This window comes from Myxococcus sp. AM011 (genome assembly GCF_013372595.1).
In the GTDB taxonomy this organism is placed as follows: Bacteria; Myxococcota; Myxococcia; order Myxococcales; family Myxococcaceae; genus Myxococcus; species Myxococcus eversor.
Genome location: NZ_JABXEM010000055.1, coordinates 1 through 46,864, shown reverse-complemented (window position 1 = coordinate 46,864; position 46,864 = coordinate 1). Strand labels below are relative to the sequence as shown.

Below are 46,864 nucleotides of genomic sequence, written 5' to 3'. Positions count from 1 at the left end.
GGGAGCAGCGGCTCGACACGGGGGCAGGTGGGGCCACCGGGGTGGCGGTGCATGGCAACCGCGTGCTCGTGACGGGTGCGTTCTTCGCGCCGCTCACCTTCGAGGCGCGGACGCACGCGGCGGAGCCGGGTGGCAGCGAGGCCTTCGTGGCAGCGTTCGACCGCGAGGGCACCCCGCGCTGGCTGCGGACCTTCGGCTTCGAGGGACTGGACCTCGCGACGGACGAGGACGACGGCGTCACCGTCGTGGGCCGCTACGCGCACGGTGACGATTTGGGCGCGGGCCCCGTGGTCGGTGCACCGGGCGGCACCCTCAACCTCTTCCTGGTGAAGCTGGACCGCGTGGACGGCGCGTTGCGCTGGGCGAGGGGCTTCCCGATGGCGCCGTCGGGGGATGGGGACTCCTTCGCGGAGCGCTGCTTCGTCTCGTCGTCGAGGAAGGGCGCGAGTGCGCTGCTGGGCGCGCGGCGCTCCTCGATGGACTTCGGGACGGGAGTGCTGAGCGAGCCCGAGGGCGGGGGGCAGGAGCTGTTCCTCGGGGGCTTCGAGCCTTGAGGAAAATCGGCGAACGGGGCGGCTCGCGGGTAACGTGGAGCGCGTGCCTCCAACTTCGCTGAGGGCGCGGCCCGGACGCGCGCGTCGACTCCTCGTGGTGTCCGTGGGCGTGGTGACGTGCGGCGTGTTCGGCCTCGCGTGGGCGGTGGACCGCTTCGGGCAGCGCGAGCGCGTGGAGTCCTCCGACGCCGTGGTGGTGCTGGGCGCGCGTGTGCTGGCGGGAGGTGTCCCGTCCGGAGCGTTGCGGGCACGCACGGAGAAGGCGGTGGAGCTGTACCGACGTGGCGTGGCGCCCAGGCTCGTCTTCTCCGGAGGCGTGGGCGTGCATCCACCCTCGGAGGCGCGGGCGATGCTCGCGCTCGCGATGAGGTTGGGCGTCCCCGAGGAGGCGTGCGTGCTGGAGGAGGAGAGCCACTCGACGGACGACAACGCGCGGCTGACGGCGAAGCTGCTGCGTGAGTTGGGCGCGCGGCGCGTGGTGGTGGTCTCGGACCCGTATCACCTGCTGCGCGCGCGACAGTATTTCCGACTCAATGGCTTCGAGGTGAGCACCAGCCCCGCGCTGGAGACCGAGCGCAACCTGCACTGGGTAGACCGTTTCTACTGGACGGTGCGCGAGGCCATCGCGCTGTTGCTGCATCCGCGTGTGCTATGGGCTCGCGCCCCTGGGGACGGAGCGGCTCCGGCCCCCTGAGCGTGGGACACGTCCGTCCGCCACGCCACGTGGACGTCGTCATGATTCTGGTGCTGTGAGTGCTCGCGGCTCGCGCCGACCTCCGGGCACGGTCCACCACGCCACGTGGACGTCGTCACGACTCTGGCGCCGTGAGTGCTCGCAGCTCGCGCCGACCTCCGGGCACTGCCACGCGCAGCAGCACGGGCTCCCCCGGGGTGGACTCCTTCAGCACGCGCGCCAGGTCCGTCGCGCGGCGCACCGGCTGACCGCCCGCCTCCACCACCACCATGCCCGGCATCAGCCCGGAGCGCTCGGCGCTGGATCCCGGCACCACGTCCGTCACCAGCGCGCCCGCGCGAGGCAGCTCCTGCGCTCGCGAGAGCCTCGGGTCCATGTCCGACAGGCTCAAGCCCACGCGCTGATGCGGCGGCTCCGCGTGCTCCTCCGGCGGCTTGCGCGAGGCCACGCCCTCCAGGTCCGGCCGCGTGCCCAGCTTCGCCTTCAGCTCCGTCTTCTTCCCCTCGCGATAGACGGTGAGCGGCAGCTCCGAGCCCGGCGCCTTGAGCGCCACCGTGCGCGTGAGCGCGCGACCCGAGGTGATGGGGCGTCCTCCCGCCGCGACGATGATGTCATCCGGCTTCAGGCCCGCGTCGGCGGCAGGCGTGCCCTCGTTCACCTCGGTGACGATGGCGCCCTCGCCCTTGGCCACGCCCAGCGCGCCGCCCAGGTCCGGCGTCAAATCCTGCACGGCGACGCCCAGCCAGCCCCGCGTGACGGCGCCCTTCTTCTCCAACTGCGGCAGCAGCTCCTTCACGAGCGAGCTGGGCACGGCGAATCCGATGCCGGAACCCTGGCCAATGATGGCGGTGTTGATGCCGACCACCTCACCATGGAGGTTGAACAGCGGCCCGCCGGAGTTGCCCGGGTTGATGGCGGCGTCCGTCTGGAGGAAGTCGTCGAACGGCCCCACCTGGATGTCACGGGCCTTGGCGGAGAGGATGCCCACGCTGACGCTGGAGGCGAGCCCGAAGGGGTTGCCGATGGCCACCACCCAGTCGCCCACGCGCAGCGCATCCGAGTCTCCCAGCTTCACCACCGGAAGCCCCTTCACGTCGCCCTGGAGCTGGAGCACCGCCACGTCCGTGAGCGGGTCCGTCCCCAGCACCTTCGCGTCCATCTCGCGCCCGTCGGGAAACTGGACGCGTATCTCCGTGGCATCCGCCACCACGTGGTTGTTGGTGAGCACCAACCCCCGCGCGTCGATGACGAAGCCGGAGCCCAGGCCCTGGCGCGGGCCTTCGTCACGCGGGTCCTCGAAGGGAGAGCCAAAGGGCATGCCGGGCATGCCTCCGCCGAACGGAGAGCTCCGCCCATCTCCATTCCACGGAGAGCCGGAGCGCGAGCGACGCGCGGGGGCGGCCTCGCGCACCTCCACGTTGACGACGGCCGACTTCACCGACTCCACCAGCGGCGCGATGGACGCGAGCGCCCCACGCATGTCCGGCGGCATCTGCTGCTTCGCGGGAGCGGCGCTGTCCGGGGCCACCTCGGGCGAGGGCGTGGCGGCGGACTCCTGCTCAGCGGTTGGCGGAGGAGCGGGCTGGGCTTCGTCCTGCCCGCGGCGGCAGCCCGCGAGTGTCAGGACCAGGCCCACGGCCACCGCGCGTCTGCTTGCTTTCATCGCGTGCCTCCCCTCGCATCAACGCCGCGCTGCCATGGTGCGGAAAGTCGTCCATCGGATGCGCCGGGCCTCGCCGGGCACGGAAGGACGCCGCGTGTCACTTGAGGTGGGGCGCCTCGGGAGAGAAGGCACGAGGAAGCGGGCCTTGCTCGCCCGCTCCACGGGCTTCAGGCCGAGCGCTCGCGGGCCGTCGTCGCGGCGCTCGGAGGCCCCAGCGTGTCGATGCGGCGCAGTAGCTTCTCCAGGATGCGGAAGAGCGCCTTGCGGTCCACGCCGTCGAGGATGGAGAGCAACTGGCCCATGCCCTGGGTCATGAAGCGCTCGAGCCGCTGGTAGGTCTGCATGCCCTCGGGCGTGAGGCGACAGCGGACCACGCGACGGTCGGCCGCGCTGCGCTCGCGCTGCAGGTGGCCCTCGCGCTCCAGCCGGTCGACGAGCCCGGTGACGGTCTTCTCGGTGACGCCCAGTCGGCGAGCAAGCTCGCCCATCGTGAGCGAGCCATCCTGGCCAAGCCAGAGCAGCGCATGCACCTGCGGGGCCGTGAACTGGAGCTGCTCGCAGGTGCTGGCGATGGGGTCACGGAGCGAACGGCGCCGGCCCAGCGCGAGCAGAAGCTGCTGGAGCTTCAGCACGTCCGCCGAGATGTCCTCATCCTCTTTAGGGTGGATATTCCGTGACACGGAGTATGGCTTAGCGGGCAGGGCCCCACGGGTCAACCCGTTGTCACGGCGTGGGCAGCCGTGCGGACAATGCGCTCCCCCTCGGGGGGAGCTAAAGGAGCGTCCAGGAGTGCGTACCATGTCCAGGCTGTGCGTGCTGTCCCTGATGCTCGTGGCGGGGCTCGCGAGCGCGGAAGAAGGCCTCGTCTTCGCCGCCGCGAGCACCACGGATGTGCTCCAGGAGTTGAAGCCCGCCTTCACCGCGGCCACCGGCCATTCGGTGGTGTTGGCGCCAGGCTCGTCCGGAGACCTGGCGCGTCAAGCGATTGCGGGGGCTCCCGCGGATGCCTTCCTCTCGGCGGACGTGGCGAGGATGGAGGCCGTCCAGCAAGCGGGTCTGGTGCAACCCGGGACGCGAGCCGACCTGTTGTCCAACCGGTTGGTGGTGGTGGTGCCGGTGGACTCGAAGCGGAAGCTCGCCGGGCCCGAGTCGCTGAAGGGACTGAAGCGGTTGGTGTTGGCGGACCCGGCCATCGTCCCCGCTGGGGTGTACGCGAAGGCGTGGCTGGAGAAGGTGGGGCTGTGGAAGGACCTGGAGTCCAAGGTCATCCCAGCACTGGATGTGCGGGCCGCGCTGTCGGCGGTGGAGGCGGGCCGCGTGGACGCGGGTGTGGTGTATGCGACAGACGCGGCGCAGTCGAAGAAGGTGCGAGTGGCGTTCGAGGTGCCCCAGGCGGACGCGCCCCACATCGTCTACCCGGTGGCGGCGCTGACGAAGGGCAAGGCACCCGAGGTGGGGAAGGCCTTCGTGCGCTTCCTGCAGACGGAGCCCGCGCGCGCGGCCTTCCGGCGACATGGCTTCATCGTGCTCGCGCCGGATGCGGGGAAGCCCGCGAAGTGACCGACGACACGACGGGGCTGGTGCTGTTCACGGTGAAGGTGGCGGTGGTGGCCACGCTCATCATCCTCCCGCCTGGAGTGGCCGCGGCGTACGCGCTGGCGCGCTGGCGAGGACCAGGGCGGGGCTTCGTGGACACGGTGCTCGCGCTGCCGTTGGTGCTGCCGCCGACGGCGGTGGGCCTGGTGCTGCTGGAGTTGTTGGGCCGCAATGGTCCGCTGGGGCGGATGCTGGATGCGGTGGGCGTGGAGGTGGTCTTCACGCCCGGGGCGGTGGTGCTGGCCAGCGCGGTGATGGCATTTCCCTTGTTGGTGCGCTCGGCGCGTTCGGGCTTCGAGGAGGTGGACCCAAGGCTGGTGGCGGTGGCGCGTACGCTGGGGGACACGCCGGCGCGAGCGTTCTTCCGGGTGACGCTGCCCCTGGCGTGGCGCGGCGTGGCGGTGGGCGCGCTCCTGGCGTTCTCCCGCGCGCTGGGCGAGTTCGGCGCGACGGTGCTGGTGGCGGGGAACATTCCCGGACGCACGCAGACGCTGTCGCTCGCCATCTTCCAGCACACGCAGTTGGGGCAGGACGCGCGAGCGCTCCAGTTGGCGGGCATCGCGGCGTTGCTGGCCTTCGTGGCGGTGTACGCCACGGAAGGGCTGACGCGCTGGCGGGGACGGCGGGTGCGCGCTTGAGCCTGGAGGTGTCCGTGAGCTTGGGGCTGACGCGTTGGCGGGGACGGCGGGTGCGCGCTTGAGCCTGGAGGTGTCCGTGAGCTTGCCGCTGGCGCGCTTCGCGCTGGAGGTGGACGTGCGGCTGGAGGGCGCGTCGGTGGCGGTGATGGGCCGCTCGGGCTCGGGGAAGACGTCGCTGCTGGAGGTGCTCGCGGGGCTTCGACGCGGCGCGCGCGGGCGAGTCGTGGTGGGAGGGCGCGTGCTGTTGGACAGCGCGGCACGCGTGGACCTGGCGCCGGAGGCTCGGCGCATGGGGTACGTGCCGCAGGACGCGCTGCTCTTTCCCCACCTCACAGCGGAACAGAACGTGCGCTATGGCGCGCGCGCGGGCCGGCCGTCGCGCGTCGACGAAGCCGTGGCGCTGCTGGAACTGGGGCCCATGTTGCACCGCTATCCGGCCACGCTGTCGGGCGGCGAGAAGCAGCGCGTGGCGTTGGCGCGAGCGCTGGCCACGGACCCGGCACTGCTGTTGCTCGACGAGCCGCTGGCCGCGCTGGACGTGACGCTGAAGGAGCGCGTGCTGCCGTACCTCTTGCGCGTGCGGGACGAAGCACGCGTGCCGATGCTCTACGTGACGCACCAGCTTGGCGAGGCGCGGGTGCTGGCGAAGGAAGCCCTGCTGTTGGAAGACGGGCGCGTGCGCGCGGCGGGGCCCGCGTCCGAGGTGCTGGGTGCCTCCGCACGCGGACTGCTGGCCTCTGAAGCCGAGGGCGAGGAGAACATCCTCGAAGGCGCGCTGGAACGAGTGCCCGAGGGTGGCACCCGGTTGCGAGTGACAGAGGGTCTGTCGCTCTGGGTCCCCGACGCGCCGGAACTCCCGCCAGGCACGCGCGCGGCCTACGCGGTGCCGGCCGAGGACATCCTCCTGTCCATGGGACCGCTGTCGGGAGTGTCAGCGCGCAACGTGCTCGCGGGCAACGTGGTGGGTGTGGAGCGCGTGGGGGCAGGGGAGGCCGCGGCCACGGTGGACATCGCGGGAACGCGGTGGGTGGTGCGACTCACGGAGGCCTCGGTGCGTGAGCTGGGCGTGGCTCCGGGAGTCCGCGTGCACCTGGCGGTGAAGACCTCCGCGTGTCGCAGGCTGCGATGAGCCGCGAAGACAGTGCCGCTGCCCACCCCCAGGGTGACGAGACACCGGACAAGGTGTCCCATCCCCTGGAAGCGGGCAATCACATCACGTGCTCAGTGCAGGCGCTGGTAGAGGACGTCGAGGAGTGAGCCGTCGTCGCCGCTCAGCTCCCAGAACATCGCGCCGCCCAGGTTCTTGCTCAGGATGTAGTCCGACTTCGAGTGGAGCGTCTGCGGGTCGTCATACGCAATCCACACCTGGGTGGACGGGCTGTAGACGTAGGCCTGCTTTGCCTCGGGGTGGATGAACTTGGAGTACCCGGAGCCGGCGCGCTCGTAGTTGGCCTTCACGTCCTTGTAGTCGAACACGCCCGTCAGCCCGGACTGGCCATCATCCCAGGTGCCGCGCGTGGGCACGCCATTCTGGAACAGGCCGTTGTTCACGTTCGGCACGCCGCCCCAGCCACGGCCGTAGAACGGAACGCCGACGACAATCTTGTTCGGCGCGACGCCCAGCTCGAGCATCTTCGCCACCGAGCCATCCGTGTAGAAGCCCGTGCTCGCGCCCGGGTCATTCGTCACGCGGTTGAGCGCCGAGTGGAAGTTGACCGTGCTCTCGAAGGAGCCGTGATAGTCGTAGCTCATCACGTTGATCCAATCGAGGATGTTGGACAGGTTCTTCGTCTCCTGCTGGTTGGCGAGCAGGGCCGGCGAAGCGCCCGTGGCGATGGTGAGCAGGTACGGCTTGCCCGTCTGCGCCGTCACCGCGTTGAGCTGGCTGCGGAACTCCGCCATCAGCGCCGTGTAGTTCTGCTTGTCCGCCGGGTTGTTGGTGTTGCCGGGCAGGCCGCCGCCCACCGGGTACTCCCAGTCGATGTCGATGCCGTCGAAGACGCCGGTGCCATTCACCGGGTCCACGCCGGGATACTGGCCCTTGATGAACATGTCGACGCAGGACTTCACGAACGCCGTGCGGGACGCCGCGGTGGCGGCCACCTGCGAGAAGTACTTCGACCACGTCCAGCCACCGACGGAGATGAGGACCTTGAGGTGCGTCTGCGTCCGCTTCAGCTCCTTGAAGGCGCGGAAGTTGCCGCGCAGCTGCCCCGGGTCCCACTCGCCCGACCAGCCGCCGCCCTTGTCGATGTCCGCGAACACGTCACCGAGGACGCACTTGCCATCCGCGGAGATGTTGGAGAACGCGTAGTTGATGTGCGTCAGCTTGGCCGCGGGGATGTTCGAGACCTGGTAGTTGCGGCCGTAGATGCCCCACTGGGTGAAGTACCCCACGATGCGCTTGCTCGTGTTGCCGCCGGGAATCGCGACCGTGACGGGGACCTCGCGCGTGCCCACGTTGCCGGCCGCGTCGAAGGCCCGGAAGATGTAGTTGTAGGAGCCGTTCTGCGCGGCGCTGGAGAAGCTGCGCGTGAAGCTGTTGCCAGTGGAGACGACGGTGCCGTTCTCCAGGAGTTCCACTCTCGTCACACCCACGTTGTCCGAGGCGGTGGCCGTCAGCGTGACGGAGCCCGCGGCGGTGATGTTCGTGGTGCTGGCGGTGAGCGTGACGGTGGGCGCGGTGGTGTCACCGGGGATGGTGATGGCCACCGTGACGGGGACCTCGCGCGTGCCCACGTTGCCGGCCGCGTCGAAGGCCCGGAAGATGTAGTTGTACGTGCCGTTCTGCGCGGAGCCGGAGAAGCTGCGCGTGAAGCTGTTGCCCGTGGAGACGACGACGCCGTTCTCCAAGAGCTCCACGCGGGATACGCCCACGTTGTCGGTGGCCGTGGCCGTCAGCGTGAGCGAGCCCGGCGCGGTGATACGCGTGGTGCTGGCACTGAGCGTGACGGTGGGCACGGTGGTGTCGCCGCCTCCCGCGGGCCCCAGGTCCAACCACAGGGACGCGACGGCTGGAGGCGTCCAGTCCGCTTGCGACGTGTGCGCCTGACGGCACTGGTAGAGCCGACCACCGTAGGTGACTTGCGTGCCCACCGAATAGGCGACGCCCACCGACCACTCCGTGGCGAGCGGGGCCTTCATCACGCTGCCAGGGCCCTCGCCCTGCGAGGAGGAAACGTCCTGCCCGCAACCGCCAGCGGACAGAGCTGTCACCATCAGTCCAATGAACCACTTGCTGCGACGCATGCTTGCTCTCCTCGGTGCGAGCCCAGGGCGCACCACGCGTCGTCCACGCGTGGTTGGCTCGGGAACCCGTTTCCAGGAAGGAGGCTTGGACCTATTATTCCGGGTTAATGCCTCGCGGCATTCCGAGGAGAAATCGGTGTGAGGCTTTGCGGTGGACGGTGTGGATGGAAGAACACGCGCTCACCGGAAGCAAGGCCTGTATGGCCTCAGTGCCACTGTTCGTTTCCACCCACCCACGTGGCCTGCACGGAGAGGTCCTCGCGCAGCAGGGTGAGGTCCGCGCGGTATCCGGCGGCGAGCCTGCCCAGTCGCCCCTCCAACCCGAGCGCCTGGGCGGGGTAGAGGGACGCCATGCGCAGGGCTTCCTCCAGCGGGAGGCCGAGCAGGCGGAGGCAGTTGCGCACCGCCGCTGACATATCGATGTCCGCGCCCGCCAGCGTTCCGTCCTCCGTCACGAGCCGGCCGTCCCGGCGCAGGATGGTGAGGCCGTACAGGGTGAAGGTGGACTCTTGGGTTCCCACGGGTGGCATCGCGTCCGTGACGAGAATCACCTTGCCGGGGGGCTTGGCCTTCAAGAGCTGGCGAAGGTTCGCGGGGTGGACGTGGTGGCCGTCGACGATGACGCTGCACCACGCCTCGTCCGCGCTGAAGCCCGCCTGGACGGGTCCGGGTTGGCGGCCCAGCACCGGAGGCATCGCGTTGAACAGGTGGGTGAAGCCGCGCACGCCGGCCGCGACGGACTCCATGGCGCGCTCGAAGCTCGCCGTGGTGTGGCCCGCGAAGAGGACCGCGCCGGCGTCACTGAGGCGTCGCAGGATGGCGTCCTCCACGCACTCCGGCGCCAGCGTCATCAGCAGTCGTCCGCCCGCGCAGGACAGCTGTGCCGCGAGCGCGGTGAGGGACTCGAGGTCGCTCGGCTCCGGCTGGCGGATGTAGCGCGGCGCGTGAACGCCGGGGCGCTCGGGGCTGATGAAGGGGCCTTCCAGGTGGATGCCGAGCACTCCGCCACCGGGACGGGCCATGGCCTCGGATGCGGCCGCGCAGGCGCGCGTGGTGAGGTCGGGTGTGTCGGTGATGAAGGTGGGGAGCAGGCCGGTGGTGCCCGTGCGCCGCATCGTCGCGGCGATGGCGAGCGCGGCGTCGACGGTGGGGGACTCGTTGAACAGGACGCCGCCCGCGCCGTTGACCTGGAGGTCGATGAAGCCAGGGGCGAGCAGGGTGTCCGAGGGCAGCGTGCGCGGGGTGATGCCCACGGGGGCGTCCTGACGCGGGACCACCGCGACGATGCGCTCGTCGTCCAGCACCACCGCGTGCCCGTCGAGAACGCCCTCCCCGGTGAATACGCGGGCGCCCAGCAGGACCTGCGTCATCTCGGGGTCTCCATCATCCCCGGGTCGAAGAGCTCGGCTTCGTGTGTGTCCACCGACATCACTCCTCCTCGGGTCGAATCCGCTGGATACCACCATGAGCCGCACAGTGCTGTCCGCATGATGGACAGAATGGTTGCTCGCCTGTCCGGTGTGGCGGAGGGCTTCACGGGGACCGTTCGATGGGAGCACGGTCGCGTGCCGACGCTTCGACGAACTGGAGCCAGGAGACACAGGCGGACCGAGGCCGGAGAACAGCGGCATCCGGAGGCCTCTCGATATCGAGGGACCGCTGAGGGGGCGGCGGGCCTGCGCGTGGCCCGCAGGCATCCGCATGTGCCTCCGTGGCCAGCATGTCTGGTGATGCTTCAGCGCTCGGCGACGCTTGGGATTGAACAACCCGCCGTGTGAACCCAGGCCTGGGGGTTGTTTCCTGGCGTGTGCCTCACAACTCCGTGGAGCGCTTTCGTTGAGCAAGCGCCTGGGCTGTGCCCCCGTGTACGGAAGAGGAGTCAGGTGATGCGGAGATTGCGGACGAAGACAGTCACGCTCGGTGTGGTCCTGCTGGGCTGGGTGGTGCTCTCGGGCTGCGGGCAACCCGAGGAGGGCGTGGCGCCCGAAACGCACGGAGACGACGTGGGCCGCCCCATGGCATCCCAGGAGGCCGTGGGTCCGCCGAGCGTGCGCGCGTGGCAGGTGCTGGACCCGGGCCTCATCTATCGCGGCAACACGCGCTCCTCGCGCATCGCACGGGACAGCGCGGGCAACGTGCTCACCCTGGCGAGCTACTGGCGAAACGGCTCCGAGCGCACGCTGGAGTTGCTCAAGCTGAACCCCTCCGGGCAGGAACTCTGGCGCAAGGTCTTCGCGTGGCCCGTGGCGCAGCTCCAGCCGGCCGAATCCGACTTCTATTCGTTCCCGGACCTGGTGGTGGATGCCTCCGACAACATCCTCCTGGCGGGCCACGCACCGGAGACGATGGACCTGGGCGATGGCGCGCTGGGCAAGCGCTCATTCGTGGCGAAGTTCTCTCCAGCGGGGACGCTGCTGTGGAAGAACGCCCTGTGTGACGAGCTGGGCATCCGCGCCGTCGCGGTCGACTCGCAGGGCGCGGTGTGGCTCGGAGGGCAGGTGGGCCTGAACTGCAACGTGGGTGGTGGTGTCCGGTGGCTGCTGGATGTCCCAGGGTGGCAGGGCTACATCGCGAAGTTCGACGCGAATGGCGACTACGTCTTCGACCGCGCGATAGGTGGCAAGGGCGACCGCGTGGAAGTCATGGACCTGAAGACCTCCTCGGACGATGGCATCGTCGTCGTGGGGTGGCGCTATGTCTTCAACCGCGGTCCGGACCGGGTGGCCTTCGTGTCCAAGTTCGCCCGGAACGGTCCGCACCGCTGGTTCCACGAGTACCCCGAGGCCACTGGCGGCTTCCACTCCGTCGCCGCGCTCGGGGACGACATCGTCGCGGTGGGCAGCTATTCGGGGACCGTGCGCTTCAAGGGACAGGACTACCCGGGAGGCATCTGGGGACGTGGCAACATCGCCGTGTACTCGCTCACCGGAGAGGAGCGCTGGATGACGCTGCTCGGGGGCTGGGTGAAGGACGTCTCCACGGGCCCGCTTGGCATCGCGGTGCTGGGCGCGTGCGACGCCACCTGCCCGCCGCCCGAGGTCCAGTTCGGCGGAACGGATGGAGTCCTCGGGCTCTACTCCCCGACGGGAAGTCGACTCTGGGGCGTGGGGCTCGGGCCCTTCCACGGCGTCGCATCGGAGCTGACGTACCACCCCACGGGCGAGGTCTCCCTCACGGGGAACGTGGACGTCGATACGTCGTCGACGCCGTTCAGCGCGAAGCAATCCATCCAGCGACTGCGGCCCCAGTAGCGCGCGGCGCCTCCTCGCGTCAGAAGCGACCGCCGAGTCCGAACGAGGCCCTGTCCTGGACGACGTTCAGCGTGGGCGCGAGGCCCAGGGGAAGCGTGAGGCTCCTGGGCATCCTCGCGGCTGCGCGCGGCCGCCGGGTCCACTCCGATTCGATGGCACAGTCGTCGTCCCACTCGTCGCATGTCGGCTGCGTGTCGCCAGAGCCAAACGTCGCCAGGACCACAATCCCGGCCAGGGGGGCCAGGAGCAGCATGTATCCGCACCTGTCATGGCCATTGAGGCACAGGTAGGTGGCACCGATGAGCCCACCTCCGGCGACGACCAGTGCCAGGCCCAGGGCTACCGGAGACGTGGAGGTCTCGTCCGAGGTGTCGCTGGTGCTGGTGTCGAGTCCTCGAACGCCGTGGAACCTCAGCAGGGCGTACCGCTGGGACATGCGAGTGTCCCGCAGCCGCGCGGAACGTTCTCTCACAGGGAAGTCGAAGGGACGGGGTTTCGCGCTGACGACACCCGGTGAGAGAACCAATGCAGCGAGCACCACGAAGCCACACAGATGCCTGTTCATGAAGTCCGTACCCACACGTGGCGCCGGCCAGCCACGAGGGGCACGCAGAGCAAGCCTCATGCCCCATCAAGCCACGAGGAGCGATGATGCGGCTTCATGCGCAAGGTGTGCAGCGCGCTGCACACGGACCGCGACAGCGTGGGCGCGGTCAGGGGGACGCGCCTGCTCGGCCTGGGCCTGTCGTGCCTCCAGCTCGCGGTAGTGCTCGGCGAGGACGTCGAAGGCCTGCTTGCGCTGGCCCGTCTCCGAGAGCAGCCCCTTGCGATTCCACCCCTGCTGGTAGACGGGACGTTGTCTCCGCGGCGAGCGGAAATCCTTCAGCACCCACGGCACCATGCCCCTGCGCACCGCATTCCGCGCAAGGAGTCGCATCGTCCATCGAGCGCGGCCCTCGGGCGGCGATGCACAAGCCATCGCTACCATCTCGCCAGCCTGCTTCTCCGATAGGAAATGACCAGCCGACCAGAATAGCATCCGTCGCATGCTCAAAGGACGATTGCTGCTCGCTACCCTCTTCTTGGGTCTCTCCTACCCCGCCATCGCAGAAGACGAACTCGTCGACCCCGCGTGGCAGCAAGCCGCGAACAGAGCATGTGGAAGCGGACAGACTGCCAAGCCAGACTTCAACAAGGTGGACTATGAGGTTTGCAGCAATGTTCGTTGTTCTGACGCCCAGGGAAGGATGACGAAGACGGTCACTCTCGCGGACGGCTCGCCATGTAAGTATACTTTTATCACGGCCCCTCCCTTTCCAACCTTCCCTGGCACTTGTTCTAGGGGCCAGTGTCAGGTGAAGGGAGGGCTGAATCGCTAACAATAATTGAGACTGGAGCAGTCGCCCAAGGCAGCGGGCCCATCCATCCTGATTCTTGTTCGGCTCTCATCCTATAGTCGCCGTTCGGGAGAGAGCGAAGTCGCCCTCCCCCCTGTATCAGGGAAGAAGTCGCCTCGGCTGACGACGAGGTGCGCACCTGGACTGCGCGGCACCGACACATGACGTTGTGCCTGGTGGCACACGTCTTCCTGGCTGCCGCGCGCGCCATGGCCAACCTTCCATACCAAGCCGTTGCCAGGCAGTGTCACTACCGGACCCGAGAGGCGCCGAGCGAACTACAGCTGTAGGACTGAGCTCATGGGCACTGGCCTCGGTCAAAAGCATCTCGTTTCAGCGTCAGGGCGTGGTGCGCGCCTGTTCGGCCTGGGCCTGTCGTGCCTCCAACTTGCGGTAGTGCTCGGCGAGGACGTCGAAGGCCAGCTTGCGCTGGCCCGTCTCCGAGAGCAGCCCCTTGCGATTCCACCCCTGCTGGTAGACGGGGTGTTGTCTCCGGGGTGAGCGGAAATCCTTCAGCACCCAGGGCGACAGGCCGCGCAGCGAGGGCACCTTCTCGCTCATCGCCAGCGTCTGACGGTGGTACTCGGCCTGGAACTCCTCGGAGAACTTCCGCTTCAGTCCGGGCTCGTGGAATCCCGCCTGCGCGTCGGCGCCGAACTCGGAGAAGATGAGCGGCTTGCCCGTGTCGTTGCGCCAGCCGATGCCCGGCAGGTCCGCCAGCGCGTCGTCGGAGTACCAGCCGTTGTAGGTGTTCACCGCCGCGACGTCGAGGTGGCTCACCAGCGGGTCCTTCACCACCATCACCGACTTCCCCTTCTCCTGGACGCGGTCGATGAGCAGCGCCGCCGTCACCAGCCGCGTGTCGTCGAGCGCCCGCGCATCCGCCGCCAGCCGCGCCAGGAAGGCATTGCGCGCGTCGCTCACCGGCGTCTCGTTGGCCACGCTCCAGAAGGCGATGGAGGCGCGGTTGCGGTCCCTCAGGATGTTCTCCGCGAGCATCCGCCGCGCCGTCTCCAGCGTCTCGGCCCGGGCGAAGTTGACGCGCCAGTAGACGGGAATCTCGCTCCAGACGAGCAGCCCCATTTCATCCGCCATGCGCGTCATGACTTCCGCGTGGGGATAGTGGGCCAGCCGCACGAAGTTGCCGTGGAGCCCGTGCTTCACCTCGCCGAGCAGCGCGCGCGCCGCGCCGGGAGTCATGGCCCGCGTGGGGTGCTTGCCCAGCTCTTCTTCGTGCAGGCTGATGCCGCGCAGGAACACCGGCTTGCCGTTGAGCAGGATGTCGTGGCCCTTCACCGCCAGCGTCCGGAAGCCGATGCGGTCCACCAGCCGATCCTCACCGGCCTCCACCGCCACCTCGTAGAGCGTGGGCTGCTCGGGACTCCAGCGCTTCAGCGCCGAGGGCTCCACCGCATCACCCGTCCAGCTCCCATCCGCGCCAGTGCGTCCCTTCAGCGTCAACGCGAGCGCGGGGACGTGCACCCGCACGTCGGAGCCACCGGCCTTTTCACCCTGGAGTCGCACCGTCGCGCGCAGCCGTCCGTCGTCGCCCAGCCGCACCCACGCATCATCGATGTAGGTGGCGGGTGTCAGCACCAGCCGCACGGGCCGGGTGATACCGCCATAGGTCTCCCAATCCGTGACGGTGGGCGGCACGGTGTCGTTGGAGCGGACGGAGTCGACGCCCACCGTCACCTGGTTCTCTCCCGTGCGCAAAAGCGACGTCACCTCGAACGCGAAGGGCGTGAAGCCTCCCTCGTGCGTTCCCACGGGCTTGCCATTCAAATACACGCGCGCCACGTAGTCGGCGGCGCCGAAGCGCAGGAACGCCCGCTGTCCCGGGGCCTTGGTCGCGGTGAACGTCCGCTGATACCAGACGAGGCCGTCGTAGTAGCGCATCGTCTCGTCGTGGGAGATCCACGAGCCGGGCAGGTGGACGACGGGCGAGCGCTGCATGTCGTACTCATAGAGCGCCATGGGGTTCGCGCGCGTGAGGACATCGACATCCACATCGTCATAGCGCCGGTGCCCGGGCCCGGCCTCCGCGCCATGGAAGCCCGCGAGCCCATCCCGGTACGGGTCCACGGACCAATGCCATGCACCCGACAAATCCTGTCCGGCACGGGCCTCCACGTTGACCAGCACGGGGCCGACCCGCGCGGGTGTCTGGGAAGGTGCACCCGCGAGGGCTTGCGTCGCCAGTCCGACAATCACGGTCATCCCTCCGCATCGTTGCTTGAGCCACCGTCCCAGCATTGTCATGCTCCGTGATTGCAAGCGTGTCCTCCACGCCTCGGCACGCGTCGCGAGAGGCGCAGGCTAGGCAGGGAGGGCCGCCCCTGTCGAACACAGGTGCGGGTCCGTCATCCGAGTCCCCGAGGTCGGGGCCACCCCTCATCCCGTAAGTCCTTCCCGAGGGTGGAGTCACACACGTCGGGCCCAGGCCTCAACACCTCACGGGATGAGGGTGACGTATGTCCACGCCGAACGACGAGGCAGCGCTCCGTCCCGCGCCACCGCCGGGGGCGACAGCGCGTTCAGTCCTCACCGTCCTCTTGAGCGTGCTGGTGGCGTTCTTTCCCAAGTGCGCCATGTGCTGGGCCGCCTACTTCAGCATGTTCGGGAGCGTCTGGCTGGCGCGCACGCCCTACGTGGAGTGGCTCTTCCCCGCGCTGCTGGCGCTCTCCGGGGTCCATCTGCTGCTCCTGTGGAGGAAGGCGCCGCGCAGGGGATACGGCCCCTTCGTCCTCAGTCTCCTGGGCCTCGCCGTCATCGTGGGCGCGCGGGGCCAGCTCGAACCTGTGCGCTGGCTGTTGTTCCTCGGCATGGCGCTGATGGTCCTCGGCTCGCTGCTGAATGGCTTCTCCATCCGTCCAACGAAGGTGGCTGTCCCAGGCTTCACGGGAAGGCAGGGTGAATCATGACGACGCAGACGTTGAGGATCCGCAGGTCCATCCAGGAGCTTCAAGACGCGTACACCCAAGGGAACAAGAAGCCGCTGGAGGACCTGATGCGCGCCTGGAAGGGCGTCAAGGAGCTCCCGCCCGATGACCCGCGCTCCTTCTTCAAGCTGGGAGGCTTTCATGGAGAGCCCTTCCGTGGAGCCGGCTGGGGCAATGCCTCGTACTGGGGCGGCTACTGCAACCACGGCAATGTCCTGTTCCCCACCTGGCATCGCATGTACCTGGTGAAGCTGGAGGAGGCCCTGCGCGGAGTTCCAGGCTGCGAGGACGTCACGCTGCCCTACTGGGATGAGACGAGCGAGGAGTCCATCCAGAAGGGCATCCCCTGGGCGCTGACGGTGAAGGACTTCGAGCTCGACGGGGAGTCGATTCCCAACCCCCTGCGCTCCTTCGTCTTCAACCAGGCCATCGTCGACCACATCGACCACGACAAGCCGAGCTACAGCAAGCCCAAGGGGTACGAGACGGTGCGCTATCCCTTGTCGGGCCTGGTGGGGAGCAAGGAAGACCTGGCCGCGACGCGGCTCCACAACAAGCACTACTCCGACTACGACAAGAACGTGGAGCTGCTCAATGCCAACGTCGTCAACTGGCTGAACTCCATCATCATCGTCGACGACAAGCCCGTCTCCACCCACGTGGCGGACAAGTACAAGAGCTGCCTGGAGGCTCCCAACTACACGGTGTTCTCCAACAACAGCTCCGCGGCGCAATGGAATGGCGAGCGGCCGGGCACCGAGCCCGTGGTTCCCCTGGAGGAACCGCACGACAGCATCCACCTGGCCGTGGGCGGCTTCGATTATCCCGGCGCGACGGACTACTCCCCGATTGATGGCGCCAACGGGGACATGGGCGAGAACGACACGGCGGGGCTGGACCCCATCTTCTTCTTCCACCACTGCAACGTGGACCGCGTTTTCTGGCTCTGGCAGAAGCGGCAAGGCTTCACCGACCACCTGGATATCATCGCCGGGTACCCCGGCACGAACTCCGTGGACGGCCAGGGCGCCACGCCCGGGGTGGCCCCCAATTCGTGGCTCGGCCTGGAGTCTCCGCTCGCGCCGTTCAAGCAGGTGGAGCAGGGCCGGGAGCGCGACTGCACCTCGCTGGACTGCATCAACATCGAGCGGCAGCTCGGCTTCACCTACAGCAAGGGCTCGCTGGAGGACCCGGCGGAGCTCGAACGCATGACCTTGAAAGCGGGGCGCGGCACGCAGGCGCTCCATGTCACGGGCATCAACCGCGCCCCCATCCGAGGCTCCTTCCTGGTCTCCGCCTTCGCCAACATCGGGGGAAAGCGCCACCACGTGGGCACCCGGGCCGTGCTGAGCCGCTGGAACGTGTCGGGCTGCGCCAACTGCCAGACGCACCTGGAGGTCCAGGCCTTCTTCGGGCTGCACGCGTTCCCGGAGAAGCTGCTCCAGGGCGCGACCTATGAAGTGGAGATTCGCGGTCGCGACGGCGTGCTCGCCAGCCACGCGAAGCAGACAGGGCCCACGGGCAAGCGACTGTTCCACCTCGAGGTGAAGTAGGCGCGGAGCCGGTCCATGACGCACGAGGACTTCTCGTGCGTCATCGCCGTGAAAACGGACATCCCTCCGTGGCGCCCTATACTGAGGGCCACGGAGGGGTACAACTCAGCATGGGTACGCGCATCCTCGGCATGGTGCTGGCCGGAGGCCAGGGAACTCGGTTGTCTCCGCTCACTCAGCGGCGCTCGAAGCCAGCGGTGCCCTTCGGCTCGAAGTTCCGCATCATCGACTTCGCGCTCAACAACTTCATCAACTCCGGCATCTACTCCATCTACGTCCTGACGCAGTTCAAGGCGCAGTCGCTGACGGAGCACATCCAGCGCGGCTGGCGCTTCGGCTCGGTGCTGCTGTCGGACTACTTCATCACCCTCGTGCCCGCGCAGATGTACCTGTACGAGGAGCTGGGGCCCGTCTGGTACCGGGGCACCGCGGACGCCATCTACCAGAACATGCATCTGGTGGAGAACCACCGCCCCGAGCACATGGCCATCTTCTCCGGCGACCACATCTACAAGATGAACGTGGCGCACATGCTGGAGCTGCACGAGGACCAGCGCGCGGACATCACCATCGCCGCGTACCCCACGCCCCTCGCGGATGCGCACCGCTTCGGCGTCATGCAGGTGGACGAGCGCGGCCGGGTGACGGAGTTCCAGGAGAAGCCCAAGAACCCCAAGCCCATCCCCGGCCGGCCCGACACCGTGCTGGCCAGCATGGGCAACTACATCTTCCGCAGCAAGGTGCTCGCGGAGCTGCTGGAAGTGGACGCCAAGACGGAGGGCTCCCAGCACGACTTCGGCAAGGACGTGCTGCCGCGCGCGCTGCGCGACGGCTACCACATCCAGACGTACGACTTCGCCAAGAACCCCATCCCCGGGCAGACGCGTCCCAACACCTACTGGCGCGACGTGGGGACGCTGGACGCGTACCACGAGGCGTCCATGGACCTGGTGTCCATCAACCCGGAGTTCGACATCTTCAACGCCGAGTGGCCGCTGCGCACCGCCAGCGAGTACAGCCCGCCCGCCAAGTTCGTCCACGAGTCCGGTGACAGGGTGGGGCGCGCGCTCAACTCCATGGTGGCCGGTGGCTGCATCATCTCCGGTGGCGTGGTGCGCGAGAGCATCCTCTTCCGCCGCGCGCGCGTGAACAGCTACGCCAGCGTGCAGCGCTCGGTCATCTTCGACGAGGTGGACATCGGCCGCCACGCGCAGGTGAAGAACGCCATCATCGACAAGGGCGTGCGCGTGCCGCCCAACACGAAGGTGGGCTTCGACCTGGAGGCGGACAAGGCGCGCGGCTTCACCGTCACCGAGGGCGGCATCGTCGTGGTGCCCAAGGGCTACCGCTTCGAGTGACGCCTCACAGCCCGCGCCTGCCGTCCACGGCATGGAACTCCCCAGTCTTGGGGACAAGTGTTGAATCTTTAATATTGAAAATGAGAATCGTTATCAAGTAGGGTGTCGGACCTGTCGAGTGGGCAGTGGGCCCACTGAGAGGGAGACGCGAATGATGAGCCATACCGAGGAGGCGCTGCCGAAGCGCGCCGGACAGCAGGGCCTGTGGGTGCTGGTCGCCGTGGGAATGTCGCTGGCGTTGCTGGTGAGCTGTGGCGAGGACGACCCGAAGGACCCGGAGCCCGAGCCCGAGCCGGAGGTGTGCGAGGCGAGCCAGGTGACGTGCACCGAGCAGACCATCGACCGGCTGAGCCTGCTGTCCGCGGTCTCCACGGGCGAGGTCCGCGAGGAGGGGACGACGGCGGGTGAGTTCCACACGTTCATCGACACGCGCGCCGGTGGCCTGACGCCGACGATGTCCTATACGTACCTGCGCTTCACGCCGACGGGGCTGACGCAGGTGCAGATTCACGACCAGGCGGCGCTCGCGTCGACGGACTGGGACATCGCGGTGCGTCGCTACACCATGCGCGTCAACAGCGGCACGTCCGGTCCGTCCTGCGTCGCGGTGGCGAACACGCCCGAGGGCACGGCGTTCGCCTCGGTGACGTCGAAGAGCGCGGCCACCGGTGAGTTCAAGACGGAGGCGTGGTTCGATGCGTCCTGCACGCTCATCCCCGACGACTCAGGCCTGGGTGGCCCCGCGACGCTGCTGGGCGGCTTCTGGACGTACCAGAGCTGCGTGGAGATGACGGGCCGCATCTTCATCGTCCGCCTGGCGGACGGCCGTCACGTGAAGCTGGAGGTGACGGGGTACTACGAGCCCTCCGCGCAGCAGGTCTGCAACGAGACGCACTCGGTGCCGCAGCCGAGCGGCTCGGGCTCCATCCGCATCAAGTGGGCGTTCCTGCCATGAGACTGGGGGCGTGGCTCCTGCTTCTTCCCCTGGGATGTGGCCCCGTGCAGGCGTCGCGGGAGCCGCATGAGCTTCCCGAGTCGCTCGGCGAGGCGCGAGCGGGGCAGCAGGCGGGAGCGCGCCCCACCTCACCCCAGGCGGTGCCGCCGAACTTCGGCGCGGACGAGCGGGTGGAGTCGGTGGTGTCCCCGAAGGGGCGCTTCCGGGTGCACTTCTCGCGCGTCGGGCTCAACGCGGTGTCGCCGGCGGACGCGGATGGCAATGGCGTGCCCGACGCGGCGGAGGTCGTCGGGCAGGCCTATGAGCGCGTCGCGGATTTCTACGTCGGGCTGGGGTTCCTCCTGCCGGGCAGCGACGCGGCGGTGGGCGAGGACAACGGTGGTGATGGGTTGTTCGACGTGTACCTCGTGGACTTCGCGGGCCGGGCGGATGGCGCCTTCCGGCTGGATGGCTGCGAGGAAGAGGACCGGAAGTGCGTGGGGCACATGCTCCAGGAGAACGACTTCGCGGGGTACGACTACCCTTCGTTCGAAGCCGCGGTGAGCATCCTGGCCAGCCACGAGTTCTTCCACGCGGTGCAGGCGGCCTACCGGCCGGGCCTGGGCAGCGTGGCGTCGGAGGGCTCGGCGGTGTGGGCCAGCGAGCGCTTCGATGAGACGCTCGATGACCTGGAGCAGTTCTCCTCGTCGTATCTCTCCCGGACGGACCGCGGCCTCGTGTTGGACCCGACGGGGCCGGCCGCGTCATTCAGCTATGGCGCAGGGGTGTTCTTCCAGTACCTGGGCGAGCGCTTTGGAGACCGGGTCATCCTGGCGCTGTGGCAGGAGAGCCTCGCGTCGCCGACGGCGCCCTGGTACGTCCTCTTGGACACGGTGCTGCGTCGCGAATGGGGCGCGGACTTCGACACCGCCTTCACCGAGTTCTCTCAGTGGAACCTCTCCACGGGCGCGCGGGCGCGCGTCGACCAGGGCTATGCGCGAGGGGGCGGGTATGACGGGCTGGCGCCGTCGGCCAGGACGCTGCCCACGCAGGAGGCGGATGTCCGGGTGACGACCGCGTCGACGCGCTACTTCGAGGTGCCCGGTGGTTCGGCGGAGGTGCTGGCCACGTACACGCTCAAGGCCGGCGAGGACCCCGCGATGCTGCACCTGCTGGTGGCGGCGGTGACGGACACGCAGGTGTTGCGCGTGTCGCGCGCGGAGGGCTCCGGCACGCTGTCCGCGAAGGTGGCCGCGTCGGATGCGAGCCAGGTCATCATCGCGGTGGTGGATGGCCGCCACGAGGGCGTGGGCCGCTATGGGACGCTCTGCCTCACGGCGGATGCGACGGGCGCGCCGTGTGTCGACGTGACGCCCGGCCCCAAGGACCCCGAGGACGATGACGGGGGCTGCGGCGCGGCGCCGGGCGGCCTGGGATGGGTGGCGCTGGTGCTGGCTTTGCTGGCGCTCAGTGCACGGCCGAAGCGGGCGCGGGTGCCGGCGCGGGCGCATCCGACGGGCACTGGCGCTGGTACTCCGCCAGCGCGCTCTTGAAGCGCGCCTGTTCCTCCTGGGGCCACTCGGACGGGAGCTTCGCGATGGCCTGCTGCTGGTCGAGCAGTGAGTCCGAGCAGCGGCCACGGTGGAATGCCACCCGTGCCACCGTCTCCAGCACATAGGGATTGTCGGGCGCGGACTTCTTCGCCACGCGCGTGAGCGGCTCGGCCTCGACGTAGCGGCCGGCCTGGGCATGCAGCCATGCCAGCTCTGTCGCGGACCACCAGTACTCGGGCGACAGGCGGTTCAACTGGGCCAACGCTTGGGTGTACCCGGCGTCCTCGGGCTTGTCCCGTGCGAGCACTCGGGCCAGATGCACCCAGGCCGCCGAACTGGTTGGAAACAGCTCGGTCCGGGTCCGCGCCCAGTCCAGCTCCTCTTGTGCCGTGAGCGTCACGTCGCTGAACGTCGTGTTGAATTGGAAGACGTACTCCATCTCGACGGGGTGGCCCGCCAGCTTCGCCGGCTCGAACCGCATCGTCCGCACCGAGGCGATCATGGCCTCCGTGAGCCCATACGGCGCGGACTCCAGCACCCGGATGTTCCGGACCTGGCCATCCACGCCCAGGCGGGATGTGAGGACGACGATGGCCATGGCCCTGTTGAGCATGGCTTCCGGCGGAAACAAAGGGGCCTGGCCCGCGATACGCTTGGGCCGCTGGAACCGTGTACGCATGTAGTCGCACGCTTCATTCAGGTCCGCCCTGCATGCCGCGCCGATGTCCGCGGAGGCCTGGCGGAGCTGCTCCTGGGTGGGCGTCCCAGACAGCGCCTGGACCGCTTCCGCGAAGACGCTGGGGGCCTGCTCGGGCTCCACCTCGATGGTCGGCGAGGAGTCTCCGGGCGGGCTTCCGGTGGGGCCGGAGAGCTTGGGGCCCTCAACGGTCGGGTCCAGGTAGTGCGCCATGGCGCGGGACAGGTGCCCATGGCTCGCGGGCAGCGAGGGAACCCGGGCAGAGTGGCCACAGGCGGTGGCCCCGAGCAGCAGGGCGCAGAGAACGACATGCAGAGGACGCATCGCCGCGCACGCTAGCGGACCTCCAGGCGCCTGGAGAAGCCTTGCCCAAGGCGTGTCCAAGGTTGCGGGCCGGACGGCGCTGTCAGACGTGTGACAGGGCGTCCAGCCCCTCCTTCCCAGGGAGGAGTTCGCCGTCGACCGCGCGACAGTGCGAGGGGCGCCCGGCGTCAGGACTCGTTCAAGTCCCCGCGAGCCATATCGCGTCTGTCCCGAGTTCCAGCTAAGCGTGGGGTCCTGACCGCCGCACGGACCCCCGAGACCTTCATGCACAGCGCATCCGGCCAGGACAGCAGCGCGCCCTTCATTCGTTCGGTGGGCCGGGCGCTCCCGCCCCACTATGCCTCGCAGGAGCAGCTCATCGCGGCCTTCCGGGAGCTGTGGGCCAGGCGCCACTTCAACCTGGAGCGGCTCGAGGACCTTCATCGCAACGTCCAGGTGGGGGGCCGCTACCTGGCGATGCCCATTGAAGCGTACCCGGCGCTCGTGACGTTCCAGCAGCGCAACGACGCCTGGATTCGCGAGGCCACGGCGCTCAGTGAAGTCGTGGTGCGTCAGGCGCTGGAGCAGGCGGGGCTGGTGCCAGCGGACGTGGACCACGTCTTCTTCGTCACGGTGACGGGCATCGCCACGCCGAGCATCGAGGCGCGGCTGGCCAACCGGCTGCGCTTCCGCGAGGACCTCAAGCGCACGCCCATCTTCGGGCTCGGCTGCGTCGCGGGCGCGGCGGGCCTGGCGCGGGCGGCGGACTACCTGCGCGCCTTCCCCTCGCACACCGCGCTCGTCGTCTCCGCGGAGCTGTGCTCGCTGACGCTGCAGCGCGAGGACCTGTCCATCCCCAACATCATCGCCTCCGGCCTCTTCGGTGACGGCGCGGCCTGCGCGGTGCTCAGGGGCGCCAGCGCTCCCGGCGCGAAGGGGCCCCGGGTGGTGGCGTCTCGCTCGGTGTTCTATCCGGACTCCGAGCGCATCATGGGTTGGGACGTCGTGGACTCGGGCTTCAAGGTCGTGCTGTCCGCGAAGGTGCCCCAACTGGTGAAGGACCACATCCAAGGCAACGTGGATGGATTCCTCGCGACGCATGGGTTGAAGCGCGGTGACATCCGTTACTGGGTGGCGCACACCGGCGGGCCCAAGGTGCTGGAGTCCTTCGAGGAGGCGCTGGAGCTGGACAAGGACGCGCTGGCGCGCTCCTGGGCGTCCTTGCGCGAAGTGGGGAATCTGTCCTCGGCCTCGGTGTTGTTCGTGTTGGGGGAGACTCTGGAGCAGGTGGCGGCGAAGCCCGGGGACTACGGATTGATGATGGCCATGGGGCCTGGGTTCTGCGCGGAGATGGTGCTCTTGCGATGGTGACCGGCACACAGGCCGTCTTCCTGGGCTACATGGGCCTGCTCGGGGTGGAGCGACTGGTGGAGCTGGTGCTCTCCAAGCGCAACGCCGCGTGGGCCTTCGCGCGGGGCGGGGTGGAGACGGGGCAGCCGCACTACCGCTTCATGGTGGTGTTCCACTCGCTGTTCCTCGTGGCGTGCCTGGCGGAGGTGTTCCTCCTGCACCGGCCCTTCCTGGGGGCGTGGAGCTGGGTGGCGCTGGGGGGCGCGGTGGCGGCGCAGGGGCTGCGCTACTGGGCCATCAGCACGCTGGGCCCGCGCTGGAACTCGCGCATCATCGTCGTGCCGGACCTGCCGCCGGTGATGGGCGGCCCGTACCGCTTCCTGCGCCATCCCAACTACGTCGCGGTGGTGCTGGAGCTGGCGAGTGTGCCGCTCATCCACGGCGCCTGGTGGACGGCCGTGTTCTTCTCGGTGGGGAACCTGGTGCTGCTCTCCGTGCGCATCCGCGCGGAGGAGGCGGCGCTGGGGGACGCGTACGCGCGCGCCTTCTCCCACCGTCCCCGTTTCCTCCCCGAGGTGCCCCGTGGCTGAACTCGAACTGGAAGTCGTGGCGGAGATTCGTCGCATCGCCGCCGATGAGCTGGAGTGGAAGGGCGTGGTGGAGCCCCAGCACGACCTCGTCAGGGATTTGCAGCTCGACAGCCTGGGGCTGACGGTGCTGGCGGTGGGGCTGGAGAACCGCTTCCGCATCCGCCTGTCGGAGGAGGACGCGCAGGGGGTGCGCACGGTGTCGGACCTGGCGAAGCTGGTGGTGCGCCGGGTCGCCTCGACGGCGCGCCCGCCCACGGAGGTCCGCTCGTGAGGGGGCCCACACTGCCGAAGGTGCGCTTCCCCACGGTGAACGCGATGCTCGCGGCCGCCGGGGAGACGCCCTTCAAGCTGACCTTCGTCGACGCGGCCGAGCGCGAGGAGTCACTGCCCTGGGGCGACGTGTACCGCCGCGCGCGGCGCACGGCGGCGGGACTCGTGCGGCTGGGCGTGCGCGAGGGCGAGCGGGTGGCGTTGCTCCTGCCCACCTCGCCGGGCTTCATGGATGCCTTCTTCGGGACGCTGCTCGCGGGCGCGGTGCCGGTGCCGCTGTACCCGCCCGTGCGGCTGGGGCGCCTGGAGGAGTACCACCGGGCCACCGCGCGGATGCTCCAGGTGACGGGGGCGAGCCTGGTGCTGACGGACTCGCGCGTGCGGCTGCTGTTGGGGCCCAGCGTGGAGAGGTCCCGTCCGCGCCTGGGCTGTCACACGGTGGAGGAGGCGTCGCGAGGCGACGACGAGCGCGAGGTATCGGTGGGCCCGGCGGCGCTGGGCCTCATCCAGTTCTCCTCCGGCTCCACGGTGGACCCGAAGCCGGTGGCGCTGACGCACGGGGCGCTGCTGTCGCAGGTGATGGCGCTGGAGGTGGCGATGCCGGTGTCGCCCGACACGTCGCGCGTGGGGGTGAGCTGGCTGCCGCTGTACCACGACATGGGGCTCATCGGCTGTCTGCTGTCCGCGCTGCACTATCCCGGCAGCCTGGTGCTGATTCCGCCCGAGGTCTTCCTGGTCAAGCCCGCGCTGTGGCTGCGCGCGCTGTCGCGGCACCGGGGCTTCATCTCTCCCGCGCCCAACTTCGCCTATGGCCTGTGCCTGAAGCGGGTGAAGGACGCGGAGATGGAGGGCGTGGACCTGTCCTCGTGGAAGCACGCGCTCAACGGCGCGGAGCCGGTGTCGGCGGAGACGCTGCAACGCTTCGCGGAGCGCTTCGAGCGCTGGGGCTTCTCTGCGCGAGCGCTGCGGCCGGTGTACGGGCTGTCGGAGGCGTCGCTCGCGGTGACCTTCCCGCCGGGGGGCAGGGGGCCGCGCTCGCTGGGCGTGGACCCGACGGTGCTGGCGTGCGAGGGGCGGGTGGAGGAGGGCTCGCGGATGCTGGTGAGCGTGGGCTCGCCGGTGGCGGGCTTCGAGGTGGAGGTGCGCGACGCGCAGGGCAGCGTGCTTCCGGACAACCGCGTGGGTGCTGTCTTCACGCGAGGCCCCTCGTTGATGGAGAGCTACTTCGGTGACGCGCTCGCCACGCGGCGCGCGCTGACGTTGGATGGCTGGCTGGACACGGGAGACCAGGGCTTCATCGCGGACGGTGAGCTGTACCTGACGGGCCGCGCGAAGGACGTGGTCATCATCCGGGGCGCCAACCACGCGCCGCAGTCCTTCGAGGAGCCGCTCCAGGCGGTGGAGGGCGTGCGCACGGGCTGCGCGGTGGCGCTGGGCTTCACGCCCGAGGGCGGCCAGGACGAGGCGCTGCTCATCCTCGCGGAGCGCGGCGGCGCGGAGGAGGCGTCGGACGTGGAGGAGCGCATCCGCGCGGCGGTGGTGGAGGCGACGGGTGTGAGGCCTCACACGGTGAAGCTGCTGGAGCCGGGGACGCTGCCCCGGACGTCGAGCGGCAAGTTGCGCCGGGGCGAGGCGCTGCGTCGCTACCTGTCCGGAGAGCTGACGCCGCCGAAGAAGGTGGGCATGGTGGGCATGGCGGTGGAGATGGCGCGCAGCGCGCTGGCGATGGCCCGGGCGGAGCACGAGTCATGAGACGGTGCATGGTGGAGATGGCGCGCGGCGCGCTGGCCATGGTCCAGGCGGAGCACGAGACGTGAGACGGTATGACGTGGCCGTGGTGGGCGGAGGGCCCGCGGGACTGGCGGTGGCCATCCACACCACGGTGCGCGGGCTGAACACCGTCGTCCTGGAGCGCGCGACGCTGCCCGCGGACAAGGCCTGCGGCGAGGGGCTGATGCCCTCCGGGCTCGCGGCGCTGGAGCGCCTGGGCGCCCTGGCGTACCTGGACCGCGCGGAGAGCTCGCCCTTCGTGGGCATCCGCTACGTGCAGGAGGACGGCAGCACGGCGGAGGGCCTGCTGCCGAGGCCGGGCGGGCTGGGCGTGCGGCGGGTGGCGCTCGCGTCGGCGCTGGTGGCGCGGGCCCGGGACGTGGGCGTGGAGCTGCGCGAGCGCACGCAGGTGCTGTCGCATCGGCGTGGGCATGACGGGGTGACGCTGGAGACGGCGGAGGGGCCCGTGGAGGCGCGGATGCTGGTGGCCGCGGACGGGCTGGGCTCGCCGCTGCGGCGCGCGGAGGGCCTGGAGGTGGACGCGGACGGGCCTCGGCGCTTCGGGCTGCGCAGGCACTTCCAACTGGCCCCGTGGACGCCCTATGTCGAGGTGCACTTCGCCGACGGTGTGGAGGCGTACGTGACGCCCGCCGGTGCGCGACGCGTGGGCCTGGCCTTCCTGTGGGAGGACGGCGGAGTCGAAGGGCGCGTCGGCTTCGACACGCTGCTCGCGCGCTTCCCCCGGCTCCAGGAGCGGCTGCTCGTCGCGACGCCGGACTCACAGGTGCGCGGCGCGGGGCCGCTGGCGCGAGTGGCGCGGGTGCGCGTGGCGGACCGCTTCGCGCTGGTGGGTGACGCCGCGGGCTACGTGGACGCGTTGACGGGAGAGGGACTGTCGCTGGCCTTCGCGTGCGCGGAGTCGCTGGGGACGCTGTTGCCGGACGCGTTGACGAAGGGCGCGACGAGTCAGGTGCTGCGCCCCTACGAGCGGCGCTTCCAGCAGGTGTTCCGCAAGTACGCGTGGGCCACGCGCGCGCTGCTCATGCTGGCGCGAAGGCCCGGGCTGCGGCGCCCCATCGTCCGACTGCTGGGCCGCAGCCCCTGGATGTTCGAGAAAATCCTCCACGCCGTCGTGGCGTGACGGGCGCTACTTCGCCATCACCCACCCGACGAACAGCTCCGTGGAGCGCTCCAGCAGCGGCTCGATGGAGTCGCTCCGCGACTTCTTGCGCAGCGGCCCCTCATTCCACAGCGCCGCCAGGCCGTGCACCCAGGCCCAGATGGTGAAGGCCAGCGTGTCCATGTCCACCTTGTCGCCCGTGGCCTCCTTCGCCTCCTGGGCCAGCACCTGGAGCCGCCCGTAGGCGCGCATGCCCTCCGTGTGCAGGCTGGCGTACTTCTCCTCGTCGCTCCACTCGCGCCGGAACATGACGCGGTAGTGCGCGGGGTGCTCCACGGCGAAGCGCACGTAGCACCGGGCAAGCGCCCGCAACTGGCTGTCGGTGCGAGGTGCCCGGACGCTCGACAGCGCTTCGTCCATCCGCTGGTTGAGCGCCCGGTAGCCCTCTTCCGCCACCGCCGCCAGGAGCGCATCCTTGTCCCGGAAGTGGTGGTAGGGCGCCGCCGCCGTGACTCCGGCCCGCCGGGCGACTTCGCGCAGTGACACCGCGCCCACGTCCTCCGTCGCGATGAGCTTGAGCGTCGCGTCCACCAGGGCCTGGCGCAGGTCCCCATGGTGGTAGGCCCGCCGTCGCGGCGCGGCCGGCTTCTTCACGCCCCGGGTCGTCATCGCCCCTGCTCCCTTGCCAGGCTGTCGTTCATCTTGACACCGTTAAGACCGCTTCTTATCTGAGCGGTGTTCATATCGATTGGAGGCGCGGGATGCGCGCATTCGTGACGGGAAGCACGGGCCTGTTGGGGACCAATGTGGTGCGGGCGCTGGTGGCCGGGGGGCACACGGTGCGGGCGCTGGCCCGCTCGCCGTCGAAGGCGCGAAAGGTGCTGGGGGGCCTGACGGGAGTGGAGGTGGTGGAAGGGGACATGCAGGACGTGAAGGGCTTCGCGGCCGCGCTGGAAGGGTGTGACGTGGTCATCCACACGGCGGCCTACTTCCGTGAATACTACGCGGCCGGCGACCACTGGCCGAAGCTGTATGCCATCAACGTGAAGGCCACGGTGGAGCTGGCCGAGGCGGCGCACCTGCGCGGGGTGAAGCGCTTCGTGGACATCAGCTCGTCGGGGACGGTGGGGACGAAGCCGGACGGCTCGGCCGGAGACGAGCAGACGCCGCCCGCGCCCGTGGCCTCCGCCAACCTGTACTTCAAGAGCAAGGTGGAGTCGGAGCGGGAGCTGAATGCCTTCGGCGCGCGCTCGGGCATGGAGGTGGTCTACGTCCTGCCGGGGTGGATGTTCGGGCCCTGGGACTCGGGCCCCACGGGCGCGGGCCAGTTCGTCCTGGATTTCCTCGCGGGGAAGATGCCGGCGCTGCTCGACGGAGGCGGGTCGCTGGTGGACGCGCGCGACGTGGCCCAGGCCACGGTGGTGGCGGCGGAGAAGGGCCGTGCGGGCGAGCGGTACCTGGTGGGTGGCGAGTTCGTGGACCTGGCCACCCTCTCCCAGACCCTGGAGCGGGTGACGGGGGTGAAGGGGCCGCGCCGGACGCTGCCGCATGCGCTGGCGGTGGCCCTGGGGGCGGCGGGACAGACGTGGGCCCGGCTGACGGGAGGAGAGACGTCGCTGACGGTGGAGGGCGTGCGCACCATGCACGCGAAGCTGCGCGTGGACTCGACGAAGGCGCGGCGGGAGCTGGGGGCGTCGTTCCGTCCGTTGGAGGAGACGCTGCGGGACACGGTGGCGTGGCTGCGCGAGCACAAGCTCGGAGCGGCGCCCGTCGCCACGAAGCCCCAGGTCGCCACGTCCCCCTGAAGAGTCCTGCGCGTCGCCCCCCCTGTCGTTACGATGGGTCCCCAGCGCGCCCTGCCGGAGGGTGCGTGTGTCGCCTCGATGGAGCGTCGTTGCCATGCCTCTGGACCGCCAGTCCCCCACCTCGACGGTTCTGTTCCTGTTGCTGTGCGCGCCGCTCCTTGGTGGCTGCCTCTTCGCGGGCCCGAGTCACCAGGGGCCGCCGCTCGCGCACTTCGATGGCGAGAAGTTCCACAACATCGGGGACGCGCCGGAGCTGAAGGCGACGGCGCTGGTGGAGGCGGCGCTGAAGGAGCCTCGCGGGGCGTGGCGGGAGTACGAGGAGCTGACGCCGGGCAGGCCCCCTCCGGAGCGGGTGGGGCCGGGCAGGCTGAAGGTGACGCTCATCAACCACGCCACCGTGCTCCTCCAGGCGGACGGGGTGAATGTGCTGACGGACCCCATCTATTCGGACCGGCCCAGCCCGGTGCCCTTCGTGGGGCCCAGGCGCGTGCATCCGCCGGGCATCCGCTTCGAGGACCTGCCGCCCATCCACGTGGTGGTGGTGAGCCACAACCACTATGACCACATGGACCTGCCCACGCTGCGCCGGCTGGAGGAGGCGCACCATCCGCGCTTCATCGTCGGCCTGGGCAACAAGGCGCTGCTCGAGGGCGAGGGCTTCCGGAACGTGGAGGAGCTGGACTGGTGGCAGTCCACGGACGTGACGCCGGAGGTGAAGGTGACGGCGGTGCCCGCGCAGCATCGCTCCAACCGGGGGCTCACGGACGTGTCGGAGACGCTGTGGGCGGGCTACGTCTTCTCCACCACGGGAGGGCCGGTGCTCTTCGCGGGAGACACGGGCTTCGGTCCGCACTTCTCGATGGTGGCCGCGCGCTTCGGGCCCATGCGGCTGTCGGTGCTGCCGATTGGCGCGTTCCGTCCGCGCATCATCCACACGGTGCACATGGGGCCGCGCGAGGCCCTGGATGCGCACAAGGTGCTCAACTCCTCCACGTCCGTGGCCATGCACCACAACACCTTCCCCATGGCCTTCGACGGGCAGGACGAGGCGAAGTTCCTGCTCCTGCGGCTGCTGTCGCGGGAGGAGGTGCGCCCGCGCTTCTGGGCGCTCGGCTTCGGCGAGGGACGCTACGTGGAGCCGCTGCCCGCGACGGCCGCTGCCCTGGCGGGGCTCTGCCACCAGGACACGGCGGTCGTCGACTAGTCACGTCAGCGGTTGAACGGCGCCTCCTGGACCCAGTGGAAGCCCCGGTTGAGGAGCTGGAGCTTCGACGTGTCCACCTTGCGCGCGCGGACGTCGACGGGGGCGCCCTCGAAGGTGCCCTGGATGACCAGGTGCTCGGCGTCTGGCTGTTCCAGGGTGAGGGTCGTCTTCTTCGCGTCCGCAGCGGGGCTGTCGGCGAGCACGAGCGTCCGGTCCGCCACGCTCACTGTCACCTGGAAGCGCTGCGTGGAGTCGTCCATCTTCCGGAGCGTCAGCCGGCTGCGGCGGCCGATGGCGAAGCTGCGCCATCGTGTCGTATCGCCCATGCGCGGAGGGACCTCCGTACCCGCTCTCGTGAAGGATTCGACTTCGTAGAGTCCGTAGAGCGGAGGAATGGGTGAGCCATCGCCCCACTTCGCGTATCCCTCCATCGTCCGACTGGCGTGGGAGTGGAGCATCCAGCCGATGAAGAGGAGCTTCACGCCAAGCAGGGCCCAGGTGGTGCGAGTGGAGAAGGTGAAGGGCGTGGCGAGCGTGACGGGCTGCGTGGCGCGGTTGAGCACGAGGACGTCGGCGAGGCGTCGCAAGTCAGGCAGCAGCAGGAGGACGGCGTACAGCAGGAGTTGCGTGGAGTAGATCTTGACGGGGACGTCGTAGAAGAAGTTGAGCGCCACCACATTGGACATGACGCCAATGACGACCAGCGAGCCGAGCGTCGTGGTGCGCCGGGAGAAGAGCAGCAGCGCGCCCAGTACCTCCGCGCCTCCGGTGAAGAGGTTGTAGCCCGGGGAGTAGCCCATGAAGGTCCACAGGAGGCCCATGGGGGAGAGCTCGCCCACGGGTTGAGTCAAGCGCTCCACGGAAGGGAAGGGGAACTGTGACTTGAAGACCTTGGCGAGGCCATAGGACAGCATGGTCGTGGCCAGGAGGTAGCGGACGTAGACGCGCAGGAAATCGCGGGCCTTCACGTACCGCGTCCGATGCCGGTCGATGAATGACCACGCGGACGCGACGATGAGGGCGAGCGCAAGGAAGAGGCCCGTCTGCGCGTAGTCGAAGGCCTTGTCCCCACTGCCGGACGTGGCGGTGGACAGCTCCTGCCCGCCGACCACGTGCCTGTAGACCCAGGGCACGACGAGCTCCCAGGCGTCCGAGATGGCCGTGGACAGGGTCGTGCCGATGAAGGGCAGTGCGTCCAGTGGGAAGGCGAAGCCCTGGATGATGACGTAGGCGAAGACGAAGCGGAACGCGACGCGCGTCGCCAGACTCCAGGGTGCGGGTTCCGGGGCGGGGGTGACGGGGGCCACGGGCACTGGAGCGACGGGCCCTGGTTCGGAGGCAAGAGGGGTGGCGGTGGTCATGGCGGGCTCTGGCGCTCAATCGTAGTCAGTGAGCAGCGGGTGCCTCAAACCCCACGGGTCCGGTGACGGTGTCCCAGCGGGTGCCGTGGGACAGGGCCGCCTTATCGCGCGGTGCGGCGGGGGGCCTTCCGTCGCGGCTTGGAGGAGTGTCCACGCTGCTCGCCCTGGGTGCGCAGGGCCTCGATGATTCGGCGGGCCAGGGGGTTCTCCGGAGCGCTCGCCCTCTGCACGGCGTAGATGAGATTGACCACGGGCTGGCGGCTCGGTGCGGGGGGGATGACGACGGTGCCTTGACGCGCGGCCTGCGCGACACAGTGGTCGGGGAGGATGGACCAGCCGTGCCCGGCGGCCACCGTGCCCAGCACCTCCTCCAGCTCCTCGAAGTGGTACGTGCCCCGGACGGAGCGCGGCTGTCGTCCGTAGTGGCCCTCGAACCACTTGCCGAAGACGTACTCGCACTCGTCATACGTGATGAAGGCGAGGTCCTCGAAGTCCGCGAGCTGGGGGAACGCGCGTCCTCGCGCCTGGGGCGGGCCGACGAGCACGAGCTCCTCTCTCCACACGGGGGCCGTGAGCAGTCTGCTGGAGACATGGGGCAGGTAGACGAAGCCCACGTCGCAGGCGCCATCCTCCAGGGAGGCGAAGACCTGATCCGCGGTGGGGAAGCGGAGCGAGTAGGGCGACGCGGCCAGCTCGCTCGCGAGGAGGGGATAGAGCACATGGCGGCCGAAGCCGCTCACGGAGGCGATGCGCAGCGGCGCGGGTCGGGTGTCGCCTTCCTTGAAAGAGCGCGCGAGCTGGCCGAACTCGTCGAAGAAGCGCTCGCAGAGCGCGTGAAGCTTCGAGCCCGCGTCGGTCAATGTGAGTCGTCGCGTCGTGCGGTCGAAGAGCACGGTGCCGAGCTGCTGCTCCAGTTGACGAATCTGGTAGCTCACCGCCGGCTGCGTTCTGTGCAACACCGTGGCCGCGCGACTGAAGCCCCGCTCGCGGCTCACCGTCAGGAAGGTCTCCAGGTAGCGAGGGTCCAGGTCCATCGAATGATTCTATAGGCTTCATCCAGTCTATCCATTGGATTGATGGAGAGGCGCGCTCGCAGGATGCCCTCCACATCGCGGGATGCGCGGTGTCGGAGGTGGAGTCATGACGGGTTCGTGGAGTCGGACATTCGTGTCGGTCGGCTGGCTGTGGATGGTGTTGGGCGCGGGGACGGGAGTGGCGCGGGAGGTGGAGTCGTCCTCGGGCAAGCCAGGCCCGCGCGCGGTGGTTCCGGCCCGGGGGCCCACGAGGGCCGTGGTGTCATCGGTGGAGGAGGTGCGTCCGTCGCTGGTGGTGTTCCTGGTGTTCGATGGGCTGCGCTACGACGACCTGGAGCGCTGGCGTCACCGGATGGGGCCGGGAGGTTTCCGCAGGCTGCTGGAGGGCGGCACCGTCTTCGACTCCGCGCGCTATCCCTACGCGACGACGAAGACGTGTCCGGGGCATGCCACGCTGGCGACCGGGGCGCTGCCCGGCGTGCATGGCATCATCTCCAACGAGTGGTACGAGCGAGAGTCCGGCGCGGAGGTGAGCTGCGTGCGCGACTCCGCGAGCCCTCCGCTGGATGACCCGAAGGGCAAGGGCGTGTCACCCCGGCGCCTCCGAGTATCGACGTTGGGGGACCGGTTGCTCGCGACGAATGGGGCTTCTTCGCGCGTGCTGTCCGTCTCGTTGAAGGACCGCGCCGCCATCATGTTGGGAGGCCACCGGGGACAGGCATACTGGTGGGGCACGAAGGGCTTCACGACGAGCCGTCACCACGCGGAGCACCTGCCGTCCTGGGTCTCCACCTGGAATGACGTCCAGGTCTCCCAGAAGGGTGGCGCGTGGGCGCGAGGCGCGGAGGTGGCGACGTACGCCGCCCTGGGTCCGGATGACGATGCCCGTGAGCGTCCACCCGAGGGACTGGGACGCACGTTCCCCCATCCGCTCACCACCGAGGATGTCTTCCTCTACACGCCGCTGGGCGCGGAGAGGTTGTTCGAGTTCGCCCTCTCGGGCGTGAGGGCCGAAGCGCTGGGCACGCGCCCCGGTGCCAGGGACTTGCTGGCCATCGGCGTGTCGAGCGTGGACGTGGTGAGCCACGGCTTTGGTCCGGAGAGCCACGAGGCGGTGGACATGTTGCTGCGGCTGGACAGGGCGCTGGCGGTGTTCCTGGAGTCGTTGGAGCGAGAGGTGGGGTTGTCGAAGGTGTTGGTGGCCGTGAGCGCGGACCATGGGATGGCGCCCGCGCCGGCTCGGGCCGAGCAACGCATGTCGGGGACGCTCGTGACGCGCTCGGTGGATGCGGCGCTGGACCAGGCGTTCGGCGCGGACGATTGGGTGGAGGCCTTCAGCGCGCCGCACCTGTATCTGCGGCAGGCGCGGTTGAAGGCGCGGAAGGTGCGGCTGGAAGAGGCGGTCGAGGTGGCGCGCAAGGCGGTCCGCGTGCTGCCGGGCATCGCCGATGTCGTCTCCGCCTCGGACGTGAGCGCGGGCCGTGAGCAGGGCTTCGCGCGGAGGGTTCGCGGCGAATACGTGGCGGAGCGGTCCGGAGAGCTGGTCATCATCGCGGACCCGCATGTGCTGTTGGCTCCGGACGACGAGCATGCGAGCACCCACGGAACGCCATACGAGTACGACATCCACGTGCCGCTCATCCTCTTCGGCCAGGGACTCTCCGCCGTGCGCCAGGGGCGACCCGTCACACCGCTGGACCTGGCGCCCACGCTGGCCACGTGGCTGGGCGTGACGTTGCCGGAGGCCTCGGGAAGCCCACTGTGCGAGGCCCTGGCGCCCGGAACGCCCGTGCCCGCGAGCTGCGCCGCTCCGCCTCTCTGAACGGCCCTGGTGCCCAGCACTCCCTCTCACCCGCGAATTGCGCCGCTCCACCTCTCTGCGAGGCCCTGGCGCCCGGCACTCCCGCGCCCGCTGGCTGTGTCGCTTCATCTCTCTGTGCGGCTCTGGCGTTCGGGACGCCCGTGCCCACGAGCTGTGTCATTCCAACTCGTTGAGTCGCGAGGAGGCGGGTGTGCCGCTCGGCCGCCCGCTCGGGTGTTGAGGACTTGTGGGCTCTTGTTTCGCGTCCGGGTCAGACGCCCCTGGTAGATAGGGGGCCACGTGGACGACGACCGGACCGGACAGGACAGCAGGCCTCCCAGGAAGCAGAAGCGACCCCGGAAGGTGTCCGCCCGCTATCTGGAGAACGTGGCGCTCCACTACCTCAAGCGCTACGCCTCCACGGTGAGCCAGTTGAAGCGCGTGCTGGTGCGCCGGGTGGACCGCTCGGTGAAGGAGCACGGCGGAGACCGCACCGAGGCGCTCGGGTGGATTGACGCGCTCGCGCAGAAGCTCGTCCGCAACAACCTCATCAACGACGACACCTATGCGGGGATGAAGGCACAGTCGCTGCGCGCCTCCGGCCGCAGCACGCGGATGATTGCCCAGAAGCTGCGGATGAAGGGCGTGGACGCGGACCTGGTGCAGCGCAAGGTGGCGCTGGCCACCGCGGAGGTCTCCGACGAAGACGCCGCGCGCATCTGGGCCCGGAAGAAGCGACTGGGTCCCTTCCGCAAAGATTTGGCGAAGCGAGAGGAGAATCGCAAACGCGACCTCGCGGCGCTGGCTCGCGCCGGCTTCTCGTTCGGCGTCGCCAAGAAGATCATCGACGGAGCACTCGACTAGCGCTGCGACGTCCGGCCTAGCGTGAACTCCCATGCCGTGGTGCCGCGAAGCAGTTTTGCGGAAAAGAACGCAGCTATCAAGTTGTACGGGTCTCCCGTACTTCCCCTCGCGACCGGAACCCCTTCGGTCCCTCACGGGAGGCAGGAGATGAACGCGACGAGAGACCCGCGCACGGCCACGCTCGATGGCCCATTGCTGCATCACACGCTGCTGGGCGACGGACCTCCGCTCGTCCTCCTCCACGGCTTCACGGGAACGGGCGCGGACTGGGCCCACGTGTTCGATTTGGATGCGCTCGCTCGCCAGTACCGGCTTGTCATCCCGGACTTGCGAGGCCACGGCCGGAGCGGCAATCCGTCGGAGGACTTCACCACGCGCCAGTGCGCGGCGGACGTGCTCGCGCTGTTGGACTCGCTGGGCATCGAGCGCTTCCGCGCCATCGGCATGAGCCTGGGAGGCAACACGCTGCTGCACATCGCGACGCGAGCGCCGGGCCGCGTGGAGCGGATGGTGCTCGTCTCCAGCACGCCGTACTACCCCGCGCAGGCCCGCCGCATCATGGCCACCTTCACGGAGGAATCGCGCACCGAGGCGGAGTGGGCGGACATGCGCTCCAAGCACGTCCACGGAGACGCGCAGATTCGCGAGCTCTGGCGACACGGCCGAGGCTTCGCGAACAGCTTCGACGACATGACCTTTACGCCGCCGCTGCTGGGCACGGTGCGTGCGCCGACGCTGCTCGTCCAGGGAGACCAGGACCCGCTCTATCCGCTGGAGCTGTCGGTGGAGTTGTACCGCGCCATTCCCGCGTCCCGACTGTGGGTCGTCCCCGGCGGTGGCCATGGCCCCATCTATGGGGAGCAGCGCGAGGCCTTCGCGCGCACGGCGTTGGCGTTCCTCGCGGAGCCGCCGCTGCCAGCGTGAGGCGTCGGCTCAAGCGGGGCCGTGGGTAGGGAGCAGCTTGCGCGCCAGGGCGATGAACGCGCGCAGCGGTGGTGAGGCGCGGGCGCGGTGGGGGTAGTACAGGAAGATGCCTGGGACGGAGGGCGCCCAGTCCTCCAGCACCGGCACGAGGGTCCCCGCACGCAGGGCAGGGGCGACCTGCAGCTCCGCCAGATAGGTCAGCCCCACGCCCGCCACCGCCATGCGGAACATGACCTCGGCGTGGTCCGTGGCCAGTTGGCCCTTCACCTGGACGCGCAGCTCCTTGCGTCCTCGCTCCAGCTCCCAGTGATAGGGCAGGCCCGTCGTGGGTGCGCGGTAGGTGATGCAGTCATGCTTCGCCAGGTCCTCGGGGCGCAGCGGAGTGCCGTGGCGCTTCAGGTAGGCCGGGGAGGCGAGGACCATGAAGCGGAAGGCGGGCGTGAGGCGCACCTGCACCATGTCCTTCTCCACGGCCTCCACCAGCCGCAGTCCCGCGTCGAGCCCTTCCTCGACGATGTCCACGAGCCTGTCCGACACGCGCACCTCCGCGTGGACGTGGGGATTCTCCCGGAGGAAGCGAGGCAGCACCGGCTCGATGACGCTGGCCAGGGCGATGCCGGGCACCGTGAGGCGCAGGGTGCCGGTGAGCTGGGTGGCGTCGGCGGACAGGTGTTCGAGCGCGTTGAGGGCCGACTCCAGTCCGGGCGCGGCGCGCTCCAGCAATCGCTGGCCGGCGTCGGTGAGCGACACGTTCCGCGTGGTCCGGAAGAACAGCGCTTGTTGGACGCGCTCCTCCAGCAGCCGCACGGACTGACTCACCGCGGAGGTGGAGACACCCAGCTCCTTCGCGGCCCGCGTGAAGCTCTTGTGCCGGGCGACGGAGACGAACACGGCCAGCTCGTTGAGTGGGGTCAGTGCCATTATGAAGCCATCCTAAACAGTGCTTTCGAATCGTGCCGCTTCTCCGAAAAGCCCTCGGGCGGCAATTTGAGGTCATTCACGGAGGCACGCATGACGACGACGAACCGCATCGGCTCGCTTTCCCGCTACCACCTGCTGGGGCGCTCGGGGTTGAGGGTGAGCCCGCTGGCCCTGGGGACCATGACGTTCGGCACGGAGTGGGGCTGGGGCAGCCCCAAGGACACGGCGCACCGCCTGCTGGCCCGCTACCTGGAGGCGGGGGGCAACTTCCTCGACACGGCGGACGGCTACACCAACGGCACGAGCGAGGAGATCATCGGGGACTACTTCGCGAAGCAGGGTGGGCGTGACGGCGCCGTCATCGCGACCAAGTTCACGGTGAACACGTCGCCTGGAGACCCGAACGCGGGAGGCAACGGCCGCAAGAACATCCACCGCGCGGTGGAGGGTTCGCTTCGCCGGCTGAAGACGGACTACCTGGACCTGTACTGGATGCACGCGTGGGACGGCATCACTCCGATGGAGGAGGTGATGAGCACGCTGACGGACCTCGTGAGGGCGGGGAAGATTCGCTACATCGGCCTGTCGGACGTGCCGGCCTGGTACTTCGCGCGGGCGCAGACGCTGGCGGAGCGTGAGGGCTGGGAGCGCATCGTCGCGTTGCAGCTGGAGTACTCGCTGGTGGAGCGCAACATCGAGCGGGAGCACATCCCGGCCGTGCTGGAGCTGGGGGCGAGCATCACCCCGTGGAGCCCGCTGGCGTCGGGGTTGTTGTCGGGCAAGTACGCGCGAGAGGGGCTGGTCGCGAAGGGCGAGGGCCGACTGCCGGCCGTCCAGGGACGTGGCAATCCTGGGATGGAGAAGCTCTTCACGGAGAAGAACTGGCGCATCGTGGACACGCTGATGGAGGTGGCGCGGGAGTTGGACAAGCCGCCCGCGCAGGTGGCGCTGGCGTGGGTGACCCGGAGGCCGGGGGTGGCGTCCACCATCATCGGGGCGACGAAGCTGGAGCAGCTCGAGGCGAACCTGCGTGCCCTGGACGTGGAGATTCCGGAGGCGCAGTCGGCGAAGCTGGCCGCCGCCGGTCGCCCGGAGCTGGTGCACCCGTACATCTTCTTCGAGAACGCGTTCTTCACCAGCGGCATGTTCACTGGCGGGACGTCCGTGCGCGCCGAGCCGACGTGGTTCCGTCCGGCGGTGCGCTGAGTGTCATGCCCGCGCTGGAGGTTGGCTCAGTCGGTGCGTTGAAGAACGCGCCAGAGCCAGCCCCAGCGCAGCTCCAGGTCCTCGAAGGGTGGGACTCGGATGAGTACGTTGTCCTCGTTGTAGATGCCCAGCTCGGCCCATTGCCCGTCACGCAGCTCGCTCACGGTGAGCGTGCGTGAGTCCAGGTCGATGAACCAAAGGTGCTTGATTCCGAGGCGTGCGTAGAACGGGCGCTTGATGCGCAGGTCATACGCACGTGTCGACGGCGACAGGATTTCGCAGACCCAGTCGGGTTCCGTGGTCCACTGCCGTTCGGGGAGTGTGGCGACGCGTTCTCGTCGCCAGCCAGCGAGGTCCGGGATGAACTCGGGGGAGCCCGAGGCCTGTACGCCGGGCTCGACCATGAGCCACCAGCCGCCGGGCCCGGAGTTTCCGAGCTGGAACGGACCATCCAGCTCACCAAAGAGTCTCAGCCCGAAATAGACATGTCCGCCACCAGGGCGGGCATGCGTGTACAGCGCTCCATCGATGATCTCGCCCACGACGCCCTCGGGCAGAGCCTCGATGTCGGCGAGGGTCGCGACACCCCCTGTCTCGCGCTTGCCGTAGGCCATGCCCCGAGTGTGGAGATAGCAGCGCGGTCTGACAAGCCGCGTGGAGGCGGCTACTCGGTGTCGGGTGTCTCCAAAAGCGGCCACAGCCTACCGAGCTTCAACTCGATGTCGTCGAACGGAGGCACGCGGACGACGTCCGCATCACCGTAGTTCCCCACTTCCGTCCAGAGTCCATCGCGCAGCTCGCTCACTGTGAGCGTGCGCGTGTCCAGGTCGATGAACCACAGATGCTGGACTCCCAGCCTCGCGTAGAACGGGCGCTTGATGCGTGTGTCGTAGCCACGCGTCGACGGTGACAGGATTTCGCAGGCCCAATCCGGAGGCAGGGACCACCAGCCCGCCGGAAACAGCGCCACCCGCTCCTTGCGCCATCCCGCGAGGTCCGGAACGAACTCAGGCGAGCACTCCAGCCGAACCCCTGGCTTCATCTGAATCCACCAGTCGCCTGGTCCACCGATGCCCTGCTGGAACGGACCACGGAGCACTACGTTCAAGGCTCCAATAAGGTCCATGTGCCCAGCACGCGGCTGGGCATGCACATACAACGTTCCTTCGATGACCTCGCCCACGACGCCCTCGGGCAGGGCCTCGATGTCGGCGAGGGTCGCGACACCCTCTGTTTCGCGTTTGCCGTAGGCCATGCCCCGAGTGTGGAGATAGCAGGGCCGTCCGACAAGCCGCGCCGCTGACGGCGTTCGTTTACAGCTAGAGCTTCAACTTCTTGAACACGGATTCCGGGATGCTCTTGATGATGAGCATGATGATGGCCCAGATGCCGGGAACGTAGACCTCGTTCTTGCGCGAATCGGCGGCGCTGAGCAGTCCGCGCGCCACCTTCTCCGGCGAGGCGAACAGCTTGTTCTTCGGCAGGTGCGCCGTCATCGGTGTGTCCACGAAACCCGGCTTCACCGTCACCACCGCCACGTTGGACTTCGCCAGGCGGTTGCGCAGGCCCTGGAGGAACACGGTCAGCGCGCCCTTCGACGTGCCGTACACGTAGTTGCTCTGCCGGCCCCGGTCTCCCGCCACCGACGAAATCACCACCAGCGTGCCGGCCTTCTGCGCCTCGAACCGGTTGGCCAGCACCGTCAGCAATGACGCCGCGCTCAGGAAGTTGGTGCGCAGCACCGCCTCCGTCGCCGTCCACGAGCGCTGCGCCTCCGCCTGGTCTCCCAACACTCCGTGCGCGAGCACCACTCCGTCCAACCCGCCCAGCGCCTGGAACGCCCCGTCCACCAGCGCCTCGTGCACGGCGAAGTCGTTCAGGTCCACCGCCTTCGACTCCACCTTCGCGGCGCCTCGCGTGGCGGCATCCTTCGCCACCGCGTCCAGGTTCTCCGCGTTGCGGCCCACGAGGTACAGCGAGGCACCGCGCGCGGCGAGCAGCCGCACCGTCGCCTGGGCAATGGCGCTGGTGGCGCCGAGAACGAGCACTTTCTTCATGGGGTCGGCAATCTCGGAGAGAGGTCAGCGAAGCGCAAGCAAGGACTTGGGATGCGGCGCTCCGGAAGCGCGCTCCGATTCCAGAGAGAAGGGCATGGTCACCGGATTCATCCGCCGCCAGAACGACGACGAGAACGCCGGGTCGATGTACCCCGCGAACTCCGAGCGGCGCGGGAAGTACGCCGCGAAGCTCTCCGGACTCATCCGCGCGTCCTTCGCCGGGTACACCGCGCCGCCTGCCTCGCGCGTCACCCGGTCCAACTCCTCCACCAACCGGTACGTCTTCTCCCCCCGGTTGGCGAAGTCCATGGCCAGCGTCACGCCCTGACGAGGAAAGGACATCCATCCCGGCGAGGGGATGTCACCGAAGGTCTTCAGCACCGACAGGAAGCTGGGCAGCCCGCCGCGAGCGCTGCGCTCCAGGATGTCCTTCAGCGCGTCGCGCGCGGTGGAGTAGGGCACCACGCACTGGAACTGGAGGAAGCCCCGGCTGCCGTAGATGCGGTTCCACGCGTAGATGGCATCCAGCGGATAGAAGAACGGGTCGTAGTGCGTCAGCCGCTGCTTCGGCTTGCCGTTCTGCCGATGGAAGTAGAGCCAGTTGAACGCCGACACCGACAGCCGGTTGAGACAGAACGCCGGCATGTCCATCGGCACCGCGAGGCCGATGCCGTGCGACAGATGGCTCTTCGCCAAGGGAAGCCCGTCGAACTGCGGCGGCGCGAAGTTGCCCCGGTACAACAGCCCCCGTCCCACCTTCTTGCCGCGCGCCAGGCAGTCCACCCACGCCATGGTGAACTCGTGGTCGGCCTCGGACTCGCGCGCCACGACGAGAAACTCGTCCAGGTTGCCGAAGGGCACCGTCTCCTGGAGCACGTACGGGTTGCTGATGGGCTTGAGTTGCACCTCCGCCCAGGTGACGAGCCCGGTGAGCCCCAGGCCGCCAATCGTCGCGCCGTACCAGTCCGGGTTCTCGTCTGGCGCGCACAGGCGGCGGCTGCCATCCGAGCGCACCAGCTCGAAGCGGCGCACGTAGCGGCCGAACGTCCCGCCCCGGTGGTGGTTCTTCCCGTGCACGTCGTTGGCGATGGCGCCGCCCACCGTCACGTACTTGGTGCCCGGAGTCACCGGCAGGAACCAGCCGCGCGGCGCCGCCAGTCGCAACAGCGTGTCCAGCGTGACGCCCGCCTCGCAGCGCACCACGCCCGTGGCCGCGTCGAAGGCGATGAGCTTGTCCAACCCCGAGGTGAGCAGCAGCGTCCCGCCCCCGTTGAGGCAGGAGTCGCCATAGCTGCGCCCCAGCCCGTGCGGCAGCACCGAGCCGGAGATTCGCGGCAGCGCGTCCGAGCGCCACGTCAGCGACTGCGTGCGCTGCTCGACTTGGGGGTAGCGCCCCCAGGACTCCAGTGACTTCATCGCGGAAGCCCTCTCACGTGGCCGCCCACAGCACCAGGGCGGAGACGAGCCCCACCGCGTAGCTCACCTTGTCCTTGAGCGCGAAGACGAGCGGGTCCTCGTTCACCTGCCCGCGATGCGCCAGCACCCAGATGCGGCCCACCCAGTAGAGCATCACCGGGCACAACAGCCACAGCCGCTCCGGGTGGTCGTAATAGACAGTCACTTCCTTCGACGTGATGTACAGCGCCAGCACCAGCACGGACACCTGGCCCGCCGCCGCTCCCAGGCTGGCGAGCTGCTCGTAGTCCTGCGCCAGATAGCCGCGCCCGTGCGCGGTCGTCTCGTTGGACAGCCGCAGCCGGCGCACCTCGCTCAGCCGCTTCACCAGCGCGAGCGACAGGAAGAGGAACATGCTGAACATGAGCAGCCAGCTCGACGTGGGCACGCCCACCGCCAGCGAGCCGCCGAAGATGCGCACCGTGTACAGGCCCGCCAGCACCAGCACGTCCAGCATCACCACCTGCTTGAGCCGCAGCGAATACGCCAGCGTCATCGCGTAGTACGTCGCCAGCAGCGCGGAGAAGGCGGGCGGCAACAGCAGACACACCGCCGCTCCCGCGAGCAGCAGCACCGGCGCCAGCGCCACGCCCACGCTCACCGGCAGCGCGCAGGCCGCGAAGGGACGCTTCTTCTTCGTCGGGTGCCGCCGGTCCGCGTCCAAATCCAACAAGTCGTTGAGCACGTACACGCTGGAGGCGCACAGGCTGAACGCCACGAAGGCCAGCATCGCCTGGGCGAGCAGGTCCGGCGACGCGGCCTTGTGCGCGGCGAGCACCGGCACGAAGACGAGCGCGTTCTTCGCCCACTGGTGCACGCGCAGCGCCTTCACCCAGACGCGCGGGCCGACCGCGGGCTTCTCGAAGACGCGGTGCACGTGGCGCCCCAGCGCTCGCGCCTTCTCCAGCACGCCCGCGGGCGCGTGGACCACCACGATGTGCCGCGACTCGCGCCACAGCGGCAGGTCCACCGCGTCGTTGCCCGCGTAGTCGAACGTGCCCAGCGCCGCCTTCAGCTTCGCCAGCTTGCGCGCGCCGGACAGATTCACCGTGCCGTCGCTGGCGTGGACCTCCGTGAAGAGGCCCAGGTGCGCGGCGACGGCCTGCGCGATTCGCTGGTCCGCCGCCGTGGCCAGCACCAGCTTGCGGCCTCGCGCCTTCTCCTCGTGGAGGAACGCGAGCAGCTCCTCGTTGTACGGCAACTGGGTGGCATCCAGCCCCGCCCGCTTTGCCACTTCCGCCTTGAAGTACGCCTTGCCCTTGAGCACCCACAGGGGCATCAGCAGGAGCAGCCAGGGCGCGCGCTTGAAGAGCACGAGCAGGTTCTCGTGCAGCGTGTCGGTGCGCACCAGCGTCCCGTCGAGGTCGACGGCGAGCGCCACGTCTGGCGGGTCTGCGGAGAGGGGTGTCTCTGGAAGCATGGGAAGCGGAGGCGAAGGCTACCCTGTCGGACGGCTTCCGGGCGCGGGAAGGGCGCACGGCCCTCCGCCCGCCAGGGCACCGCTCAGTCGAGTCGGGCGATCAGCAGCGTCTGGAGGGGGAGGTTTCGGATGGGTCGGCTGCTCTCGATGCGGTAGCCCGCGTCGTCGAGGAAGCCCTCCACCTCCGCGGGCGTGTAGGCGTCCGCGCCCGAGGTGACGAAGTAGTGCAGGCCGATGAGGGGCGCGGAGCTGGTCGGGTCCTGGATGTCCTCGCGCAGGTACTCCAGCACGGCCAGCGTCCCCTTGGGCGCCAGCGAGGCGCGGATGCGGCGCAGGAGCGCCACGTTCTGCGCGGGCGTCAGGTGGTGCATCACCTGGAACAACAGCACCCCGTCATGGAGGCCGCCCAGCTCCGCGGTGAGGATGTCCCCGGCCTGGTGCGTGACGAGGTGGCTCAGCCCCGCGGAGGCGATGATGTCCCGCCCCACGCGCACGCTGCCTTCCAAATCCAGCACCGTGGCCTTGAGGCCCTTGTTGCGCAGGCACAGCTCCGCGGCGAACCAGCCATGGGCGCCGCCCAGATCCAACAGCTGTTTGGCGCCTCGGGGCAGGGGGATGGCACCCGCGACTTCCGGCGCCGCCAGCCGGGCGAGCTGGTGCATGGCGTGGATGTAGTCGCGCCAGCGCGGGTCCTCGGGGGCGAAGTAGTGGATGTCCACCGCCTCGCCCGAGCGCACCACGCCCTCCAGCCCCGTCCACCAATCCCACTGCGCGTAGTTGAACTCCAGGAACGCGCCCACGTACTTGGGCGAGCGCGGGTCCAGCCACCGCTTCGAGCGCGGCGCCAGGCGGTAGCGGCCGTCGCGCTGACGCTCCACCGCCTCGCACGCTATCAGCGCCTCCAGGAGCGAGCGCGTCCCCTCCGGAGACAGCTTCAACCGCGCCGCCAGGGCCTCCGAGGTGGCCGCGCCGTCCGCCAGCGCGGCGTAGATGCCCAGCCGCACGCCCGCCATCAGCGTGCGCGAGGCCATCATCCCGAAGAAGGCGTGGGCCAGGGGTTGGGGGGCCAGGTTGAACCAGTCCGCCACTCGCTCCAGCAGGTTGTCCGCCTTGAGCCCCAGCCGCATGTGCTCGCCCCCTAACGCTTCTTCCGGGGGAGGGCCAGACCGGCCAGTCCCACCATCACCAGCGCGGCCTCCGCGCCCATCAGACAGCCCACCTGCTCCGCCTTGCGCACCCCCGTGTAGCGGCAGGTGCCGTTCTCGCAAGTGAAGCGCGGCGAGCAGTCTCCGGTGCTGCGGCAGACGGTGTTCACCCGCCCCGTTCCGTCCTCTCCCTCAGGGTTGTCCCGGTCGGGCCCGCCCTCTCCCGAGGAGGCGTCCGGGAGGGGGATGATGATGCCTCCATCGCTGGACGACTGAGCGAGTGCGACGGCGGGAAGCAAGAGCGGGAGGCAGGCCAGCAGGAACAGGCCCTGGGCGCGAACGAGGTGACGAAAGGACATGACGGGGTCGTCACCCTAACCGCCCGGCCGCACAGATGCATCCACCGTGGAAACCGGAAGTCGGGGGTAGATTGTCCCACCCCTCCGCCTTCATCTGGTAGCGTACGACCCGCGATGGCCGCCCCCAGAATCCTCGTCGTCGATGACAACCCGGAGCTTCTCTCCCTCCTCACGCAGCTCTTCGAGGATGCGGGCTACGAGGTCGTCGGCGCCAGCCGCGGCAGGCAGGCGATTGAAGTGGCTCGCGCCAATCCTCCGGGCGCGGCCGTCTTGGACATCCTGCTGCCGGACATGATGGGCTACCACCTGGCGGACGCGCTGCGGAAGGACAACGCCCAGCTCCCGCTGCTCTTCATCACCGGCGTCTTCAAGGGCGGCAAGCACGCGCTGGAGGCCCGCCAGAAGTACCAGTCCGCCGGCTACTTCGAGAAGCCCTTCGAGGCGCAGAAGCTGCTCGAGGCCGTCACCAAGGTCCTCGCTCCGGAGAAGAAGGCCCCGCCCGCTGGCTCCCTCCAGGACGCCTTCGAGGTGGAGCTGGACATCGACGTGGAGGAGGAGGGCCCGCAGGACGTGATGGAGTTGACGGGCCGCATCAAGGTGACGGGCGGCGGCAACATCACCGCGGAGATTCGCGGCGCCAACCTCACCGCCAGCCCCATGCAGAAGGTGCCGGCCACCCAGGTGCGTCCGCCCACGCCGGGCCGGCCGCCGGACCCTCCGCCCGCGGGCTCGGGCGCGCCGGGCAGCCGCCGGGGGGAGCTGAAGGACAACCTGCCCTCGTTGCTCACCGCCTACTACCTGTCGCGCGAGACGGGCGAGCTGGGCATCCAGCGCGGCAAGGTGAAGAAGGTCGTCTATTTCGAGAAGGGCATGCCGGTGTTCGCCCTCTCCAACCTGCTGGCGGACCGCTTCGGACAGTTCCTGGTCCGCGTGGGAAAAATCAAACCCGAGCAGCTCCAGGACGCCTCCGCCGTGGCGGGCGCGACGAACCGGCGCACCGGTGACGTGCTGGTGGAGCGCGGCCTGCTCAAGGACACCGAGCGGCTGTACTACGTGGGCCAGCAGGTGAAGGCCGTCATCTACTCGCTCTTCGCGTGGGAAGACGGCACGTACGTGATGAGCTTCCGGGAGAAGGCCAGCGCGGAGTCCATCAAGCTGGACGTGCACCCGGGCAACCTCATCGTCCGCGGCATCAAGAAGCTCTACAAGCCGGAGCGCCTGCGCCGCCTGCTGCAGCCGGAGGACCGGCTCATCCCCGCGGTGGCCCCGGCGTACCAGCTCAACGAAGTGGAGCTGGAGCGGTGGGAGGCGGAGCTGTTGCCCAAGATTGATGGCAACCGCACCGTCGCGGAGCTCCTGGCGTTCGCCAATCGCCCCGAGCACGTCGTCTACGGCTTCCTGGTGGCGATGATGTCGCTGGGCATCCTGGACAAGCGCTCGTAGCGCGGTCGGGTCGCCGGGCGGGCGCCGTCACGTGGCGCCCGGTGTCTGTGTGGGTTCAGCCGCCCGTCAGGCGGGAGCCAATCCAGAACAGGCCGAGCGCACCGGAGCCCAGGGCGACGCCGCGCTGTACCCACATGGTGATGCGGTCGTTGAGGCGGGTGATGCCCTCGGCGAAGAGCAGACCCACGGTGCCCATGCCGATGAGGATGCCCAGCGCGAAGCCGGGCAGGTACGTCCACGCGGCCAGGCTCATGCTGCCGCCGACGAGCAGCGGGGGCAGGGCGAGCAGCAACGAGCGCACGCCGCTGACGGCCATCAGCGCGCCGGCGGCGGTGCTGACGGTGTGCACGTGCTCGTGCGGCTCCTTGGAGTGGTGGGGGAGG

41 protein-coding genes and 2 pseudogenes are annotated in these 46,864 nt (G+C 69.2%); 23 read left to right on the top strand and 20 right to left on the bottom strand.

Features of this window, described 5'->3' with window-relative positions; genetic code table 11:
* Both HUW62_RS14325 and HUW62_RS14320 read left to right on the top strand, forming a co-directional pair.
* A pseudogene (locus HUW62_RS14325) lies at positions 1-554 on the top strand (hypothetical protein); the annotation flags it as partial.
* A 43-nt stretch (positions 555-597) separates the two neighbouring features.
* On the top strand, positions 598-1,248 hold the full coding sequence (locus tag HUW62_RS14320) for a YdcF family protein (RefSeq protein WP_163864049.1): 651 nt from the start codon (positions 598-600) through the stop codon (positions 1,246-1,248).
* A 115-nt stretch (positions 1,249-1,363) separates the two neighbouring features.
* Here HUW62_RS14320 and HUW62_RS14315 read toward each other — a convergent pair whose 3' ends face one another.
* Both HUW62_RS14315 and HUW62_RS14310 read right to left on the bottom strand, forming a co-directional pair.
* Entirely contained in the window at positions 1,364-2,911 is a 1,548-nt protein-coding gene (locus HUW62_RS14315; RefSeq protein ID WP_176434765.1) for a trypsin-like peptidase domain-containing protein, read from the bottom strand.
* A 167-nt stretch (positions 2,912-3,078) separates the two neighbouring features.
* Positions 3,079-3,591: a MarR family winged helix-turn-helix transcriptional regulator gene (locus HUW62_RS14310; RefSeq protein ID WP_163864047.1), complete on the bottom strand. Its 513-nt coding sequence runs from the start codon at positions 3,589-3,591 to the stop codon at positions 3,079-3,081.
* Between the two features lie 118 nt (positions 3,592-3,709).
* Between HUW62_RS14310 and modA the strand changes: the two genes are divergently transcribed.
* The 3 genes from modA to modC all read left to right on the top strand — a co-directional run bounded on the left by modA (position 3,710) and on the right by modC (position 6,274).
* Entirely contained in the window at positions 3,710-4,471 is a 762-nt protein-coding gene (gene modA, locus HUW62_RS14305; protein ID WP_217911314.1) for a molybdate ABC transporter substrate-binding protein, read from the top strand.
* The gene (gene modB, locus HUW62_RS14300) at positions 4,468-5,145 is read left to right on the top strand and encodes a molybdate ABC transporter permease subunit (RefSeq protein WP_176434763.1); all 678 of its coding nucleotides are present in this window, start codon (positions 4,468-4,470) and stop codon (positions 5,143-5,145) included. Before modA ends, modB begins: the two co-directional genes overlap by 4 nt.
* 76 nt (positions 5,146-5,221) lie before the next feature.
* Complete coding sequence (gene modC / locus HUW62_RS14295) at positions 5,222-6,274, top strand: molybdenum ABC transporter ATP-binding protein (RefSeq protein ID WP_240356202.1); 1,053 nt, start codon at positions 5,222-5,224, stop codon at positions 6,272-6,274.
* Between the two features lie 92 nt (positions 6,275-6,366).
* On the opposite strand, the gene HUW62_RS14290 is transcribed toward modC, so the two are convergent.
* The gene (locus HUW62_RS14290) at positions 6,367-8,394 is read right to left on the bottom strand and encodes a glycosyl hydrolase family 18 protein (RefSeq protein ID WP_176434762.1); all 2,028 of its coding nucleotides are present in this window, start codon (positions 8,392-8,394) and stop codon (positions 6,367-6,369) included.
* A 206-nt stretch (positions 8,395-8,600) separates the two neighbouring features.
* Positions 8,601-9,764, bottom strand: coding sequence for an N-acetylglucosamine-6-phosphate deacetylase (gene nagA, locus HUW62_RS14285; RefSeq protein WP_163864042.1), 1,164 nt, complete (start codon positions 9,762-9,764; stop codon positions 8,601-8,603).
* Between the two features lie 516 nt (positions 9,765-10,280).
* Here nagA and HUW62_RS14280 point away from each other — a divergent pair.
* Positions 10,281-11,645, top strand: a complete 1,365-nt coding sequence (locus tag HUW62_RS14280; protein WP_176434761.1) for a hypothetical protein — start codon at positions 10,281-10,283, stop codon at positions 11,643-11,645.
* 19 nt (positions 11,646-11,664) lie between these two features.
* On the opposite strand, the gene HUW62_RS14275 is transcribed toward HUW62_RS14280, so the two are convergent.
* From HUW62_RS14275 to HUW62_RS14265, 3 genes are all read right to left on the bottom strand, one after another.
* Positions 11,665-12,081: a hypothetical protein gene (locus HUW62_RS14275; protein ID WP_163864040.1), complete on the bottom strand. Its 417-nt coding sequence runs from the start codon at positions 12,079-12,081 to the stop codon at positions 11,665-11,667.
* Between the two features lie 195 nt (positions 12,082-12,276).
* Positions 12,277-12,582: a hypothetical protein gene (locus tag HUW62_RS48100; protein WP_163863860.1), complete on the bottom strand. Its 306-nt coding sequence runs from the start codon at positions 12,580-12,582 to the stop codon at positions 12,277-12,279.
* Positions 12,583-13,381: 799 nt separating this feature from the next.
* Entirely contained in the window at positions 13,382-15,256 is a 1,875-nt protein-coding gene (locus HUW62_RS14265) for a glycoside hydrolase family 2 TIM barrel-domain containing protein (RefSeq protein WP_217911313.1), read from the bottom strand.
* A 260-nt stretch (positions 15,257-15,516) separates the two neighbouring features.
* Between HUW62_RS14265 and HUW62_RS14260 the strand changes: the two genes are divergently transcribed.
* The 5 genes from HUW62_RS14260 (at position 15,517) to HUW62_RS14240 (ending at position 21,382) form a co-directional block, all read left to right on the top strand.
* Positions 15,517-15,966 carry a hypothetical protein gene (locus HUW62_RS14260; RefSeq protein ID WP_176434760.1) on the top strand — a complete coding sequence of 150 codons (450 nt, stop codon included), beginning with the start codon at positions 15,517-15,519 and terminating at the stop codon, positions 15,964-15,966.
* Positions 15,963-17,537 (top strand): tyrosinase family protein, encoded by a 1,575-nt coding sequence (locus HUW62_RS14255; RefSeq protein WP_176434759.1) that lies wholly within the window; start codon positions 15,963-15,965, stop codon positions 17,535-17,537. The genes HUW62_RS14260 and HUW62_RS14255 overlap by 4 nt, the downstream gene beginning before the upstream one ends.
* Positions 17,538-17,647: 110 nt before the next feature.
* Entirely contained in the window at positions 17,648-18,895 is a 1,248-nt protein-coding gene (gene glgC, locus HUW62_RS14250; RefSeq protein ID WP_163864037.1) for a glucose-1-phosphate adenylyltransferase, read from the top strand.
* A 151-nt stretch (positions 18,896-19,046) separates the two neighbouring features.
* Positions 19,047-19,850: an HmuY family protein gene (locus HUW62_RS14245; protein ID WP_176434758.1), complete on the top strand. Its 804-nt coding sequence runs from the start codon at positions 19,047-19,049 to the stop codon at positions 19,848-19,850.
* Positions 19,847-21,382, top strand: coding sequence for an MXAN_6640 family putative metalloprotease (locus tag HUW62_RS14240; protein ID WP_240356201.1), 1,536 nt, complete (start codon positions 19,847-19,849; stop codon positions 21,380-21,382). Before HUW62_RS14245 ends, HUW62_RS14240 begins: the two co-directional genes overlap by 4 nt.
* On the opposite strand, the gene HUW62_RS14235 is transcribed toward HUW62_RS14240, so the two are convergent.
* Positions 21,297-22,403, bottom strand: coding sequence for an energy transducer TonB (locus tag HUW62_RS14235; protein WP_176434757.1), 1,107 nt, complete (start codon positions 22,401-22,403; stop codon positions 21,297-21,299). The genes HUW62_RS14240 and HUW62_RS14235 overlap by 86 nt on opposite strands.
* Positions 22,404-22,667: 264 nt before the next feature.
* Here HUW62_RS14235 and HUW62_RS14230 point away from each other — a divergent pair, with 264 nt between their 5' ends.
* The 5 genes from HUW62_RS14230 to HUW62_RS14210 all read left to right on the top strand — a co-directional run bounded on the left by HUW62_RS14230 (position 22,668) and on the right by HUW62_RS14210 (position 27,503).
* A complete protein-coding gene (locus HUW62_RS14230) occupies positions 22,668-23,753 on the top strand; it encodes a type III polyketide synthase (protein ID WP_176434756.1) in 1,086 nt (361 codons plus the stop codon).
* Positions 23,747-24,322, top strand: a complete 576-nt coding sequence (locus tag HUW62_RS14225) for an isoprenylcysteine carboxyl methyltransferase family protein (RefSeq protein ID WP_163864033.1) — start codon at positions 23,747-23,749, stop codon at positions 24,320-24,322. The genes HUW62_RS14230 and HUW62_RS14225 overlap by 7 nt, the downstream gene beginning before the upstream one ends.
* Positions 24,315-24,593, top strand: coding sequence for an acyl carrier protein (locus tag HUW62_RS14220; protein WP_163864032.1), 279 nt, complete (start codon positions 24,315-24,317; stop codon positions 24,591-24,593). Before HUW62_RS14225 ends, HUW62_RS14220 begins: the two co-directional genes overlap by 8 nt.
* Before the next feature lie 44 nt (positions 24,594-24,637).
* Complete coding sequence (locus HUW62_RS14215) at positions 24,638-26,344, top strand: fatty acyl-AMP ligase (RefSeq protein ID WP_163864354.1); 1,707 nt, start codon at positions 24,638-24,640, stop codon at positions 26,342-26,344.
* A 61-nt stretch (positions 26,345-26,405) separates the two neighbouring features.
* Positions 26,406-27,503 carry an NAD(P)/FAD-dependent oxidoreductase gene (locus HUW62_RS14210; RefSeq protein WP_163864031.1) on the top strand — a complete coding sequence of 366 codons (1,098 nt, stop codon included), beginning with the start codon at positions 26,406-26,408 and terminating at the stop codon, positions 27,501-27,503.
* A gap of 6 nt (positions 27,504-27,509) precedes the next feature.
* Here HUW62_RS14210 and HUW62_RS14205 read toward each other — a convergent pair whose 3' ends face one another.
* Positions 27,510-28,151: a TetR/AcrR family transcriptional regulator gene (locus HUW62_RS14205; protein WP_176434755.1), complete on the bottom strand. Its 642-nt coding sequence runs from the start codon at positions 28,149-28,151 to the stop codon at positions 27,510-27,512.
* Between the two features lie 92 nt (positions 28,152-28,243).
* Between HUW62_RS14205 and HUW62_RS14200 the strand changes: the two genes are divergently transcribed.
* Both HUW62_RS14200 and HUW62_RS14195 read left to right on the top strand, forming a co-directional pair.
* The gene (locus HUW62_RS14200) at positions 28,244-29,287 is read left to right on the top strand and encodes an SDR family oxidoreductase (protein ID WP_176434754.1); all 1,044 of its coding nucleotides are present in this window, start codon (positions 28,244-28,246) and stop codon (positions 29,285-29,287) included.
* A 94-nt stretch (positions 29,288-29,381) separates the two neighbouring features.
* Positions 29,382-30,491, top strand: coding sequence for an MBL fold metallo-hydrolase (locus HUW62_RS14195; RefSeq protein ID WP_163864028.1), 1,110 nt, complete (start codon positions 29,382-29,384; stop codon positions 30,489-30,491).
* 5 nt (positions 30,492-30,496) lie between these two features.
* On the opposite strand, the gene HUW62_RS14190 is transcribed toward HUW62_RS14195, so the two are convergent.
* Both HUW62_RS14190 and HUW62_RS14185 read right to left on the bottom strand, forming a co-directional pair.
* Complete coding sequence (locus tag HUW62_RS14190; protein ID WP_176434753.1) at positions 30,497-31,852, bottom strand: hypothetical protein; 1,356 nt, start codon at positions 31,850-31,852, stop codon at positions 30,497-30,499.
* Positions 31,853-31,953: 101 nt separating this feature from the next.
* Positions 31,954-32,886: a LysR family transcriptional regulator gene (locus tag HUW62_RS14185; protein ID WP_163864026.1), complete on the bottom strand. Its 933-nt coding sequence runs from the start codon at positions 32,884-32,886 to the stop codon at positions 31,954-31,956.
* Positions 32,887-33,019: 133 nt separating this feature from the next.
* Here HUW62_RS14185 and HUW62_RS14180 point away from each other — a divergent pair, with 133 nt between their 5' ends.
* The 3 genes from HUW62_RS14180 to HUW62_RS14170 all read left to right on the top strand — a co-directional run bounded on the left by HUW62_RS14180 (position 33,020) and on the right by HUW62_RS14170 (position 36,475).
* Positions 33,020-34,708: an alkaline phosphatase family protein gene (locus HUW62_RS14180; RefSeq protein ID WP_176434752.1), complete on the top strand. Its 1,689-nt coding sequence runs from the start codon at positions 33,020-33,022 to the stop codon at positions 34,706-34,708.
* Between the two features lie 279 nt (positions 34,709-34,987).
* Complete coding sequence (locus tag HUW62_RS14175) at positions 34,988-35,551, top strand: regulatory protein RecX (RefSeq protein ID WP_176434751.1); 564 nt, start codon at positions 34,988-34,990, stop codon at positions 35,549-35,551.
* A 147-nt stretch (positions 35,552-35,698) separates the two neighbouring features.
* Positions 35,699-36,475, top strand: a complete 777-nt coding sequence (locus tag HUW62_RS14170; RefSeq protein ID WP_163864023.1) for an alpha/beta fold hydrolase — start codon at positions 35,699-35,701, stop codon at positions 36,473-36,475.
* 9 nt (positions 36,476-36,484) lie between these two features.
* Here HUW62_RS14170 and HUW62_RS14165 read toward each other — a convergent pair whose 3' ends face one another.
* Positions 36,485-37,396 carry a LysR family transcriptional regulator gene (locus HUW62_RS14165; protein ID WP_163864022.1) on the bottom strand — a complete coding sequence of 304 codons (912 nt, stop codon included), beginning with the start codon at positions 37,394-37,396 and terminating at the stop codon, positions 36,485-36,487.
* Positions 37,397-37,486: 90 nt separating this feature from the next.
* On the opposite strand from HUW62_RS14165, the gene HUW62_RS14160 reads away from it, so the two are divergent.
* Entirely contained in the window at positions 37,487-38,602 is a 1,116-nt protein-coding gene (locus tag HUW62_RS14160; RefSeq protein ID WP_163864021.1) for an aldo/keto reductase, read from the top strand.
* 26 nt (positions 38,603-38,628) lie between these two features.
* On the opposite strand, the gene HUW62_RS14155 is transcribed toward HUW62_RS14160, so the two are convergent.
* The 7 genes from HUW62_RS14155 to HUW62_RS14125 all read right to left on the bottom strand — a co-directional run bounded on the left by HUW62_RS14155 (position 38,629) and on the right by HUW62_RS14125 (position 45,038).
* Positions 38,629-39,216, bottom strand: coding sequence for a Uma2 family endonuclease (locus HUW62_RS14155; protein WP_163864020.1), 588 nt, complete (start codon positions 39,214-39,216; stop codon positions 38,629-38,631).
* Positions 39,217-39,266: 50 nt separating this feature from the next.
* Complete coding sequence (locus HUW62_RS14150) at positions 39,267-39,857, bottom strand: Uma2 family endonuclease (protein WP_163864019.1); 591 nt, start codon at positions 39,855-39,857, stop codon at positions 39,267-39,269.
* A 64-nt stretch (positions 39,858-39,921) separates the two neighbouring features.
* Positions 39,922-40,659, bottom strand: coding sequence for an SDR family oxidoreductase (locus tag HUW62_RS14145; RefSeq protein ID WP_163864018.1), 738 nt, complete (start codon positions 40,657-40,659; stop codon positions 39,922-39,924).
* A gap of 24 nt (positions 40,660-40,683) precedes the next feature.
* Positions 40,684-42,075 (bottom strand): FAD-binding oxidoreductase, encoded by a 1,392-nt coding sequence (locus HUW62_RS14140; protein ID WP_163864017.1) that lies wholly within the window; start codon positions 42,073-42,075, stop codon positions 40,684-40,686.
* Between the two features lie 13 nt (positions 42,076-42,088).
* Positions 42,089-43,534, bottom strand: a complete 1,446-nt coding sequence (locus HUW62_RS14135; protein WP_163864016.1) for a UbiA family prenyltransferase — start codon at positions 43,532-43,534, stop codon at positions 42,089-42,091.
* An 83-nt stretch (positions 43,535-43,617) separates the two neighbouring features.
* Positions 43,618-44,661: a class I SAM-dependent methyltransferase gene (locus HUW62_RS14130; protein WP_176434750.1), complete on the bottom strand. Its 1,044-nt coding sequence runs from the start codon at positions 44,659-44,661 to the stop codon at positions 43,618-43,620.
* Between the two features lie 11 nt (positions 44,662-44,672).
* The gene (locus tag HUW62_RS14125; protein WP_163864014.1) at positions 44,673-45,038 is read right to left on the bottom strand and encodes an MXAN_6627.5 family MYXO-CTERM protein; all 366 of its coding nucleotides are present in this window, start codon (positions 45,036-45,038) and stop codon (positions 44,673-44,675) included.
* Positions 45,039-45,152: 114 nt separating this feature from the next.
* Between HUW62_RS14125 and HUW62_RS14120 the strand changes: the two genes are divergently transcribed.
* Positions 45,153-46,481, top strand: coding sequence for a response regulator (locus tag HUW62_RS14120; protein ID WP_163864013.1), 1,329 nt, complete (start codon positions 45,153-45,155; stop codon positions 46,479-46,481).
* 55 nt (positions 46,482-46,536) lie between these two features.
* Here the strand turns inward: HUW62_RS14120 and HUW62_RS14115 are convergent.
* Positions 46,537-46,864 (bottom strand): annotated as a pseudogene (locus tag HUW62_RS14115) (hypothetical protein); the annotation flags it as partial.

What these genes read in the sequence shown, in the direction of transcription:
- HUW62_RS14290 (WP_176434762.1), bottom strand. Translation starts at nt 8,394, where the DNA reads ATGCGTCGCAGCAAGTGGTTCATTGGACTGATGGTGACAGCTCTGTCC.
- HUW62_RS14200 (WP_176434754.1), top strand. Translation starts at nt 28,244, where the DNA reads ATGCGCGCATTCGTGACGGGAAGCACGGGCCTGTTGGGGACCAATGTG.
- HUW62_RS14120 (WP_163864013.1), top strand. Translation starts at nt 45,153, where the DNA reads ATGGCCGCCCCCAGAATCCTCGTCGTCGATGACAACCCGGAGCTTCTC.
- HUW62_RS14195 (WP_163864028.1), top strand. Translation starts at nt 29,382, where the DNA reads ATGCCTCTGGACCGCCAGTCCCCCACCTCGACGGTTCTGTTCCTGTTG.
- HUW62_RS14245 (WP_176434758.1), top strand. Translation starts at nt 19,047, where the DNA reads ATGATGAGCCATACCGAGGAGGCGCTGCCGAAGCGCGCCGGACAGCAG.
- HUW62_RS14145 (WP_163864018.1), bottom strand. Translation starts at nt 40,659, where the DNA reads ATGAAGAAAGTGCTCGTTCTCGGCGCCACCAGCGCCATTGCCCAGGCG.
- HUW62_RS14155 (WP_163864020.1), bottom strand. Translation starts at nt 39,216, where the DNA reads ATGGCCTACGGCAAGCGCGAGACAGGGGGTGTCGCGACCCTCGCCGAC.
- HUW62_RS14140 (WP_163864017.1), bottom strand. Translation starts at nt 42,075, where the DNA reads ATGAAGTCACTGGAGTCCTGGGGGCGCTACCCCCAAGTCGAGCAGCGC.
- HUW62_RS14255 (WP_176434759.1), top strand. Translation starts at nt 15,963, where the DNA reads ATGACGACGCAGACGTTGAGGATCCGCAGGTCCATCCAGGAGCTTCAA.
- HUW62_RS14235 (WP_176434757.1), bottom strand. Translation starts at nt 22,403, where the DNA reads ATGCGTCCTCTGCATGTCGTTCTCTGCGCCCTGCTGCTCGGGGCCACC.
- HUW62_RS14240 (WP_240356201.1), top strand. Translation starts at nt 19,847, where the DNA reads ATGAGACTGGGGGCGTGGCTCCTGCTTCTTCCCCTGGGATGTGGCCCC.
- HUW62_RS14150 (WP_163864019.1), bottom strand. Translation starts at nt 39,857, where the DNA reads ATGGCCTACGGCAAACGCGAAACAGAGGGTGTCGCGACCCTCGCCGAC.
- HUW62_RS48100 (WP_163863860.1), bottom strand. Translation starts at nt 12,582, where the DNA reads ATGCGACTCCTTGCGCGGAATGCGGTGCGCAGGGGCATGGTGCCGTGG.
- glgC (WP_163864037.1), top strand. Translation starts at nt 17,648, where the DNA reads ATGGGTACGCGCATCCTCGGCATGGTGCTGGCCGGAGGCCAGGGAACT.
- HUW62_RS14215 (WP_163864354.1), top strand. Translation starts at nt 24,638, where the DNA reads ATGCTCGCGGCCGCCGGGGAGACGCCCTTCAAGCTGACCTTCGTCGAC.
- modA (WP_217911314.1), top strand. Translation starts at nt 3,710, where the DNA reads ATGTCCAGGCTGTGCGTGCTGTCCCTGATGCTCGTGGCGGGGCTCGCG.
- nagA (WP_163864042.1), bottom strand. Translation starts at nt 9,764, where the DNA reads ATGACGCAGGTCCTGCTGGGCGCCCGCGTATTCACCGGGGAGGGCGTT.
- HUW62_RS14230 (WP_176434756.1), top strand. Translation starts at nt 22,668, where the DNA reads ATGCACAGCGCATCCGGCCAGGACAGCAGCGCGCCCTTCATTCGTTCG.
- HUW62_RS14165 (WP_163864022.1), bottom strand. Translation starts at nt 37,396, where the DNA reads ATGGCACTGACCCCACTCAACGAGCTGGCCGTGTTCGTCTCCGTCGCC.
- HUW62_RS14160 (WP_163864021.1), top strand. Translation starts at nt 37,487, where the DNA reads ATGACGACGACGAACCGCATCGGCTCGCTTTCCCGCTACCACCTGCTG.
- HUW62_RS14135 (WP_163864016.1), bottom strand. Translation starts at nt 43,534, where the DNA reads ATGCTTCCAGAGACACCCCTCTCCGCAGACCCGCCAGACGTGGCGCTC.
- HUW62_RS14225 (WP_163864033.1), top strand. Translation starts at nt 23,747, where the DNA reads ATGGTGACCGGCACACAGGCCGTCTTCCTGGGCTACATGGGCCTGCTC.
- HUW62_RS14205 (WP_176434755.1), bottom strand. Translation starts at nt 28,151, where the DNA reads ATGACGACCCGGGGCGTGAAGAAGCCGGCCGCGCCGCGACGGCGGGCC.
- HUW62_RS14130 (WP_176434750.1), bottom strand. Translation starts at nt 44,661, where the DNA reads ATGCGGCTGGGGCTCAAGGCGGACAACCTGCTGGAGCGAGTGGCGGAC.
- HUW62_RS14275 (WP_163864040.1), bottom strand. Translation starts at nt 12,081, where the DNA reads ATGTCCCAGCGGTACGCCCTGCTGAGGTTCCACGGCGTTCGAGGACTC.
- HUW62_RS14260 (WP_176434760.1), top strand. Translation starts at nt 15,517, where the DNA reads ATGTCCACGCCGAACGACGAGGCAGCGCTCCGTCCCGCGCCACCGCCG.
- HUW62_RS14190 (WP_176434753.1), bottom strand. Translation starts at nt 31,852, where the DNA reads ATGACCACCGCCACCCCTCTTGCCTCCGAACCAGGGCCCGTCGCTCCA.
- HUW62_RS14315 (WP_176434765.1), bottom strand. Translation starts at nt 2,911, where the DNA reads ATGAAAGCAAGCAGACGCGCGGTGGCCGTGGGCCTGGTCCTGACACTC.
- HUW62_RS14280 (WP_176434761.1), top strand. Translation starts at nt 10,281, where the DNA reads ATGCGGAGATTGCGGACGAAGACAGTCACGCTCGGTGTGGTCCTGCTG.
- HUW62_RS14170 (WP_163864023.1), top strand. Translation starts at nt 35,699, where the DNA reads ATGAACGCGACGAGAGACCCGCGCACGGCCACGCTCGATGGCCCATTG.
- HUW62_RS14185 (WP_163864026.1), bottom strand. Translation starts at nt 32,886, where the DNA reads ATGGACCTGGACCCTCGCTACCTGGAGACCTTCCTGACGGTGAGCCGC.
- HUW62_RS14125 (WP_163864014.1), bottom strand. Translation starts at nt 45,038, where the DNA reads ATGTCCTTTCGTCACCTCGTTCGCGCCCAGGGCCTGTTCCTGCTGGCC.